A 57,158-nucleotide genomic window follows, 5' to 3' on the forward strand; every position below is an offset into this window, starting at 1 on the left:
GAATACGACAGCCATGAGATCGTGCGCCGCGTTTCCACGACCAAGGCCTACGTCAGCTTCAAGGGATGTCATTGGAAAGTGCCACAGGCCTTCTGTGGTGAGCGCCTCGCCATCCGCCCCTCGGCAAACGATGCGCAATACGGGGTCTTCTTTGCCGCCCACCAAGTCGCTATCATCGACTTGGCGAGCGGAAAAAGTGTCGGCTATGTCCCCGAACACCCGTCGGTCATGTCCCCGGGCTGAACACTTGACCGGGCGATCCAGTATTCCGTGAGTGCAGTGATTGAGCCGAGAGGCCGCGGCGTACTGGATTCCCCGCCTTCGCGGGGAATGACAGCGGTGAGCGTGGCGAGAATTTCCCCCTCCCGCCCTAATAATCCACCTTCACCAGATACAGCCCGTCAGGCGGGGCGACGATGCCGCAGGCGGCGCGGTTGCGGGCTTTGAGCGCGGCGGAGAGATCGTCGGCGGTCCAGCGTCCCTCGCCGACCCAGACCAGCGATCCCACCATCGAGCGCACCTGGCTGTGCAGGAACGAGCGCGCCGAGGTGACGATGGTGATCTCGCGCCCGTCGCGCTCGACGTCGAGCTGGTCGAGCGTCTTCTCCGGTGATTTGGCCTGGCACTCAGTGTCGCGGAAGGTCGTGAAATCGTGCTTGCCGAGCAGGCGCTGCGCGGCCGCATGCATCGCCTCGGCATCGAGCCGTCGCGGCACGCGCCAGGCGTGGCCGACGTCGAGCGCGAGATTGGCGCGGGTGTTGACGATGCGGTAGCGATAGTGGCGCTTCACGGCGGAGAAGCGCGCCTCGAAGGTATCAGGCACGATCTCGGCCTCGAGCACCGCAATCGGATGCGGGCGCAGATGCGCGTTGAGCCCATCGCGAAAACGGCCCGGCGGAAACTGCTTCTCGATGTCGACATGCGCGACCTGGCCGCGCGCATGCACGCCGGCATCGGTGCGGCCGGCGCCATGCACCCGCAGATCCGCGCCGGTCATCGCCTTCACCGCCGCTTCCAATGCGCCCTGCACCGACGGCAGCGTGTCCTGCACCTGCCAGCCGAAGAACGGCGCGCCGTCATATTCGATGGTGAGCTTGTAGCGGGGCATCGTTTCCAATTCTGCCGTCATCGCCCGGCTTGACCGGGCGATCCAGTACGCCGCGGCCCCTCCGTTCAACCGAGAAGTCTCGGCGTACTGGATACCCCGCCTTCACGGGGTATGACAGTGTCAGGTGAACCTCGCGCCCGCCTTCATCGGCACGCCGCGCAGGAAGTCGACCGCCTGCATCCGCGCCTTGCCTTCGCGCTGCAGCTCGATGATGCGGATCGCGCCCTCGCCGCAGGCGATGGTGAGCTGGTCGTCGAGCACCTCGCCCGGCGCGCCCGAGCCCTTGGCGAGCGCGCAGCGCAGGATTTTTGCGCGCGAATTCTCGCTGACGCCTGCGAGCTCGGCCCAGGCGCCGGGGAACGGCGACAGGCCGTGGATGTGGCGCAGCACGGCGTGCGCGGGCTTGCTCCAGTCGATGCGCGCCTCGGCCTTGTCGATCTTGGCCGCATAGGTGACGCCGTCCTCGCTCTGCTTCTTGAGCTGGAGGCCGCCGCGGCCGAGCGCCGCCATGGCCCGCACCATCAGGTCGGCGCCGAGCCGGGACAGGCGATCGTGCAGGTCCGCCGCGGTCATGTTGTCGGTGATCGCGAGGCGCTCGGCCATGGCGACGTCGCCGGTGTCGAGGCCGACGTCCATCTTCATCACCATGACGCCGCTCTCGGCATCGCCCGCCATGATGGCGCGGTTGATGGGCGCGGCGCCGCGCCAGCGCGGCAGCAGCGAAGCGTGCAGATTGTAGCAGCCGAGCTTTGGCGCATCGAGAATGGCCTGCGGCAGGATCATGCCGTAGGCGACGACCACGGCGGCGTCGGCGTCAAAAGCGCGAAACTGCTCCAGCGCTTCCTCCGTCTTCAGCGTCTTCGGCGTCAGCACGGGCACGCCGAGTTTTCGCGCGGCTTCCTCCACCGGGGTCGGCTGCAGTTGCAGGCCGCGCCGCCCGCCCGGCTTCGGCGCACGCGTATAGACAGCCACGATTTCATGGCCATGCGCGACGAGCTCGAGCAGCGTCGGCACGGAGAAATCGGGCGTGCCCATGAAGATGAGGCGAAGGGGCATCAACAGAACTCGCTGCGTTCCCTCCCCCCTTGCGGGGGAGGGCTAGGGAGGGGGGTGCCACACGGCGCGCTCTGTCGGCGTAAGCGCGGACTAGTTCTTGGCCCCGGTTAGACTTTTTCCTGGGCTACCCCTCTCCCCCACCCTCCCCCGCAAGGGGGGAGGGAGCGCAGAGGCGTTCGCGGCGGCACCAGTCGCTTACAACTTACTTACTCCGCGCGCTTGGCGGCTTTCTCGAACTTCTTGATCACGCGGTCGCGCTTGAGCTTCGACAGATAGTCGACGAACAAGACGCCGTTGAGATGGTCGATCTCGTGCTGGATGCAGGTGGCGTAGAGGCCTTCGGCGTCCTCCTCGTGCACCTTGCCGTCGAGATCGGTGAAGCGCACGCGCACCTTCGCGGGACGTTCGACCTCCTCGTAATATTCGGGGATCGACAGGCAGCCTTCCTCGTAGACCGACAGCTCCTCGGACGAGGCGATGACTTCCGGATTGATGAAGACGCGCGGCTCCGGCTTGGTCTCGCCGTTCTCGTCGCGCTTGGCGAGGTCCATGGTGATCAGCCGCAACGGCTGCGCGATCTGGATCGCCGCGAGGCCAATGCCGGGCGCGTCGTACATGGTCTCGAACATGTCGTCGGCAAGCTTGCGGATCTCCGTCGTGACCTTCTCGATCGGCTTGGAGACCAGACGCAGCTGCTTGTCGGGCAGGATGATGATTTCTCTGAGGGCCATGGCGGCGATTTAAGCCGGGCGCCGGACGCGGTCAATGCGGCCAGGAACCCCGTTAACTCTCCGCTAACCATAAAACTTCAGGTTTCGTTAACCATAAAAATTAACGGGGCATTTACCGGAAATGTTCGCTATTCGTTCGTGCAGCCAGCCGAATCGGCTAGAAGGGCAGGCATGAACGAGATCATTTTCGTGGCCGGCGACTGGCCGGTGCGCACGATCGACGCGCTGATCGGCTTCGGTGTCCTGGTCCTCATCCTGCTGGTTGTGATCGCCGTGGTGATTGCACGCTCGGGGCGGCGCGGGGCGGAACTCGCGATGGCGAATGCGATCCGCGCCGACGAGCTCGAGGAGCGCATCAGCCAGATGCTGCACGCCCAGAGCGAAGCTGCCGGCCGTGCCGACGCCATGACCCAGGCGCTGGCCGGCCGCCAGGCCGAGATGGCCCGCGCGGTCAATGAGCGGCTGGATTCGGTCACCCATCGCGTCGGCCAGTCCATGGAGCACTCGACCCGCAACACCATGGAGAGCCTGCACGCCCTGCACGAGCGGCTCGGCATCATCGACAACGCGCACAAGAACCTCACCGACCTCACCACACAGGTAACGACGTTGCGCGACGTGCTCGCCAACAAGCAGTCGCGCGGCGCCTTCGGCCAGGCGCGGATGGAGGCGATCGTCCAGGACGGCTTGCCGAAGGGCGCCTACGAGTTCCAGTTCACGCTTTCGACCGGAAAGCGGCCGGACTGCGTCGTGTTCCTTCCCGATCAGCGCCCGCTCTGCATCGACGCGAAGTTTCCGCTGGAGGCGATGACCGCGCTGCACGATGCCCGCACCGATGAGGAGAAGCGGATCGCCACGCAGCGGCTGCGCGGCGACGTGATGAAGCATGTCAGCGACATCGCGGAAAAATATCTCGTCACCGGCGAGACCCAGGAGATGGCGCTGATGTTCGTGCCGTCGGAATCGGTCTACGCCGAGATCCATGACGGTTTCGACGACGTGATCCAGAAGGCCTATCGCGCCCGCGTGGTGCTGGTGTCGCCCTCGCTGCTGATGCTGGCGATCCAGGTGATGCAGCAGATCATGAAGGACGCGCGCATGCGCGACGCCGCCGACCAGATCCGCACCGAGGTCATCAAGCTCGGCGACGATCTCGGCCGCCTGCGCGACCGCGTCCTGAAGCTGCAGAAGCATTTTGCCGACGCCAACGAGGACGTCCGCCAGGTGCTGATCTCCGCCGACAAGATCGAGAAGCGCGCCGGACGGATCGAGGAGCTCGATTTCAGCAAGGCCGATGCGCCGGCGGAGGGCCCGCACCTGGTGGCAACCGGCGCGCCCGAACTGTTCCCGAGGAAGCTCCAGGCGGGGGAGTGATTCTCTTCTGAGATCCGGTACGCTGACGCCACAATTTCGCTGTCGTCGCCCGGCTTGACCGGGCGACCCAGTATCCCAGAGGCGGCAGATGGGCGCACGCTGCAACTACGTGTACATCCTCGCCAGCAAGATTGGGGGCACGCTGTATATCGGCTTGACGAATGACCGCATCCGCCGCGTAGCCGAGCACAAGTCAAAGCTGATCGAGAGTTTCACAGAGAAATATGACGTCGCGAGGCTCGTCTACTTCGAGCAGTTCGATGACCCCGAGAATGCGATCAAACGAGAGAAGCGGCTCAAGAAGTGGAACAGGGCCTGGAAGGTCCGCTTGATCGAGCAGCACAACCCGAATTGGGATGATCTCTATCCCGGAATAGCCGGACCACCATGACACTGTCGACGCTGTCATACCTCGCGAAGGCGGGGTATCCAGTACGCTGCGGCGGGTGTGATTGAACCGAGACGCTGGTGGTTACTGGATCGTCCGCCTTCGCGGACGATGACAGCGGAGAGGACGACGACAGCTCCCTTGTGGCCCCCAGAATCTGCTAACACCTCCCCATGACCGCCCCCGACGCGACCTCCCCCGCCGCGACTTCCGCCCCGGCCGCCTCCTGGCGTGACGGCCTTGCCGTGTACCTGCAACCGCGGGTGCTGATCGTGCTGTTCCTCGGCTTCTCGTCCGGGCTGCCGCTGGCGCTGTCGGGCTCGACGCTGCTGGTGTGGATGCGCGAGGCCGGGGTCGATCTCGGAACCATCGGGCTGTTTGCGCTGGTCGGCACGCCCTACACGCTGAAATTCTTGTGGGCGCCGCTGGTGGATGCGCTGCACGTGCCGCTGTTCACGCGCGCGTTCGGACGCCGGCGCGGCTGGCTGCTGTTCTCGCAGCTGCTGCTGATCGTCGCCATCCTGCTGCTGGCGCTGACCGATCCCGCACGCTCACCGTTCTACGTCGCGCTCGGCGCGCTGCTGGTGGCGACGACGTCCTCGACGCAGGACATCGTGGTCGACGCCTTCCGCGTCGAGAGCCTGCCGGAGAGCGAGCAGGCCGCCGGCATGGCGTCCTATGTCGCCGCCTATCGCATCGGCATGCTGGTCTCGACCGCGGGCGCGCTGTTCATCGTCTCCGGTTTCGAGAGCACCGGCATTCCGCGCACATCGGCCTGGATGTGGGGCTATGTGGTGATGGCGGCGATGGTGCTGATCGGCACGATCACGGCGCTGGCCGCGACCGAGCCCGAGCAGTCGGTGCGGGCGGAAGCCGCAACGCAGGCCGAGACGGCGTTCGCGCGCGTGCTGCACGCGGCGATCGGCGCCTTCTCGGAATTCCTGGCGCGCAAGGACGCGCTCGCTGCGCTTGCCTTCGTCGTGCTGTTCAAGTTCACCGACGCCTTCTCCGGCACCATGACGGCGCCGTTCGTGATCGACCTCGGCTTCTCCCGCAACGACTATGCGGCGATCGTGAAGGGCGTCGGCCTCGCCGCCACGCTGATCGGCGGCTTTGCCGGCGGCTTCGTCGCGCGGCGCTATTCACTGGCGACGAGCCTGTGGATCGGCGGCGTGGTGCAGGCGCTCGCCAACCTGTCGTTCTCCTGGCTGGCCTTCGTCGGCACCAGCCAATGGGCGCTCGCCTTCGCCATCACCTGCGAAAACTTCACCAGCGCCATCGGCACCGTGATCTTCGTCGCCTATCTCTCCGCGCTATGCCAGAACCCGCTGCACACGGCGACCCAATACGCGCTGCTGACCGCGCTCGCCGCGGTGGGACGCACCTATCTCTCGTCGGTGGCGGGCTATGTCGCCAAGGCCACCGGCTGGCCGCTGTTCTTCGTGATCTGCGTGCTGGTGGCGATCCCGAGCCTTGTCCTGCTGACATGGTTGCAGAAGCGCGGGCATTTCGAAGAGCTGGGGCCGGTGCGGGTGTAGCGCAACGCTCGCCGTCATGCCCCGCGAAGGCGGGGCATCCAGTATTCCAGAGACGGTTGTGATTGACCGAGAAGCCGCGGCGTACTGGATCGCCCGCCTTCGCGGGCGATGACACCGGAATCGTGGAGAAGGTGCCGCGCCGCCCCCTACTGCTTCTTGATGATGCTCCACTTCGTGACCACGGCTTCGCTCATCTGGCCGGGATCGCTGGCGCAGGCGACTTCGTCGACCTTGACCGAGATCTCCTTGCCGACGAACGATTTCAGCTGCGTCGCCTGCGCGTCGCTGGATGTGACGAGCTGGAAGGTCTCGGGGCCGGTCTCGAGATTGCACAGCCCGTTCGGCGCCGGCAGGCGGCGCGGCTCGGAGGTGATCTGATACATCGCGATCCGCTTGCCGGCATTCTTGACGTCGCGCACCTTCATCGCGTTCAGCTCGCCCGAGAGCACGTCGCCGGTGTTGATCGGCTTGCCGGGCTTGGGCGGCGGCGGCGCCGCGTCGTCCTGCTGCGCGGAGATGGCCGGCGTCACCAGCAGCATCATCGTCGCGACCAAAGCCAATCGAGTGGCGAAAAGTTTCGTCATGTCGTCCGTTCCGTAGGGTCTGTAGGATCGCTAGAACAGGGTTCGCTGCCGCATCGCGGCCGATAGCGTACCTTCATCGAGATAATCAAGCTCGCCGCCAACCGGCACACCATGGGCGAGACGCGTTACTTTTACGTTGGCGTCCTGGAGCAGGTCGGTGATGTAGTGCGCCGTGGTCTGGCCGTCCACCGTCGCGTTCAGCGCGAGGATGATCTCGTGCACCTCGGCAGCATGCGCGCGCGCAACCAGCGCGTCGATGGTGAGGTCCTGCGGACCGACGCCGTCGAGCGGCGACAATGTCGCACCGAGCACATGATAGCGCCCTTGAGTCGCATTGGCCCGCTCCAGCGCCCAGAGGTCGGCGACGTCGGCGACGACCACGATGATCGAAGGATCGCGCTTCGGATCGGTGCAGACGGTGCAGGGATTTTGCGTGTCGATGTTGCCGCAGGTCTTGCAGACCTGGACCTTGTCGAGCGCGACCTGGAGGGCCGAGGTCAGCGGCATCATCAGCGCTTCGCGCTTCTTGATCAGATGCAGCGCGGCGCGCCGCGCCGAGCGCGGACCGAGGCCCGGCAGCCGTGCGAGAAGCTGCACCAGCCGCTCGATTTCAGGACCTGCAACCGCGCCCATGTTACTGGCCGAACAGCCCCGGCGGCAGGCCGAGCCCGCCGGTGAGCGATTGCATCTTCTCCTGCACGGCGGCCTCCGCCTTGCGGCGGGCATCGCCGAGCGCGGTCACGAGCAGGTCCTCAAGCACCTCGCGCTCTTCCGCCTTCATCAGCGAGGGATCGATCTTGACGCCCTTGACGTCCATCTTCGCGGTCATGCGCACCACGACGAGGCCGCCGCCGGAGATGCCTTCGACCTCCACATTGCCGAGCGCGTCCTGCATCTCCTGCATTTTGGATTGCAGCTGCGCCGCCTGCTTCATCATGCCGAGAAAATCAGCCATAGGTCGGGTGTCCTTGGAAAGATAGGCTCAGAGATCGTCGTCGCCGTCGGAACCGTCGGGCGGATCGTCACTGCCATAGTCGGCGTTAATATTGGATTCCGGCGTCTCGGGGGCAAGCCTGCGGACCTCGACGACCTTCGATCCGGGGAAGCGCGACAGCACCTCCTGCACGCGCGGATCGGCCTCAGCGGTACGCGCATGCTCCTGCTTGGCGGCCTGGTTCACCGAACGCAATGTCGGCTGGCCCTGCTCGTTGGAGACGATCACGGTCCAGCGGCGGCCGGTCCAGAGCTCGAACTTGCGCGCGAGCTCGGTGATCATGGTCTTGGAGGCGTTGGGCTCGAGCGCGACTTCCAGCCGGCCCTCCTCGAAACGGACGAGACGCATGTCGGCTTCGAGCGCGCCCTTGGTCATGAGGTCGCGCTTCTGGCCCGCGATCGCGACGAGCTGGGTGAAGCTGGTGATGCGCAGCTGGTGTGCTGCGGCTTGCGGATCGGGCGCTGGTGCCGCCATCTGCGGCCGGGCGCCACCGCCGAATGATGACGGCGAACTCGGCGCGCGCATGGGCGCCGCCTGGGCAACAGGCGCTGCGGAAGCCATCGGCGCGGCCGGCGCACTGCGTGCCGCACTGCCGCCGCTCACGACCGGCGAGCCACCGCCGTTCTGCTCCAGCATCCTGATCGCCTCGTCCGGCGTCGGCAGGTCGGCGACATAGGCGATGCGCACCAGCACCATCTCGGCGGCCGCAGCAGGGCGCGTCGCGGCCTGCACCTCGGTGATGCCCTTGAGCAGCATCTGCCACATCCGGGACAGCACGCGCATGGAGATTTTCGAGGCGAAATCCCGCGCGCGCACCCGCTCGGTCTCGCCATAGGCGACGTTATCGGCGGTCGCCGGCACGATCTTCACGCGGGTGACGAAATTGACGAACTCGGCAAGGTCCGAGAGCACGACGATCGGATCGGCGCCGACGTCGTACTGGTCGCGGAACTCCTTGAAGGCGGCAGCGATATCGCCGCGCGCCAGCGAATCGAACAGGTCGATCACACGCGTGCGATCGGCGAGCCCCAGCATCTGCCTGACGGCATCGGCTTTCACCGTGCCTGCCGCATGCGCGATCGCCTGGTCGAGCAGCGACAGCGAATCGCGCACGGAGCCTTCCGCGGCGCGCGCGATGATACCGAGCGCCTCGGGCTCGATCTCGACGCTTTCCTTCGCGGCGATGCTGGCAAGGTGCTTCATCAGCACGTCGGCCTCGACCCGGCGCAGGTCGAAGCGCTGGCAGCGCGACAGCACGGTGACGGGAACCTTGCGAATCTCCGTCGTCGCGAACACGAACTTGGCGTGCTCCGGCGGTTCCTCCAGCGTCTTCAGGAAGGCGTTGAACGCCGCCGTCGACAGCATGTGGACTTCGTCGATGATGTAGACCTTGTAGCGGGCGCTGGCCGGCGCGTAGCGCACGCTGTCGTTGATCTGGCGGACATCGTCGACGCCGGTATGCGAGGCCGCGTCCATCTCCAGCACGTCCATGTGCCGGCTTTCCATGATCGCCTGGCAATGCACGCCGAGTGTCGGCATGTGGATGGTCGGGCCCTTCACCGAGCCATCCGGCATCTCGTAGTTGAGTGCACGGGCCAGGATGCGCGCAGTGGTGGTCTTGCCGACGCCGCGGACGCCGGTGAGGATCCAGGCCTGCGGGATGCGCCCGGTCTCGAACGCGTTGGAGACGGTGCGGACCACGGCCTCCTGGCCGATCAGATCGTCGAAAGAGGAGGGGCGGTATTTGCGCGCCAGCACCCGGTAGGGCGTGCCAGCCTGGCTGGCGCTATTGGAATTGGGAGGGGCGCCAGCGTCGGTCATCGGTCGATCCGCAATGAAATCTCTCTCGGCCGGCTCTTGCGGAAAGGAGCGCGCTGGCGGCAGGGCCGCCGGCGCAATTCGCTCGGAAAAACAGGTAGGAGACTGACGAGCGACCCGATCCGGACCTCGTTAGGGCTGCTTCCTTCCGGACCTGACCCGGTTGGCGAGTGGCTCGTCCACCGCCAATCTCCCGGTCCCTATTTGGGGCCAAAGGGAGCGGAAAGCAAGCGGGTATCAGCCTGAACCGGTTGGGTTTGCCCAGCATCCGGGCAAATCCGGATCTGCCCAGCCGACAGGCTGTGCTTTCGCTGATGAGACCACCTTGCTAAGAACGCTGCCGGAACTCCCCTTCAACCAGAAAAGCGATTGATCCCAATGGTTACACGTCGTGATGTTGCATCGATTGTCGGACTTGGCGCCGTTGGCGTGATGGCTGCGGGCGCACTGGCGTCCCCGGCCGTGGCCCAGGCCGCCGATCCGAACGAATCGACCTTCGCCCGTATCCGCCGTTCCAAGAAGATGCGGATCGGCGCGGTCGCCGGTGGCGCGCCCTATTACATGAAGGATCTCGCCAGCGGCCAGTGGAAGGGCTTTTACGTCGACATCGCCAAGGCGCTCGCCGACGACATGGAAGCCGAGCTCGAGATCACCGAGACCACCTGGGGCAATTCGGTGCTGGACCTGCAGTCCAACAAGATCGACATCTTCTTCGGCCTGAACCCGACCCCGAAGCGCGCGCTGGTGATCGATTTCTCGGTGCCGGTCTTCAACAACGCCTTCGGCATCCTCTGCAAGAAGGACTTCAAGCCGAAGAGCTGGGCCGAGCTGAACTCGCCCGACGTCAAGATCGCGGTCGACCAGGGCTCCTCGCATGACCAGGTCGTCAGCCGCCTGACGCCGAAGGCGCAGATCTCGCGCCTGAAGACCGCGGACGACGCCACCGCCGCGCTCCAGACCGGCCGCGTCGACGCGCAGTGCCTGATCACCATGCTGTCGCTGACGGTGCTGAAGAAGAACCCCTCGCTCGGCCAGTTCGTGCTGCCGACCCCGATCTTCGCCACCACGTCGAACGCCGGCTTCCGCCGCGAGGCAGACAAGACCTGGCGCGACTACGTCAACACCTGGATCGACTTCAACAAGGGCCTCGGCTTCATCCGCAACGCGATCATCACCAACATGGAACTGGTGGGCGTGACCGAGGCGGACATTCCGCCGGGCGTTTCGCTGTAAGCTTCCACTGTCATTCCGGGGCGATGCGAAGCATCGAACCCGGAATCTCGAGATTCCGGGTTCGCCCTTCGGGCGCCCCGGAATGACGGTGTAAGTGGTTAGCCGCACGACGAGTAAACGCACGCATGTATCATTGGGACTTCGGCATCCTCTGGAGCTATCGCTGGCTCTTTCTCAACGGGCTCGGCGTCACTGTCGGCTTCACCGTGGTCATCGTGGTGCTCGGCCTCGTCTTCGGCCTGTTCGGGGCGTTCGGCAGCCTGTCGCGCTTCAAGGCGGTGCGCCTCGTCGCGCTCACCTTCATCGAGGCGTTCCGCTGCACGCCGATCCTGGTGCAGCTGATCTGGTTCTATTACGCGCTGCCGATCCTCGCCGGCGTCGAGATGACGCCGATCACGGCCTCGGCGCTGGCGCTCTCGCTCTATGGCGGCTCGTTCTATTCGGAGATCATCCGCGGCGGCATCGTCTCGATCGACAAGGGCCAGTCCGAAGCGGGAGCCGCGCTCGGCATGACCCCTGGCCAGGCGATGCGGCGCATCGTGCTGCCGCAGGCGATCAAGCGCATGATCCCGGCGCTGATGAACCAGTCGATCATCCAGTTCAAGAACACCTCGCTGGTCTCGGTGCTGGCGGTGCCTGACCTCGTCTATCAGAGCCAGGTCGCGGCCCATGACAGCTACCGGCCGCTGGAAACCTACACCGCGGTCGCGGTCGCCTATGCGGCGATCCTGATTCCGCTCACCATCATCGTCCGGCGCGGCGAGAAGCGACTGGCGGTCGGCGAATGAACGAGATGTCGAAAATCGAGATCCGTGGACTGCGCAAAAGTTTTGGCAGCAACGAGGTCCTGAAGACCATCAGCCTCGACGTCGCCAAGGGCGGCGTCGTGGCGCTGATCGGCCCGTCGGGCTCGGGCAAGTCGACGCTGCTCCGCTGCATCAATCTTCTGGTGACGCCTGATGGCGGCAGCGTTCGCGTCGGCGATACACGCTTCCAGTTCGGCGAAGGCACAAAGCTGCCCGACGTGAAGACACTCGCAAGATTCCGCGCCACCACCGGCATGGTGTTCCAGCACTTCAACCTGTTCCCGCACATGACCACGCTCCAGAACGTGATGGAGGGACCGGTCACGGTGCGGCGCATGGCCAGGGCGGATGCCGAGAAGCTCGCGCGTGCGCAGCTCGCCAAGGTCGGGCTTGCGGAAAAGGCCGACCAATATCCGGCGACGCTCTCCGGCGGACAGAAGCAGCGCGTCGCGATCGCCCGGGCGCTCGCGATGGAGCCGGACGTGATGCTGTTCGACGAGGCGACCTCGGCGCTCGACCCTGAACTCGTCGGCGAGGTGCTCGCCGTGATGCAGCGGCTGGCGTCGGAAGGCATGACCATGGTGATCGTGACCCATGAGATCGCTTTTGCCCGCGAGGTCGCCGACCGCCTCATCTTCATGCGCGACGGTGTCGTCGTCGAGGAAGGCCCGGCGCGGCAGGTGATCGACAATCCGCAGGAAGCCGCGACGCGTGCCTTCCTCAGCCATTTCCACCGCACCGGCGCATTGCCGCCGGCCAACGCAACATCGTGATGCCAAATATCGATCGCGCCTATCTCGTCACCGGTGCCGCCAGCGGCATCGGCCGCGCCACCGCAAGACTGCTCGCGGCGCCGGGCACCGCGCTGCTGCTGCACACGCGCTCCAACGCGGCCGGCCTCGATGCCACCGCGGCGGAAGCCGAAGCGCAAGGCGCCGTGGTCGCAAAGTGCCTCGGCGACCTCGCCGGGGAGGCCGCCGCCACGGACGCCGTCGCCGCCGCGCAAGCCGCCTTCGGCCGGCTCGATGGATTGGTTCTCGTGGGCGGCCACGCCCGCCGCGGCAGCGCGATCGGCACGCCGGCGGATCAATTTCGCCAGGCGATGGACGAATCGGCGCTGGCGTTCACGCGTCTGGTCGACGCCGCGCTGCCGCTGCTGCGCGCTGGCCGCGACGCACGGATCGTCGCGGTGTCGTCCTTCGTGGCCCACGCGATCCGCCCCGAATTCGCGCCCTTCGCGGCGACGGCCGCGAGCCGTTCCGCGCTGGAAGCCTTGGTGCGGCTCACCGCAGTTGAACTGGCCAGCGACGGCATCACCGTCAACGCGGTGGCGCCGGGCCTCATCGTCAAGGACAAGCCAAGCGAAAGCCGGCTGTCACCCGAGCAGATCGCCGCAACCGAGGCGCTGATCCCGATGCGCCGCCGCGGGCGGCCGGAGGAAGTGGCCGAAATCATCGCATTCCTGGCGTCCCCCAAAGCATCCTACGTCACCGGCCAAGTCTGGCACGTCAATGGAGGCCTGACATGACCGAAGCAACCGTCGAACGCATCAGGCTGTTCCTGATCGAAAGCCCGATCAAGATGGCGCGCCTGCAAGGCGTCGGCAATGTCAAGGGCACGGTGAAGCGCGTGCTGCTCGAGCTCACGTCCAGCGACGGCGTGGTCGGCTGGGGCGAGGCGGCGCCGTGGGAGGTGTTCACGGGAACGCCGGAGGCGGCGTTCTCCGCGCTCGACATCTATCTGCGGCCGATCGTGCTCGGCAAACCGGTGCGCCGCATCCGCGCGCTGATGACGGAGCTCGACCGCGCACTGGTCGGCCATGCCGAGGCGAAGGTCGCAATCGAGATGGCACTGCTCGACATCGTCGGCAAATCGTCGGGGCTGTCGGTCGCCGACCTGCTCGGCGGCCGGGTGCGCGACACCATCCCGCTCTCCTTCTCGATCGCCGATCCGGACTTTTCCGCCGATCTCGAACGCATGCGAAAAATGGTTCCGGACGGCAATGTCATCTACAAGGTCAAGACCGGCGTGAAGCCGCATCGCGAGGATCTCGACCACCTCGAGGCGATCCGGAAAGAATTCGGCGACAAGGTCGATCTGCGTGTCGACTACAACCAGGCGCTGGCGCCGTTCGGCGCCATCAAGATCCTGCGCGATGTCGAGCAGTTCGCGCCGACCTTCATCGAGCAGCCGGTGCCGCGCAAATATCTCGACGTCATGGCGCAGCTCACCGCGGCGCTGGAAACGCCCGTGCTCGCCGACGAAAGCTGTTTCGACCGCCGCGACATGATGGAGGTGGTGCGCCGCGAGGCGGCCGATGCCGTCTCGATCAAGCTGATGAAGGCCGGCGGCCTGTTCGAGGCGCAGGCCATCATGGCGATCGCCGACATCGCCGGCCTGCCCGGCTATGGCGGCACGCTGTGGGAGGGCGGCATCGGCCTTGCCGCCGGGACGCAGCTGATCGCGGCCACGCCCGGCATCTCGCTCGGCTGTGAATTCTACATGCCGCATCATGTGCTGACCGAGGACGTGCTGGAAGAGCGCGTCGCCAACCGCGCCGGCCATGTCGTGGTGCCGGACGGCCCCGGTCTCGGCATTCACGTCAGCGAAGCCTCGGTCCGCGCCAATGCGCGGGTGCTGGCGGAGGCGTAAGGCAGCCGACAGCGCACCTCCACAAACTCGGTCGTCGTCCCGGGCAAGCGTCAGCGCAGACCCGGGACCCATAACCACAGGATCGAGTTTGACGAAGACTCCGGGTTGCCAGCTCGCGCAATAACCACTCCCTGTGGTTATGGATCCCGGATCTGCGCGCGCTTGGGGCGCGCTTGTCCGGGACGACGACCGCGTATGCGGTGACAGCGGGGCCGAATCCTTCCCCTATCGGAATCGGTATCGTATGGTCGGACCTAACAAGCCCGCCCCCACCGGGCCATCCGGAAAACCTTCATGTCCGAACCCGCCTGGTCGCTGCACTCCCGCCTGAAAGAGGACACCATCGACATCGGCGACCTGCCGTTGTCGAAGGTGCTGGTCATCAAGGACGCGCATTATCCCTGGCTGCTGCTGGTGCCGCGGCGCCCCGATGCGGTCGAGATCATCGATCTCGACGAGGTGCAGCAGGCGCAGTTGATGACCGAGATCTCCCGCGTCTCGCGCGCGCTGAAGGAGATCACCAAATGCGACAAGCTCAATATCGCGGCGCTCGGCAACCTCGTGCCGCAGCTTCACGTCCACATCATCGCCCGCCGCACCGGTGACGCCGCCTGGCCGCGGCCGGTCTGGGGCGTGATGCAGCCCTTGGCGCATGACGCCACCGAGGTGCAGAATTTCATCAGCGCGCTTCGCCGAAAAATCTGGTTGGGTTGAAAGAACAAGAAATGTCAGCATTCGACGCATTTCCGCTGGGGCAGCCGGCCTTCGTCACCAACGTCCTCGACCGCGCCGCGCATCTGCGCCGCGACGACGAAAAGCTGTTCGCGCTGGAGCAGAAGCCGACCTCGCGCGCCTATGTCGTCCACCGAGATTCGCTGCTGGTGAAGCGCGAGGGCGAAAAGGTGCGCGCGCTGCTGGGAATCGACGAGGCGCTGAAATGCGGTGCCAATCCCGGCACGATCTTCTTAGGGCTGCGCGACGGCGCCGCTGTGTTCGGCATGGGTCTGTCGCAAGCCGCCGCCGAGAAGCTGGTCGGCCGCGAGGACTACAGCCTCACCGAGCTGCGCGGCATGGCCATGCAGGGCGCGATTCGCCCCGACGAGCTCTCGGCGGTCGCGATGGCGAAGTCGATGGTGAGCTGGCACCAGCGCCACGGCTATTGCGCCAATTGCGGCACGCGCAGCGCGATGAAGGAAGGCGGCTGGAAGCGCGATTGCCCGGCCTGCAAGGCCGAGCATTTTCCGCGCACCGATCCGGTCGTGATCATGCTGGTCGCCTCCGGAGAAAAATGCCTGCTCGGGCGCCAGAAGCAGTTCCCGCCGGGCATGTTTTCCTGCCTTGCCGGCTTTGTCGAGGCCGCCGAGACCATCGAGGACGCGGTGCGCCGCGAGATTCTCGAAGAGTCCGGCATCCGCTGCACCGACGTGCAGTATTACATGACGCAGCCGTGGCCGTATCCGTCGTCGCTGATGATCGGCTGCAGCGCGCGGGCGCTGAACGAGGACATCGTCGTCGACCACTCCGAGCTGGAGGATGCGCGCTGGTTCACGCGCGAGGAGGCGGCGCTGATGCTGACGCGGACGCATCCCGACGGGCTCGCCGGCCCGCATCCCTTCGCCATCGCCCATCATCTGCTCGGCCGCTGGGTGCACGACAAGAGCGGCGCTTGAGCTGAGGCCAGCGATGGCCGGGATCGCACCGCGCATCCTCTGCATCGGCATTCCCGTGCGCGACCTGACCTTTCGCGTGGAGGCCGTGCCCGCGCGCGGCAGCAAGGCGAATGCCACGCATCTTGCCGAGATCTGCGGCGGCAACGCGCTCAATGCCGCGATCGCGATGGCACGGCTTGGTGGCCGCGTCGCGTTCGCAGGTCCCATGGGCGATGCGCGGGAGACGTCGAGCGGTTTCATTCTCGCGCAGATGGCGCAGGAAGGCATCGACACAAGCCATATCGTGCGCATGCCTGATGTGACCACGCCCGTCTCGGCGATCATGATCGAGACCTCCGGCGAACGGACACTCACGATCTATCGCGATCCCGGCCTGTGGAGCGTGGAGCTGCCGGACGCCGACGTTCTGCTCGCCGATTGTCGGACAGTCCTCGTCGAAAGCCGCTGCGCCGCGTTCGCGACCTCCCTCTGCACCGAGGCGCGCCGGCGCGGCATCCCCGTTGTCGTCGGCGTCGACCGCGCGATGTCTTTGCAGGACAGCCTGCTCACGGCCGCCTCGCACCTGCTGTTCGCCAGCGAACAGGTGCAGGAGAGTGCCGGTATCGCCGACGACGGCGAGGCATTGCGGCACCTGGCGAAGCTGACGCCGGCCTTCCTCGCCGCCACCCGCGGTCCCCACGGTACGATCTGGCTGAGCGAGACAGGCGAGTTGGAGGAGACGCCGGCCTTCCCGGTCCAGGCGGTCGATACGCTCGGCGCGGGCGATGTCTTCCATGGCGCCTTCACGCTCCGCCTCGCCGAGGGAGAGGGGGTGCGCGAGGCGCTGCGATTCGCCGCGGCGGCTGCAGCGCTGAAATGTACCCGCCATGGTGGCGGTCTGACTGCCCCACAACGTGTTGAAGTTGAACAGCTTTTGCACATGCCGCCTGCGGCGGCGCTCAGTGGGCCGGCGCGATTATAGGCTTGCCGTGGAATGATTTTCTCTATATCAGGGAAATCTGCCCATGAAATGGAACAAAGTTCTTCAAATGACTGACCTCGCTGTCCAGATCCCCGAGACCAGCCGCCGCCTCGACGCCATCGACCGCAAGATCCTGATGGTACTCCAGGAGGATGCCTCCCTCTCCGTCGCCGAGATCGGCGACCGTGTCGGCCTGTCCTCGACCCCCTGCTGGAAGCGCATCCAGCGGCTGGAGGCCGACGGCGTGATCCTGAAGCGGGTCGCCCTGGTCGACCAGAACAAGATCGGGCTCGGCATCTCCGTGTTCGTCTCGGTGGAGAGCGCCGACCATTCCGACGCCTGGCTCAAGAAGTTCGCCGAAGCCGTCAGTGCCATGCCCGAGGTGATGGAGTTCTACCGGATGGCCGGCGACGTCGACTACATGCTGCGCGTCGTGGTCGCGGACATGCAGGCCTATGACGTGTTCTACAAGAAGCTGATCAGCGCCGTGCCGCTGAAGAACGTCACCTCGCGCTTCGCGATGGAGAAGATCAAGTCGGTCACCGCGCTGCCGATCCCGGCGGTGGTGGCGGCGTAAGGCTTGGTTCGCACGTCTCACCACAAGGAAGCTGTCATCGCCCGGCTTGACCGGGCGATCCAGTATTCCAGAGACGGCGATTGGATACGGAGAAGCTGCGGCGTACTGGATGCCCCGGTCCCGGCTCCGCCAAGGCTACGCCGGGGCCACAAGGGTGCTCGGCCGCCGAAGCTTTAGCGAAGGCGGCAAGCCGGGGCATGACAGCGGAGATTTGCGGCGCGGGTTGTGCCCCCCTGGCCCCTCTCAGATCTTCTGATTGTACTCGCCGACTTCGGGATGCGTGCGCAGCACGCTGTTCACCATCTCGAACATGTCGTGCATGCGCTGCTCGGAGACCGGGCTCTCGACCACGACCACGAGCTCGGGCTTGTTGGAGGAGGCGCGCACCAGGCCCCAGCTGCCGTCCTCGACCGTGACGCGCACGCCGTTGACGGTGACGAGGTCGCGGATCGCCTGGCCGCCGATCCTGGCGCCCTTCGCCTGCAGGTCTTCGAAGTGCTTCACCACCTGGTCGATGACGCCGTACTTGGTCTCGTCGGCACAATGCGGCGACATGGTCGGCGACGACCAGGTCTTTGGCAGCGCGTTCTTCAGGTCGGCCATCGACTTGCCGGGCGCGCGGTCGAGCATGTCGCAGATCGCGAGCGCCGACACCAGGCCGTCGTCATAACCGCGTCCATACGGCTTGTTGAAGAAGAAGTGCCCGGACTTCTCGAAGCCGGCGAGCGCACCCGTCTCGTGGGTGCGGCGCTTCATGTAGGAATGGCCGGTCTTCCAATAGGCGACCTTCGCGCCCTGCTTCTGCAGAACAGGATCGGTGACGAACAGGCCCGTCGACTTCACGTCGACGACGAACTGCGCGTCCTTGTGGATCGCCGACATGTCGCGGGCGAGCATCACGCCGACCTTGTCGGCGAAGATCTCCTCGCCGGTGTTGTCGACGACGCCGCAGCGGTCGCCGTCGCCGTCGAAGCCGAGGCCGACATCGGCCTTGTGCTGCAGCACCGCGTCGCGGATCGCGTGCAGCATCTCCATGTCTTCAGGATTCGGATTGTACTTCGGGAAAGTGTGGTCGAGCTCGGTGTCGAGCGGGATCACCTCGCAGCCGATCGCCTCCAGCACCTGCGGCGCGAATGCGCCGGCGGTGCCGTTGCCGCAGGCCGCGACGACCTTGAGCTTGCGCGTCAGCTTCGGACGGCTGGTGAGATCGGCGATGTAGCGCGCCGGATAATTCTCGTGGAACTGGTAGGAGCCGCCGACCTTGTTCTTGAACTCGGCGCCCAGCACGATCTCCTTGAGCCGCGTCATCTCGTCCGGGCCGAACGTCAGCGGACGGTTAGCGCCCATCTTCACGCCGGTCCAGCCATTGTCGTTGTGCGAGGCCGTGACCATCGCGCAGCAGGGCACGTCGAGGTCGAACTGCGCGAAATAGGCCATCGGCGTCACGGCCAGCCCGATGTCGTGCACCTTGCACCCCGCGGCCATCAGGCCGGAGATCAGCGCGTATTTGATCGAGGCCGAATAGCCGCGGAAATCATGGCCGGTAACGATCTCCTGCTTGACGCCGAGTTCCGCGATCAGCGCGCCCAGCCCCATGCCGAGCGCCTGGATTCCCATCAGGTTGATTTCCTTCTGGAACAGCCAGCGCGCGTCGTATTCGCGAAAACCCGTGGGTTTCACCATCGGCTCGGATTCGAAGGCGTAGGTGTTGGGCAACAAGACGGATTTCGGCTTGGGAAACATTGAGACGGTCTCGTGAATGGGGGGCAGGATCTGATGCAGCCTTAGCGAATGCCAGGCCGCAGCGGAAGGCGGGAATGGCAGCTTGTGGCTTATAATTGCGGCAGTTTGGTAACAGGGAAAATCTGACCGCGACAGCGGTCGAAACAGCGACGTTTTTTGAAATATGCGGTCGCAGGCACCCTTGGGAGGCCCTTACTGCTCCAGCACCATCTGGCCGTTGGCGTACTCAAAACGCTTCAGGCGGGACAGGAAGGAGAGGCCGAGCAGGTTTTCCGATAGCGCCTCGTCCGGCAGCACCATGGCCTCGACGTCGCGCACGACGAGGCCGCCGACCTCCAGCATGGCGATGCGGGTGCGCGCGGCCTTGATGGTGCCGTTGGCGGTGGAGACGGTGGCGTTGTATTCGCTGCGCGAGGGACGCAGGCCGAAGCGGGCGGCCGAGGTCTCGTTCAGCGCAACCACGGAGGCGCCGGTGTCGACCATGAAGCCGATGCGCTGACCATCGATCCGGCCCTCGGTCTGGAAATGGCCGCGGCCGTCGCGGCCAATGGCGAGGCTGCGGCCACCGGCCGGCGCCGTGGCTGCGACCGCGACCGTCGTGCGCGGCGCGGACGTGGCGGAAGCGGAGCTCATCCTGTCCGCCATCTGCGCCATGAAGGTGCCGAGGCCGATCATGATGGCCGCGAAGATCATTATGTTACGCATCACACCACTTCCGAGCCGGAAAGCTCGATTTCACCACGCGACACGACCGCCCGCGAGTGACGCTGCGGCCGGGCCATTGCCATTTTGACGAAAAGGATGAGCGGACGGTTAATGCGGGTTCGTGATTTCTCAGGTGCCGCGCGGTTTGACCCGCCGGGTCGGCAGTGCATTCGCCGGATCTTCCGGCCAGGGATGGCGCGGGTAGCGGCCGCGTAGGTCGGAGCGCACCGCGGCGTAGCTGCCGCGCCAGAACCCCGGGAGATCCCGCGTCACCTGCACCGGGCGTTGCGCCGGCGACAGCAATTCCAGCACCAGCGGCACCTTGCCGGCCGCAACCGACGGATGGGTGTTGAGCCCGAACAGCTCCTGGAGCCGCACCGCGATGGTCGGGCCCTGCTCGGCCTCGTAGTCGATCGCGAGCACGGTGCCGGTCGGCGCCTCGAAATGCGTCGGCGCTTCGCGGTCGAGCCGCGCGCGCATCTCCCACGGCAACAGCGCCATCAGCGCATCGGAGAGATCGCCGGCGGAGATATCCTTGAGCGCAATCTTGTCGTAGAGCGCGGGCACCAGCCAATCGTCGCGCCGTGCGATCAGCCCGTCGTCGGACAGATCGGGCCAGCTGTCGCCTTCGGCCTTGCGCAGGAACATCACGCGGTCGCGCCATTGTTTGGCCGCCTTCGACCAGGGCAACCGGTCGAGGCCCGCGGCGATCAGCCCATCGGCGAAGATGCGCGCAGTCTCCTCCGACGGCGACACAGCCAGCGTCGCTTCAGAGAGCGTGATCGCATGCAGCGCGCGCTTGCGCCGCGCGCGCAGCGCCATCGCACCGCGGTCGAACGAGGTCTCGTCCACGGTCTCGATATGCTCGGCGAAATGCCGCTCGATGTCGTCCTCGCTGATCTGCGCGGCGAGCAGGATGCGCCCGCTCGCGGCCGTTCCCGTCATTTCGCCGATCGCGATATAGGGCGCGCGGGCGAGCGACGAGGTTTGCTCGACGGCGGCGCCGCGGCCGTTGGCAAGCACGAAACTGCCATTGCCGCGATTACGGGCGACACGGTCCGGAAAGGCATAGGCGAGCATCAGGCCGGTCGAGAGATCTTCCTGCTGCCCCGCCTTCTCCGACGCCGCGACCTGCGAGGCCCAGCGCCGGGCGAGGTCGCGCGCACTCGACGCGCGCGGCGAGCGGTCGCGGCGGAACTGGTCGCGCCGGTACTCGAGATCGGCGCTGTCGCCGCCGAGCCCCCGCTCGGTGAGGATGGCCGCGATCTCGGCCGCGGCCTCGCCGCTGCCTGCGCGGTGCGAATCCACGATCATGCGCGCCAGCCGCGGCGGCAATGCCAGCGCGCGCAGGCTCCTGCCTTCCGCGGTGATGCGGCCGTCGCCGTCCAGCGCGTTGAGCTCGCTGAGAAGGCTCTTCGCTTCCTTCCAGGCCGGCTGCGGCGGCGGGTCGAGGAACGACAGCGCGGCGGGATCGGCCACGCCCCACTGCGCCAGATCGAGCACCAGCGAGGACAGATCGGCGCTGAGGATTTCCGGCTGGGTGTAGGGCGCAAGCGAGGCCGTCTGCGGCTCGTCCCAGAGCCGGTGGCAGACACCGGGCTCGGTGCGGCCGGCCCGGCCGCGGCGCTGGTCGACCGCCGCGCGCGAGGCGCGCACTGTCTCGAGCCGCGTCAGGCCGATATCGGGCTCGTAGCGCGGCACGCGGGCAAGCCCTGAATCGACCACGATGCGCACGCCTTCGATGGTGAGCGATGTCTCCGCGATCGAGGTCGCTAGCACCACCTTGCGGGTACCTTTCGGCGCCGGCGCAATGGCGCGATCCTGCACGGCGGCATCGAGCGCGCCGAACAGCGGCACGATCTCGATACTGGCGTCCTGCACGCGCTCAGCCAGAAAATTCTGGGTGCGGCGGATTTCGGCGGCGCCGGGCAGGAACGCCAGCACCGAACCGCTGTCGGCGCGGAGCGCAGACGCGATCGCATCCGCCATCTGCCGCTCGATCGGCGCATCCGCCTTGCGGCCGAGATAGCGCGTCTCGACCGGAAAGGCGCGGCCCTCGCTTTCGACGACGGGCGCCTCGCCGAGCAGCCTTGCGACGCGGGCGCCGTCGAGCGTTGCCGACATCACGAGAATGCGCAGATCCTCGCGCAGGCCGGTTTGCGCGTCGCGCGCCAGCGCAAGGCCGAGATCGGCGTCGAGCGAACGCTCGTGGAATTCGTCGAACAGGACGGCGGCAACGCCTGAGAGCTCGGGATCGTCCATGATCTGGCGGGTGAAGATGCCTTCGGTCACGACCTCGATGCGTGTCGCGCGTGAGATTTTCGAGCCGAAACGGACGCGATAACCGACGGTCTCACCTGCCCGCTCGCCGAGCGATTTGGCCATGCGGTCGGCGCTGGCGCGCGCCGCGATGCGCCGCGGCTCGAGCACGATGATCTTCTTGCCTTTGGCCCAGGGCGCATCGAGCAGCGCCAGCGGCACGCGCGTGGTCTTGCCGGCGCCGGGCGGCGCCACCAGCACGGCCGCGTTGTGTGCCTCGAGCGTGCGCGACAAATCGCCGAGCACGGCATCGATCGGGAGGGGTGTGTCGAAGTTGCGGGGCAAAGTTTATCCGGTCGTCATGCCCGGGCTTGTCCCGGGCATCCACGTTCTTTCACCTGGCAGTGAACAAGACGTGGATGGCCGGGACAAGCCCGGCCATGACGGTTTTTAGTCGACAACAATGTGTAGCTATCAGCCCTGCGCCGACGGCCGGCCGATGCTCTCGTAGGTGAAGCCGGCCGCTTCCATCTCTTCGGGGCGGTAGATGTTGCGGAGATCGACGATGACGGCCTGCGCCATGGTCGCCTTCAGCCGGTCGAGATCCAGCGCGCGGAACTGCACCCATTCGGTGACGATGACGAGCGCATCGGCGCCTTCCGCGCAGGAATAGGCGTCCTCGCAATAAATGATGCTGGGCAGCTCACCCTTGGCCTGCTCCATCCCGACGGGATCGAAGGCCTTCACCTTCGCGCCCATGTCGATCAGGCCGGTCACCAGCGGGATCGACGGCGCATCGCGCATGTCGTCGGTGTCGGGCTTGAAGGTGAGGCCGAGCACGGCGATGGTCTTGCCGCGCAGCGAGCCGCCGAGCGCCTGGCTGACCTTGCGCGCCATCGCACGCTTGCGGTTCTCGTTGACGGCCAGCACGGATTCGACGATGCGCAGGGACACGTCGTAGTCCTGCGCGATCTTGATCAGCGCCTTGGTGTCCTTCGGGAAGCACGAGCCGCCGAAGCCGGGACCTGCGTGCAGGAACTTGGTGCCGATGCGGTTGTCCAGGCCAATGCCGCGCGCGACCTCCTGCACGTTGGCGCCTACCTTTTCGGCAAGGTCCGCGATCTCGTTGATGAAGGTGATCTTGGTCGCGAGGAACGCGTTGGCGGCGTATTTGATCATCTCGGCGGTGCGGCGCTCCGTGAACATCAGCGGCGCCTGGTTCAGCGACAGCGGGCGATAGATATCGCCCATCACCTTGCGGCCGCGCTCGTCGGAGGTGCCGACCACGACGCGATCGGGATACTTGAAGTCGCGGATCGCCGCGCCCTCGCGCAGGAATTCGGGGTTGGAGGCGACGACGACGTCCGCTTTCGGATTGGTCTCGCGGATGATNCGCTCGACCTCGTCGCCGGTGCCGACCGGCACGGTCGATTTCGTCACCACGACGGTGAAGCCCGACAGCGACTGCGCGATCTCTTTCGCGGCAGCGTAGACATAGGACAGATCGGCGTGACCATCGCCGCGGCGCGACGGCGTGCCGACCGCGATGAAGACGGCGTCGGCGTCGGCGACCGGCTTGGACAGGTCGGTGGTGAAATCGAGCCGCTTGGCCTTGACGTTGCTCGCAACCAGCTCGTCGAGCCCGGGCTCGTAGATCGGGATCTCGCCGCGATGGAGCGCTGCGATCTTCTTCTCGTCCTTGTCGACGCAGGTGACGTCGTGACCGAAATCCGCAAAGCAGGCTCCGGACACCAGTCCCACATAGCCCGTTCCGATCATCGCGATTCGCATGGAAAACCCTGTTTTGGCTTGGTTAACGAAACCCCAACATGGGGCGGTTTAGCATTTTCCCGGGGCGAGGGAACCGTCCGCGCGCAAAAACCGGCACGCGAATTGTACCGGTAAAGAAATCGTAAGCCGCAAGGCTCCACACTGCCTCGCGCCCGGACAGCACCGGGCGGAACACGGCTCGAAAAGGGACACCATGGCAGCAACCGGCACCATCGCCGCGAGCGGGGGACTCAAGCTCCCGGCTGCCGCGCGTGTCGACTGGGTCGACTATGCCAAGGGCATCTGCATCGTCATGGTCGTGATGATGCATTCGGTGCTGGGGGTCGAGCTCGCCGCCGGCGGGACCGGTTTCATGCATGTCGCCGTGGCCTTTGCAAAGCCGTTTCGGATGCCGGATTTCTTCCTGATTTCGGGCCTGTTCCTATCATTGGTGATCGACCGCGACTGGCGAACCTATCTCGACCGCAAGGTGGTGCATTTCGCCTATTTCTATGTCGTCTGGGTGACAATCCAGTTCGGCTTCAAGGCGCCCGCCTTCGCGGCGGAGACGAGCTGGCGCGAGGTAGGCCTCTTATACCTCGAATCCTTCATCGAGCCGTTCGGCACGCTCTGGTTCATTTATCTGCTGCCGGTCTTCTTCGTCGTCACAAAACTGACACGGCGCGTCCCGCCGCTCGCGATCTGGCTCGTCGCCGCCGCGCTGGAGACGGCGCGCATCACGACCGGCTGGACCGCGATCGACGAGTTCTGCGCACGCTTCGTCTATTTCTATTCCGGCTACCTGTTCGCGCCCTACGTGTTCGCGCTGTCGGATCGTGCACGCAACCATCCTGCGCCCGCACTCGCAGCACTCGCGACCTGGGCGCTGGTCAATGCCGGCCTCGTCGCAGTCGGCGCCAGCGAATGGAAGATCGTCTCACTCGTGCTCGGCTTTGCAGGGGCCTGCGCCATCATCACCATGGGTACGCTGCTCGCGCGCGCGCAGTGGCTGAACTTCTTCCGCTTCTGTGGCGAGCACTCGATCGTGATCTATCTCGCCTTCTTCCTGCCGATGGCGGCGACGCGCACGCTACTGCTGCGCACGGGAATCATTCCCGACATCGGCACGGTGTCGCTGATCGTCACCATCGCCGGTGTGCTCGGCTCGCTCGCAATCTGGCAGGCCGCCCTGCGGCTCGGTGCCAATTTCCTGTTCGAGCGGCCGGATGCATTCTGGATCGCGCCGAAGAAGGCGGGGCCGGTGTTGCAGCCGGCCGAATAGGCCGGTCAAGGCTTCATATACAAGGCCCCCGTCGTGCGACCGGCTTCGAGATCAGCCTGCGCCAGCGCGGCGTCCCGCAGGCTGTAGGCTCTGCCGGTCAACTGGAGCACACCGTCGGCCATTGCAGCAAGAACCCGCTCGGCAGAACGGCGATACTCGCCGGCATCGTTCATGTAGGCCATCACGCTCGGCCGCGCCAACATCAGGCTGCGCCGCGGCCCGAGCTCGTTGACGTCGAGCAGCGGGATCGACCCGGCTGACTGGCCGATGCTCGCCACCACGCCGAATGGCCGCACACAGCCGAGGGTCTTCTGCAACGTCGTCCCGCCGACGCCGTCATAAGCGACATCGACGCCACGTCCGGCGGTGAGATCGGCGACGGCTGCAGCGAAATCGGCGTCCCGTCCGACGATCACATGAGACGCGCCGGCAGCACGGGCGGTTTCGACCTTCGCCGGCGAGCCGACCGTCCCTATCACCGTCGCCCCGAGGCTGTCGGCCCAACGGGTCAGCAACTGCCCGAGCCCGCCTGCCGCGCTGTGAACGAGAATTGTCGTCCCACGGCCGACGGGAAAAACGCGAGTGAGCAGCATGTCGGCTGTAATTCCCTTGACCAAAGCCGCCGCGACCGCCTCATCCGGGATGGCGGCGGGAAGCTTCACGCAACGCCAGGCCGGCAAGTTGCGTTCAGACGCGTAGGCGCCGACCGGCGCACCCGCATAGGCAACGCGATCCCCGATCTCGAGGCCGGCCACCTCGGAGCCTAGCGCCGCAACGACGCCGACCGCCTCGACGCCCGGAATCCGCTCGGGTGGCAGCGCGTAGAGGCCCATGCGCTGATAGATGTCGATGAAATTGACACCGATCGCTGTCTGCCGCAGCCGGACTTCACCGCGGCCCGGCGGCGGCAGATCGGCGCTCGCCAGTTCAAGCTGCTCTACGCCACCGGGCGCCTTCAACCTCACGATCACGACCATGTCCTGTCCTCCTATCAACTAGCGGAGGGACTATGGAATGATCCGGGAATCTGCGAAACTGCTCATAACTGAGACATGCTTGTGAGAATTTGCGCAATGGACTGGACCGATCTGCAGCATTTCCTCGCGCTGGCACGTGAGGGCAGCCTGTCCGCCGCGGCGCGGAGCCTCAACGTCGACCACGTGACCGTGGCCCGCCGCGTCGCCGCGCTGGAAGCATCCATGTCGCTCAAGCTCGTCGACCGCAGGCCGCGCAGCTATGAACTCACCGAGGACGGCAAGCGCATCGCCAAGATCGCAGCTCCGATGACGGAGACCGCGTTTGCAGTGGAGCGCGCCGCGCTGGCCTCAAAATCGGAGATCGGCGGCGAGATCGCGATCAGCGCGCCGCCCTCGCTGGCCAACCTCTTGATCGCGCCGAAGCTGATCCGTCTGCGACAACAATATCCTGGCATCAGGATCAAGCTGATCGGCGAGAAGCGCACGGCCTCGCTCAATCGCCGCGAGGCCGATCTGGCGCTTCGCTTGTCTCGTCCAACGCAGCCGGGGCTGGTCGCCCGCAAGATCGGTTATTTCGAGTTCGCCCTCTATGGCTCGCCCGCTTATCTGAAGGCGACGCCCCCGCATGCCTTCGCCTTCGTCGCCTACGACGCCAGCATGGACGAAGCTCCCCAGCAGCGATGGCTGAAGCGGTTCGCCGGTGCACGCGAGATCGTGCTTTGCACCAACGACCTGGAGAACCAGGCGGCAGCCGCCAGGACCGGAATCGGGCTTGCGGTCTTGCCAAAATTCCTTGGCGAGGCGGATCCGCTGCTGGAGCGCTATGACACGGGCGGGCGACCTGTGGGGCGCGAGGTCTGGCTCGTGCTCCATCGCGACTTTCGCCGCACGCCCGCGGTGCGCGCGGTGGCGAATTTCATCGAAGGCTGCCTGCCCTGATCTCGCGGCCCATGCCGTTGCCATGATTTGTCTGTGCGAGTCACCAAAATTGCGACCTGTCGAGGCTGTCTTTTGCCCCAAAAATTCATACATTGCGGCCATGCCCAAGACATCCCCGAAGACCACCGCCAAAGCTGACACCAAGGCTGCGCCCAAAGCCGGCGAGACCAAGGCCGCTGCGCCAGCTGCTGCCAAACCGGTCGCGGCGAAGGCGGCCGGCAAGGGCGACCACATCTTCCTGGTCGACGGTTCCGGCTACATCTTCCGCGCCTATCACGCGCTGCCGCCACTGAACCGCAAGTCGGACGGCCTTCAGGTCAACGCGGTGCTCGGCTTCTGCAACATGCTGTGGAAGCTCTTGCGCGACATGCCGGCCGACAACCGGCCTACGCATCTGGCCATCGTGTTCGACAAGTCGGAAGTCACCTTCCGCAACAAGATCTACCCCGAGTACAAGGCGCACCGGCCACCGGCGCCTGACGATCTGATCCCGCAATTCGCGCTGATCCGCGAGGCCGTGCGCGCCTTCGACCTGCCCTGCCTGGAACAGGGCGGCTTCGAGGCCGACGATCTGATCGCGACCTATGCGCGGCAGGCCACCGAGCGCGGCGCCACCACGACCATCGTGTCCTCCGACAAGGACCTGATGCAGCTCGTGAACGACAAGATTACGATGTACGACACCATGAAGGATCGCCGCATCGGCGTTCCCGAGGTGATCGAGAAGTTCGGCGTTCCGCCGGAGAAGGTGGTCGAGGTGCAGGCGCTTGCCGGCGATTCCACCGACAACGTGCCCGGCGTGCCCGGCATCGGCATCAAGACCGCGGCGCAGCTGATCGTCGAATATGGCGACCTCGAGCAGCTTCTGTTCCGCGCCACCGAAATCAAGCAGCCCAAGCGCCGCGAGGCGCTGATCGAGAACGCCGAGAAGGCGCGGATCTCCCGCAAGCTCGTGCTGCTCGACGACAAGGTCGAGCTGGAGGTGCCGCTCGACGACCTCGCCGTCCACGAGCCCGATGCGCGCAAGCTGATCGCGTTCCTGAAGGCGATGGAATTCACGACACTGACGCGCCGCGTCGCGGACTATTCGCAGATCGATCCGGCGAATGTCGATGCCGATGCGTCGAACAGCAGCGGCGCCAGGGGCGGCGACGGCGCGGCGAAAGCAAAACCGTCCGAGGCCTCCGGCGATCTCTTCGCCACCCCCGCCGCGACCGCGACGGGCGGCGACAAGGGCGACAAGTCGGCCAGCATCAAGGGCGCGCCGATCTCGCTCGCCGCCGCGCGCGAAGAGGCGCTGCGCAAGCTTCCGGTCGAGCGCGCCAGGTACCAGGCCATCAAGACGCTCGCCGAATTGAACGCCTTCATTGCGCGCATCCACGATGCCGGCCATGTCGCGATCGAGATCCGTGCCAACTCCATCGATCCCATGCAAGCCGATCTCTGCGGCGTGGCGCTGGCGCTGGGGCCGAACGATGCGTGTTACGTGCCGTTGGCGCACAAGCAGTCCGGCGGTGGCGCCGGCCTGTTCGACGCCGGCCTCGCGCCCGATCAGGTCAAGCATGCCGACGCGATCGACGCGTTGCGGCCGGTGCTGGAATCATCAGGCATTCTCAAGATCGGCTTCGACGTCAAGTTCACCGCCGTCATGCTGGCGCAGCACGGCATCACCTTGCGCAACACCGACGACGCGCAGCTGATCTCCTATGTGCTCGACGCCGGCCGCGGCTCGCATGAGCTGGAGTCGCTCGCTGAGCGCTGGTTCGGCCACGCCATGCTGAAGGAGGGCGAGCTGCTCGGCAGCGGCAAGGGCAAGATCACTTTCGACCAGGTGCCGATCGACAAGGCCGCGCCGCTGTCGGCGGAAGGCGCCGACATGGCCTTGCGCGTCTGGCGCGTGCTGAAGCCGCGCCTCATCGCCGAGCACATGACCGCGGTCTACGAGACGCTGGAGCGGCCGCTGGTCGCGGTGCTCGCGCGCATGGAGCGGCGCGGCATCTCGATCGACCGCCAGGTGCTGTCGCGGCTGTCAGGCGATTTCGCCCAGACCGCCGCCCGCGTCGAGGCCGAGATCCAGGAGATCGCGGGCGAGCCGGTCAATGTCGGCAGCCCCAAGCAGATCGGCGACATCCTGTTCGGCAAGATGAGCCTGCCCGGCGGCACCAAGACCAAGACCGGCGCATGGTCGACGACCGCACAGGTGCTCGACGAGCTCGCCGAGCAGGGCCACGACCTTCCGAAGAAGATTCTGGAGTGGCGCCAGGTCTCCAAGCTGAAATCGACCTACACCGACGCGCTGCCGACCTACGTCAACCCGCACACCCATCGCGTGCACACGACCTACGCGCTGGCCGCGACGACGACGGGCCGGCTGTCGTCGAACGAGCCGAATTTGCAGAACATCCCGGTGCGCACCGAGGACGGCCGCAAGATTCGCCGCGCCTTCATCGCGACGCCCGGGCACAAGCTCGTCTCAGCCGACTATTCGCAGATCGAATTGCGGCTGCTGGCGGAGATCGCCGACATCCCCGTGCTGAAGCAGGCGTTCCGCGACGGGCTCGACATTCACGCCATGACCGCGTCGGAAATGTTCGGCGTGCCGATCAAGGGCATGCCGAGCGAGATCCGCCGCCGCGCGAAAGCGATCAATTTCGGGATCATCTACGGCATCTCGGCCTTCGGCCTCGCCAACCAGCTCGGCATCGCGCGCGAGGAGGCCTCCGCCTACATCAAGAAGTACTTCGAGCGCTTCCCCGGTATCCGCGCCTATATGGACGAGACGCGGGATTTCTGCCGGAGCCACGGCTATGTCACCACGCTGTTCGGCCGCAAGTGCCACTATCCCGACATCAAGGCCTCCAACGCCTCGGTGCGTGCCTTCAACGAGCGCGCCGCAATCAACGCACGGCTTCAGGGCACCGCCGCCGACATCATCCGCCGCGCCATGACGCGCGTCGAGGACGCACTCGCCGAGAGGAAGCTCTCGGCGCAGATGCTGCTCCAGGTGCACGACGAGTTGATCTTCGAGGTGCCGGACGCCGAGGTCGAGGCGACGCTGCCGGTCGTGCAGCACGTCATGCAGGACGCGCCGTTCCCGGCCGTGCTGCTCTCGGTGCCGCTGCACGTCGATGCGCGTGCAGCGAACAACTGGGACGAGGCGCATTAGAGGCGGCTTTCATCTCAGGTGTCGTCCCGGCGAAGGCCGGGACCCATACCCCCCAGGGAGAAGTTGTGGCGCGAGATGTTAGTTGGCAGTCCTCGCCCAACTCGATTTCGTGGTTATGGGTCCCGGCCTTCGCCGGGACGACACCGGAGGTGAGGCGGAATCCAATTGTCCTCCGAGCAATTGCGTGATGGCACCACCGCGCGGCGCATATTAGAACCGTGCCGTCTCCCGCACCGGTTCACCCATGCCCCACACCCCAGCCCTGCTCGGCTTCGCCCTCGTCTGCCTCGGCCTCGTGCTCACGCCGGGACCGAACATGATCTACCTGATCTCGCGCTCGATCACGCAGGGGCCCGCCGCGGGCATCGTCTCGCTCGGCGGCGTGGCGCTCGGCTTCGTGTTCTACATGCTGTGCGCGGCGTTCGGCATCACGGCGCTTCTGCTCGCCATTCCCTTTGCCTATGACGCGCTGCGCTTCGCCGGCGCCGGCTATCTGCTGTGGCTGGCCTGGCAGGCGGTGAAGCCCGGCGGGCGCTCGCCGTTCCAGGTGAAGACGCTTTCGATCGACAGCCCGCGCAAATTGTTCGCGATGGGCTTCGTCACCAATCTGCTCAATCCGAAGATCGCGATGCTGTATCTGGCGCTGCTGCCGCAGTTCATCGATCCCGCAGCCGGCAGCGTGCTGACGCAGTCGGTGGTATTGGGGGCGATCCAGATCGCGATCAGCGTCAGCGTCAACGCGATGATCGCGCTCGCGGCAGGTTCGATCGCGCTGTTCCTGGCGAACCGGCCGAGCTGGATGCTGGTGCAGCGCTGGCTGATGGGCACGGTGCTGGCCGGGCTTGCGGTCAGGATGGCGGTGGAAGCGCGGAAGGTGTGAGGCACACTGTCATGCCCCGGCTTGACCGGGGCATCCAGTACGCCGCGGCCTCTCGGTTCAATCACCGCCGCCTCTGGATACTGGATCGCCCGCCCCAGTGCGCGAGTGCGCACAAGGCGGGCGATGACAGCTTCCTCGATCAATCCAGCTTCGCGTCCATTCCCCGCTTCACCGCAGGCCGGGCCATCAGGGCCTCGTACCAGCGCTTGACGTTGGGGAAATCCGCCAGCTCAACCTTGTGGCGAGGGTGGCGCCAGGCCCAGCCCAGGATGGCAAAATCGGCAACCGAGAGGTCGCCGGCGACGAAGTCGCGGTCCGCCAGCCGGCGGTCGAGCACGCCGTAGAGCCGGCGGGTCTCGGCCATGAAGCGCTTCAGGCCGTAGGCGCGGTCCTGCTCGTTCTCGAGCGCGATGAAATGGTGCACCTGACCCGGCATCGGGCCGAAGCCGCCCATCTGCCACATCAGCCATTCGTAGACCGGGATACGACCCGCAAGCGATTTCGGCAGGAATTTGCCGGTCTTTTCACCCAGATAGAGCAGGATCGCGCCGGATTCGAAGATGCTGACGGGCTTGCCGTCCGGCCCCTCGGGATCGACGATCGCAGGGATCTTGTTGTTGGGGGAGAGCTTCAGGAACTCCGGCGCCATCTGCTCGCCCTTGGTGATGTTCACCGGGATCACCTTGTAGGGCAGCCCCATCTCCTCCAGCGCAACCGAGATCTTGCGGCCGTTCGGCGTGTTCCAGGTGTGCAGCTCGATGGTCATGCGTCGTTTCCTTCCCCAAAAGGCATGAGCCCTCACCTACTCCAGAAGGTTGCGGCCCCACAACCGGCGGTCCGGGATGGCCGATCGTCGGCCGATCCCTGTTGACTGGGCCGGTCCCCTCTGGAATGTCGCCGCCGTCGCGGATAAATTCCGCCACTTCCAAAAACGCTCCCGAGGGACCGCCGTGTCGAAATCAGCCTCCCGCGCCCGCCTGTTCGAAATCATCCGCCGGCGCTCCTTCGGCCGCGGCGAGGTGACGCTCGCGTCGGGCCGCAAGAGCGATTTCTACTTCAACCTCAAGCCGACCATGCTCGACCCCGAAGGCGCGACGCTGCTCGCCGAGCTGACCTATGAGGCGCTGAAGGACGACAATCTCGATTTCATCGGCGGGCTCGAGATGGGTGCGGTGCCCCTCGCCGGCGCGCTGGCGCAGATCTCCTGGATCAAGGGCCATCCGATCGCGGCGTTCTTCGTGCGCAAGAAGCCGAAGGAGCACGGCGCCAAGCTCGCGATCGAAGGCCTGCCCAGGGGCGAGACGCTTCAGGGCAAGCGCGTCGTGATCGTCGAGGACGTCACCACGACAGGCGGCTCGGCGATGAAGGCGGTGGAATCCGTGCGCGAGACCGGTGCCGAGGTGGTGCTGGTGCTGACCATGGTCGACCGCGAGGAAGGCGCCACCGACACTTTCGGCGCGGCCGGCCTGCCGTTCCGCTCGCTGTACAAGGCGTCGGAGTTTTTGAAGGCTTGAGGCCGCGAAACAGTCCCGGCCGTCCATGCCCGGGCGTGGCCCGGAAGCAACGATCCGCCGGAAGCTGTGCCTGGCCTTGAAGAGGTCACGGCCTCGACTTGAATCCGCCTCCGCTCAACTGCTCATTTACCATCCTGCATTAGGGTGAATCATGTGCTGAGACCTGATGGTCCCGGCCGGTTCAGTAGCGTCGGGTGGAGTTAGCATTGCGTACAGTCATGCCCCATGCGCGCCGGCGGCGTCGCGCGATGCTTGTGGCCGCCACCCTGGCAGCACCGCTGCTTGCAGCTCCCGCCCCGGTTTCGGCCGAAGGCCTATTCGACTTCTTCTTCGGCGGCATGCAGCAGCAACGGCCGCAGCGCGCGGTGCCGCAGCAGACGAACTCCTACGCCGATCCCTTCACCGGCCAGCCGGATCCCGCAGCCCAGTATGTGCCGCCGACACGCGCGGCGGCCGCCGGCGGCTCGGGCCCAGCGTTCTGCGTCCGCAGCTGCGACGGCAAATATTTTCCGCTGATGCGCGGCCTCACCTCGCCCGCCCAGATGTGTCAGGCGTTCTGTCCTGCCACCGCGACGAAGGTTTATTTCGGCTCGTCGATCGACGGCGCTGCTTCGCAGACCGGCGAGCGTTACGCCGACAGCGAGAACGCATTCGCCTATCGCAAGGCGCTGCGCGCCGACTGCACCTGCAACGGCCGCGAGCCGGTCGGTCTCGCCCCGGTCGATCTCGCGCTGGATTCTTCGCTGAAAGCTGGCGACGTGATCGCGACCAGCGATGGCCTCGTCGCCTATACCGGCGTCCGCCTTGGCATGGAGCAGACCGCGGAGTTCACCCCGGTCGCCTCCTATCCCGGCCTCACCGCACAGGTCCGTGCGCGGCTCGGCGAGATGAAGGTGGCACCGGTGCGCGCAGATACGGTGGCGGCAGATGCGCCGGCGTCGGCCGAGATCGTGCGCGAAGCGCTGCCTGACGTGACGGTGCCGAAGACCCAGGCGAAGCCGGCGAAGCGGGCGGGGCTGGATTGAAATCCTCATGGTGAGGAGCGCGGAACGCGCGTCTCGAACCATGAAGGCCCGGCTGCTGCAGCTCGGCCTTCATCCTTCGAGACGCTTGCTTCGCAAGCTCCTCAGGATGAGGATTGAGCCCCTCACCTCCCGATAATCACCCCGATCACGTTCGGCGCCGCCAGGTATTTCTCCTCGATCGCCGCGCGTGCGGCGGCGCGGTTTTCCTGAGTCAGCAGCCCGCGCTTCTCGGCCAGGATCATCCAGCAGAAACCCCACCAGTCGGTCAGCATGCCCTGATCGCCAACGAGGTCATATCCCTGCTCAGCCGCGAAGATGCGCGCATGCGCTTCGTCCAGCGTGTCGAGGAACAGATGATCCTCGACCGCGAACAGATCGTCGCTGATGTCGTCGATGGTGTAGCCCCAGATCGACTGGCACACCGCGTTGAACTCGCGGTCGAACTGGTCGTCATCGATCCTCTGGCGCCGCGCCGCCTGATGCAGCCGCGACAGCGAGCGCGCGAAATCGGCGATGCGGGTGAGGGCAAACTGGTCGAAGGCAATGGTGGACATGTAGTCCTCGCAAAGTCGGACAGACGCTAGATGTTGTATCGGCAATGCGCCGAATCACAATGATATATCAAAGACTTGCTAAAGTGTTCTTAATTTGTTCCGATGCTTCTACAACGTCGTCCCGGCGAAGGCCGGGACCCATAACCACCGCTGCCCGACGTTTTCGGAAATGGGCGCTCAGCAATGAATGCACCAGCCGCGTACTACGTCTATATTCTCGCAAGCCGACGCTACGGCACGCTGTACATCGGCGTCTGTAACGACCTCAGCAATCGACTCTCGTTGCATCGTTCGGGACGCGGTTCAAAGTTCGTCAGCAAGTACGGCGTGACGCGACTTGTTTACGTTGAGACCTATGCTTCGCCATCCGAAGCGATCGCGCGCGAGAAGGCGCTGAAGGAGTGGCGACGCGACTGGAAGATTCGCTTGATCGAGCAAGAAAATCCGGATTGGCGCGATCTCTCGCATCTTCTCTGACAGCGGTGGGTATGGGTCCCGGCCTTCGCCGGGACGACACCATCTTCTTAGCAAGTCAGCCGCCTCAATTCGCCGCCGATATCAACCTGTCCCCGCACGCATTGGCGTAAAACTTGCCGCCGCATTGGCGCTTGATTGCGGCGCAGCGGGCGGCTGGCGTTGCGTTTTGCGGGACGGTGAAGCCGCAGCTCAAACCGTCGGCGCTGCGGCTGGATTTGCCGGCAGCAAACGCAGCGCTGGAGGCGGAGATGCAGACGACGAGCAGCGCCGCGGCGGCGATTTCGATCAGCAGTCTCATGGCGCATCTCCTCCACACTGATGGCTGAATTGGTCGCCATTCTAGCACCAAATCCACGCTTCTCCGTGCTCGTCCGGGTTCCCAAATCGGCCCGTTCCTTGCATAAATTTACGCCAGCGCAGTGCACGGCCGCACCGGCGACAGTTCCGGTGCAGAGGCAAGACGCGTAGGGTTAGTGGTGTTTCTGTCGACCAGGAAGTGACGGCCTTGCAAGATCAATCGTTCCAGCCCAATTTTGCCGCCCCCGGCCAGCCCATCGACGAGCTCGCGCTGGCCGAGATCAAGGGCGCGATCCTGGCGAAGCTGCGTCTTGCCATCGGCAAGGACGCCGGCATGGCGACCAGGCACGACTGGTACCAGGCCGCGGCGCTCGCGCTGCGCGACCGCATCGTGCATCGCTGGCTCACGGCCGAGAAGCACAGCTACGACGCGGGGCGCAAGCGCGTCTATTATCTCTCGCTCGAATTCCTGATCGGCCGCCTCTTCACCGATGCGCTCAACAATATGGGGCTGCTCAAGATCTTCGAGGTCGCGCTCGGCGATCTCGGCGTCTCGCTGCCCGAACTGCGCAAATGCGAGCCGGACGCCGCGCTCGGCAATGGCGGCCTCGGGCGGCTCGCCGCCTGCTTCATGGAGAGCATGGCGACGCTGTCGATCCCCGCAATCGGCTACGGCATCCGCTACGATTACGGCCTGTTCCGCCAGATCATCAACCAAGGCTGGCAGCAGGAATATCCGGACGAGTGGCTCGGCTTCGGCAATCCCTGGGAATTGCAGCGGCCGGAAGTGATCTACAACATCCATTTCGGCGGCGGCGTCGAGCATGTCGACGACAAGGGCCGCGACCGCGCGATCTGGCATCCGGGCGAGACCGTGCAGGCGATCGCCTATGACACGCCGATCGTCGGCTGGCGCGGCCAGCACGTCAATGCGCTCCGCTTGTGGTCGGCACGCTCGCCCGATCCGCTGAAGCTCGACGCCTTCAACAAGGGCGACTATGTCAGCGCCAGCGCCGAGCAGTCGCGCGCCGAGGCGATCTGCAAATTCCTCTATCCGAACGACGAGAGCCCGGCGGGCCGCGAGCTGCGGCTGCGCCAGGAATATTTCTTCGTCTCGGCCTCGCTCCAGGATCTGGTCAAGCGGCATCTGTCGTCCGACGGCCAGCTCCGCAGCCTGTCGTCGAAGGTCGCGGTGCAGCTCAACGACACCCATCCGAGCCTCGCCGTCACCGAGCTGATGCGGATCCTCGTCGACCTGCACAATTTCCGCTGGGACGAGGCGTGGAAGATCACGGTCGCCACGCTCTCCTACACCAATCACACGCTGCTGCCCGAAGCGCTGGAGACCTGGCCGGTCGAGTTGTTCGAGCGCCTGTTGCCGCGGCATCTGGAAATCATCTACCGCATCAACGTGCAGCATCTGGCGCTCGCCGAAGCGCGCGCGCCAGGCGACATCGACTTCCGCGCCTCGGTCTCGCTGATCGACGAGAAGAGCGGCCGCCGCGTGCGCATGGGCCAGCTCGCCTTCGTCGGCTCGCACCGCATCAACGGCGTCTCGGCGATGCATTCGGACCTGATGCGCGAGACCGTGTTCCACGATCTCAACCATCTCTATCCCGGCCGCATCACCAACAAGACCAACGGCATCACCTTCCGCCGCTGGCTGATGCTGGCAAACCCGAAGCTGACCGACCTGTTGCGCGAGACCTGCGGCGACGCCGTGCTCGACGACCCGACGCAGCTCTCGCTGATCGAGGCGCGCGCCAGCGACGTCGAATTCCAGAAGAAATTCCGCGCCGTCAAGCATCACAACAAGACGGCCCTGGCGCGACTGATCGGCGAGCGGCTCGGCATCAAGGTCGACCCCAGCGCGCTGTTCGACGTGCAGATCAAGCGCATCCACGAATACAAGCGCCAGCTGCTCAACGTCATCGAGACGGTCGCGCTGTACCAGTCGATCAAGGACGATCCCAACGGCAACTGGGTGCCGCGGGTGAAGATCTTCGCCGGCAAGGCGGCGGCGAGCTACAAATACGCCAAGCTGATCATCAAGCTGATCAACGACGTCGCGGATGTCGTCAACAACGATCCCGCGATCGGCGGCAAGCTGAAGGTCGTCTTCCTGCCCGACTACAATGTCAGCCTCGCGGAAGTGATCATCCCCGCGGCCGACCTGTCCGAGCAGATCTCGACCGCCGGCATGGAAGCGTCCGGCACCGGCAACATGAAGCTGGCGCTCAACGGCGCCATCACCATCGGCACGCTCGACGGCGCCAATATCGAGATCCGCGACCATGTTGGCAACGAGAACATCGCGATCTTCGGCATGGAGGCCGGCGACGTCATGATCCGGCGCAAGCAGGGGCTGGATGCCTCCGACGTGATCCGCAATTCGCCAAAGCTCCAGCGCGCCATCAATGCGGTCGGCGCCGGCGAGTTCTCGCCCGGCGACCCCGGCCGCTTCGAATCCATCGCGCACGCGCTGCGCTATCTCGACCATTACATGGTCAGCGCCGATTTCGATTCCTATTACGAGGCGCAGCGTTCGGTCGATGCACGCTGGCAGGTGGCGCCGGCCTGGACGCGCGCCTCCATCCTCAACGTCGCGCGCATGGCATGGTTCTCCTCCGACCGCACCATCCGCGAATATGCCGAGGAGATCTGGAACGTGCCGGTCAATCCGACCACGCCGCTGCTGCCGAACCTGCGCGACGCCGCGGGCTGATTTTCCGCAACGTGAAATCGGCGTTACCTGCGAGGTTATTGCATCTCGCGACGAGGATGATGATATGATCGTCATCATCCCCAAGGCGGCGCCGGCGATACGGACGCCGTGGCCACACCGTCATTGCGAGCGCAGCGAAGCAATCCAGACTGTCTCCGCGGAAAGACTCTGGATTGCTTCGCTGCGCTCGCAATGACGGTCGGGGAGACACCGAGGACCTCCGATGCACGCCAAGCTCCCGCACCCGTTCGACGACGCCACCCGCATCACGGCCGGTGACTCCAGCTGGCAGGGGCACACCAGCGACGATTACTGGGCCTTTGTCGGCCCGTTCGGCGGCGCCACCGCCGCGACCATCCTGCGCGCGTTGATCGAGCATCCGCAAGCCGCCGGCGATCCGCTGGCCCTCACCGTCAATTACTGCGCGCCGATCGCCAAGGGCCCGTTCGATCTCGATTTGCGTCTGGTGAAGGCCAACCGCTCCAGCCAGCACTGGAGCGTCGAACTGTCGCAGGGCGGCGGCGAGGTCGCGACGCTCGCCACCGCGGTGTTCGCCGAGCGGCGGCTGTCCTGGGAGCACAGGGTGGCGACGGTCCCGGACGCAAAGCCGTTCGAAGAGACGCTGCCGTTCCCGAAAATATCGGCGTCCTGGGCCAACCAGTACGAATTCCGCTTCGTCGAAGGCGAGATGCGGATCGGCCCGCCGCAGGCCGAGCTTGCCAGCACCTATTCGAAAATCTGGATCAGCGACCGCACCCCGCGCAGGCTCGACATGCTGTCGCTGATGTCGATGTCGGACGCCTTCTTCGGCCGCATCTTCCACGCGCGGCGCGAGCTGGTGCCGTTCGGCACGGTGTCGCTGACGACCTATTTCCACACCGACAGCGAAGAGCTCGCCGCCGAGGACATCACGCGCGTGCTGGCGACCGCCGATTCGAAGATCATGCACAAGAGCTACGCCGACCAGAACGCCGAGCTGTGGTCCCCGAACGGACGGCTGCTCGCGACCACGACGCAGATCGCGTATTTCAAGGCGTGAGCTTCTCGCTTCGCGAGTAGGTACCCCCTAGCGTCGTCCCGGCGAAGGCCGGGACCCATACCGCGTGATGTCTCGGTGAACGGCGGTAGTGGTACCGTGGGAAGACTTTTCACTGCCAGTCTTCGCCAAACTTCTCCCTGTGGTTATGGGTCCCGGCCTTCGCTGGGACGACACCTGATGTGTAGCTGGCGCTATCGCGCACAAACCAGCACCAACAAAAAGGGCGGCCTCGCGGCCGCCCTTTTGCATTTCAAACGCGGCGAACCTACTCCGCCGCGAGCTTCACGTCCGGCGCGGCCGCGCGCACCTCGGCGTCGACCTGGGCTTCGAACTTGGCAAAGTTCTTCTGGAACATGCCGACCAGCGCGCGGGCGGTCTTGTCGAACTCGTCCTTGTCCTTCCAGGTGTTGACCGGGTTGAGGATTTCGCTCGGCACGCCCGGCAGCGCGGTCGGGACCGCGAAGCCGAAATACTTGTCGGTGCGGAATTCGACGTTGCGAAGCGAGCCGTCGAGGGCTGCGGTCAGCAGCGCGCGGGTCACCTTGATCGGCATGCGCGAGCCGACGCCATACTTGCCGCCGGTCCACCCCGTGTTGACCAGCCAGCAGTCGACATTGTGCTGGGCGATCAGGTCGCGCAGCATGTTGCCGTAGACGGATGGGTCGAGCGGCAGGAAGGGCGAGCCGAAGCAGGTCGAGAATTCCGGCTGCGGCTCGTTGCCGAGACCACGCTCGGTGCCGGCGACCTTGGCAGTGTAGCCGGAGAGGAAATGATACATCGCCTGCGCCGGCGACAGCTTTGCGATCGGCGGCAGCACGCCGAAGGCGTCGGCGGCGAGCATCACCACGTTCTTCGGCTGCGGCGCGCGGCCGGTGCGCGAAGCGTTCGGGATGAAGTCGAGCGGATAGGCCGAGCGGGTGTTCTCGGTCTTGGAGCCGTCGTCGAAGTCCACCACGCGGGTGTCCTCGTCGAGCACGCAGTTCTCGAGCACCGCGCCGAAGCGCGTTGAGGCGGCATAAATCTGCGGCTCGGCTTCCTGCGAAAGCTTGATGCACTTGGCGTAGCAGCCGCCTTCGAAATTGAAGACGCCGTTCGGGCCCCAGCCGTGCTCGTCGTCACCGATCAGGGTGCGGTTCGGGTCGGCCGACAGCGTGGTCTTGCCGGTGCCGGAGAGGCCAAAGAAGATCGCAGCATCGCCCTTGGCGCCGACATTGGCCGAGCAGTGCATCGGCATCACGCCGCGCTCGGGCAGATAGTAGTTCAGCGTGGTGAAGACCGACTTCTTCATCTCGCCGGCATAATAGGAGCCGCCGATCAGAACGATCTTGCGGGCGAAGTCGATCGCGACGACGTTCTCCGACTTGCAGCCGTGGCGCTTCGGATCGGCGCGGAAGCTCGGCATGTCGATGATGGTGAGCTCGGGCGTGAAGGTCGACAGCTCGACCGCCTCGGGGCGGATCAGCAGCGTGCGGATGAACAGCGAATGCCAGGCGAGCTCGGTGAACACGCGGGTCTTGATCCGGTAGGCCGGATCGGCGCCGCCGTAGAGGTCCTGCGCGAACAGGCTCTTGCCTTCGGCGTGCTTGAGGAAGTCCTGATAGAGCGTCTCGAACTGCTCCGCGGTGATCGACTGGTTGCCGGCCCACCACATCTTCTTGTCGGTGGTGGCATCACGCACCGTGAACTTGTCCTTGGGGCTGCGGCCGGTGAACTCGCCGGTGTCGGCGCAGAGCGCGCCGTCGGCGGACAGCACCGCCTCGCCCGCGGAGAGTGAGTATTGATAAAGCTGCGGTGCGCCGAGGTTCCAGTGAACCTGTTTGAGATTCTTTAAGCCGAATTTGTCGGCACCGAAGGCACCGTTGCGCACGCCCGTCTCTTGCACGAAATATCCTCCTAGAACCCGCGACACTTAGCGCGGTCATGCTTTGGCGCCGTCGCGGTCACCGTGAATAATAGGCCATCCGGCCTAGGTTGGGCGACCTAATACTGATGAACGCTGGCGTTGCCAAGCCGATCCCGCAGGATTTGGTTTATTCAAGGACCGCGCCAAACGTCGCGCATGTCAGCTCTGAGCAGGCGCATCAAAAAATCACGAATGATCGCGCAACCAAATGCGCGTTTCGACGTTATCGGGGGTTATTGCGACGCACAATTCCCTTGGGCGGTCTATCGTACCTCACCCTCGCCGATCAGTGCGAACGGTCCCCACATCGCAGGATAGGCATTGCGCGGCGACGAGGCATCGTCGAGATACGTCAACATGGCGCGGCGCAACGCTTGGGCACGACCGATGTTTGGTTCGTTTTTGAGCAGGGCGAAAGTCGACGTGGTCAAGCGGGTGGCAGCTTCCGAATCCACTGCCCAATGCGAGACCAGAAGCGCGCGCGCACCGGCATAGAAGAACGAGCGCGCCAATCCCGACAGGGCTTCTGCGCCGGGCTTGTCGCCGGCGATGGTGTTGCAGGCCGACAGCACCACCCAATCCGCATTGAGCTTGAGCTGGGCGACTTCGCTCGCGGTGAGAAGACCGTCGTCGAGTTCGGAGGGCTGATCGGGAATGGAGAGCGCAAGCGAGGGCTCGCCCAGTCCCTTGACGTCGCCGGCGACGAGACCGTGGGTGGCGAAGTAGATGATGCTGTATTGAGCAAGCGCTGCACGCTTGAGCGTCGTTTCGCTGGCATCGCGGCCGAGATGGATATCGACATCGCCTGCGCCGACATCCCTGGCCACCGCGTTCAGCTCGTCGGCAGTGTCAGGCAGTTGCGGCAACGCTTGCGCAAGCCGCGCACGATCGACGCCGGCGCCGCGCCAGAAGTCGGTATACGCAATCGTCGCGATGCTGCGTGCGGCGACCTTGCCGCTCGCTGCGCGACGATCGGCCGGCCCTTCGGCTGCGGGGTTGAACACGGGATCGCCGAAGCCGGTCATTGGCTTGACGCCCTGATCCTTGCGCGCAAAGGCCCGCAGTGATTTCAGGCTGATTACCGACGGCAGCACCGAGACGGCCTGACGCCGCAACAGCCAGGCGGCGTTGCGATAGCCTTCGAGCTTGTCCGGGATCGCAGCTTGCGGCTTCTCGGTGACGAGCAGATGAAACGGCAGTGCGGTCAGTGCGGCCGACGGCACCACCAAAAGGCTCCGCTTGTCCTTCGTCAGCGCCTCGACCGGGCCGAGCAGGGCGACATAGAGCTCGTTGGCGAGCGCGAGGTCGAACAGGCCGGATTTGCCGGAGGCATCGTGTGCCTTACCGACGTCGAGCCCCTTGCGGAACGCCGACACTTTCCGCGCCAGCGCGTCCGCGCCGAGCGGAATCTCCTTCCAGTCGACGCCCTCGCGCGTGATCGCGATGACATAGCCCTGCTTGTCCACGACGGAATAGATCGTCATCGCTTCATCGGCCGACAGCAACGGCTGGATGTCCTTCACCGCGAGCGGCAGCGGATTGGAGAGCGAGGCATAATCGGGAAACTCGACGGCGAGCGTCTTCTGCAACCCGGCGCGCTCGCTCGCGATCGCCGCGATCCGCGTGCGGCTGCGCTGCTCGGCCGCGACGTCGCGTTGCGCGGCTTGTTTGGACACCGCCGTGGTGATCGCCTTGTCGAGCGCCTCGGCCTCGGCCGCGAGATCCTGCTCCTTGCGCACGAGCTCGGCGAGCCGGTCGCTGCCGGCCGCAAGCCGCACCGCGAGCTTGTTCACGGCGGAGGCGGCGGAAGATTGCGTGCCGCGCTGGATCGCGGCCAGCGCCTCGTCAAGCGCCTTGTCGTCGGAGAGGAGATGCTGCTGCCGCGCGGAAAACAGGATCGGCAGCACCACACGCAGCTGTGCGTGGCCGCTGCGAAGCGTCCTTTCCGCCAGCGGCAGGGCATCGGCCGTGCGCCCGGAGACGTAGAGGAAATAAGCGAGGTTGCTGGTCGAGGTCACGACGTCAGGATGATCCGGCCCGAGCGCACGCTCGCGGATCGCAAGGGCGCGCCGGTAGAGCGGCTCGGCATCGGCATAACGCTGCTGATGCTCATAGAGCCCGGCGAGATTGTTCAGCGAACGCGCGACGTCGGGATGATCCGGCCCCAGCACCTTTTCGCGGATCGCGAGCGAGCGCTTGATCGGCGCCTCGGCCTCGGCATCGCGGTTGAGGTCGCGATCGACCTGACCGATGTTGTTCAGCACCGTGGCGACCGCGGGATGCTCGGGCCCGGCGGCCTTCTGGTAGATCGCGAGCGCCCGCTGGAACAGCGGCTCGGCGTCCGCAAAGTGCTCCTGCTTCACGTAGAGCGTGGCGAGATTGTTGAGGGCCTGGCCGACATCGGGATGCTCGCGCGACAGCGCCTTTTCGCGAATGGCGAGCGCGCGCTTGAACAGCGGCTCGGCTTCAGTGAAGCGGCCCTGCCGCTGATACAGCGCGGCGAGGTTGCTCAGCTCGGGCGCGATCAAGGCGGTGTCGAGGCCGAGCGACTTCTCCATCAGCGCGATGGCCCGCTTGTAGATCGGCTCGGCGAGGTCGTCGCGGCCCTGGCCGGCATAGACCTGGCCGAGATTGTTGAGCGCGGCGGAGAGTTCGCGGCCGTCGTTGCCCTTCTCCAGGCTCGCCACCATGGCCTGCGCCAGGGGCAGCGCCTCCGCATATTTGCCGGCCTGGTTGAGCGCGTTGATCCGCGCGCCCTGTGCGGCGAGATCGGCCTTCTGGGCAAGACCGGGCGTGGCAAGCGACGTGGTGATCGCGAGCGCCAGACCCGCGGCCAACGCCAAACGACGATGTGTCATGAACCCTCTCGCTGCCAGCCTTGAGACCATCACGGTCTTGGGTCGCAGCGATGGGCGGCGGCGTTCAAATGGTTGCGCCCTGGTCCATCTTCATGCGCGCTTCGCCAGCGAGGCGAACCAGCATCTTGCGGAGCGCCGTGCCATCGGTCACCCGCTCCGGAAACTCCAGCCGCAGCGCGGTCTGGCCGTCCTGCATGTCGAGGCCTTCAGGGTCACAGCCGGTGCAGCGCCAGTCGCCGGCGGCCGCGCCGAGCAGCCTGGTCGCGTAGAGGCCCATGGCGTCGCGGTGGTCGGCATTCATGTGCTCCACCGCGCCCCCCTCCGCCGCCAGCAGGTCCTCGGCACCGCTGAGGTCGGTGAGGAACTGCTCCGGCTTGAGGTCGACGATCCGGCCGAAGCCGGCCACCAGATGGGTTCCCGTGGGCCGGATCCTGAAGAACGAAAAATCCTTGAACGAAACAAAGGCTTCCGCTGATGGGTGGGCATTCAGATACCGCCGCTGAAGCAGATCCGTCTCGTCGCCGGCCTGCTCCGCCCGGCCGGACAGCATGATCCGGGCGCCCTCCAGCGGATCGCCGGCGGCACGCTCATCCAGCATCAAGGAGACCCGGCCATCTGCCAGGATGTTCCTGGTGTGCACGGCCAATCCTGAAATCAGCAGGATGGGCGAGCCATCCGGATGGCTCGCCAGATTGACCAGGGAACAATAGGGATCGCCGCTGCCCACCATCAACGTCGCGAGAGCGCCCTGCCGCGACCGCCTGAGCAGCGATTTGGCGAGCTTTCCGGGGTCGAAATCGGGGGTCGGTTGCATGGGCTTTCTCTGGTCAGGTGGTTGCAAAGGGGGTGTTTTTTCGGCTAAACGGGGATCCGGTTATGGGTCGGGATGCGGCGAATCTGCCGTGTTTCGTGGAACTTGGTCACACTTCAGCCCAGCTTGCATTGCTCGGTGACAAAGTTCGAACGCCAAGTTCGGGACCCATGTATGCGGCGCATCACTGGATTGCTCGCCGTTTCAAGCCACGACCCAAAACGGAAAGCAGAAAGCAGAGGCTCATGCCCACAATCGCTTTGGTCGACGACGACCGCAATATTCTCACATCCGTCTCGATCGCGCTGGAAGCCGAAGGCTACCGCATCATGACCTACACCGACGGCGCCTCCGCGCTCGACGGTTTTCGCACCACCCAACCGGACCTTGCCATCCTCGACATCAAGATGCCGCGCATGGACGGCATGGAGACGCTGCGCCGTCTCAGGCAGAAGTCCGACCTGCCGGTGATCTTCCTGACCTCCAAGGACGAAGAGATCGACGAGCTGTTCGGCCTCAAGATGGGCGCCGACGATTTCATCCGCAAACCATTTTCGCAGCGGCTGCTGGTCGAGCGCGTCAAGGCGGTGCTGCGCCGCTCGGCGCCGAAGGACCCGACCGTCGCGCCGAAGGAGAACGACGCCAAGGCGCTCGACCGCGGCCTTTTGCGCATGGATCCCGAACGCCATACCTGCACCTGGAAGAACGAGCCGGTGACGCTGACCGTCACCGAATTCCTGATCCTCCAGGCGCTCGCGACCCGGCCCGGCGTGGTGAAGAGCCGCAATGCGCTGATGGACGCCGCCTATGACGATCAGGTCTATGTCGACGACCGCACCATCGACAGCCACATCAAGCGGCTGCGCAAGAAGTTCAAGGTGGTCGACAACGAGTTCGAGATGATCGAGACGCTGTACGGCGTCGGCTATCGTTTCAAGGAAGCCTGAGGCAGCAGGCGCCTTCACGAATGTCCGGAGCATTGCCGGTTCTCGTTCCATCGGGACCGGGATGGCTCTAGGATGCGGGGACCTTCGCACGAGCTGTCCTAACGCGGGCGTAAGCATTGCTGGACCGAACGCAGCCTGACCCGAACCAGAGCGCCGAGGATATCGCATCCGACGGCGTTCCGGAGCACGTTGCCGAAGACAAGCCGGCCGCGCAGGGCTGGCGGCCGCTGAACTGGCTGAAGCGCGCCGGGCAGTTCTTCTTCGCACTGTCCTTCTCGAGCCTGACCCGCCGCATCGTCTCGCTCAACCTCGCCGGCCTCGTCGCGCTGGTGGCGAGCATCCTGTACCTGTCGCAGTTCCGCGCCGGCCTGATCGACGCGCGCGCGCAGAGCCTCCTGGTGCAGGCCGAGATCATCGCCGGCGCGATTGCAGCGTCCGCGACCGTGCAGACCAACGCCATTACCATCGACCCCGACCGGCTGCTCGACCTCAAGCCGGGCGAGACCTATGGCGGATCGGACGACTATTCGCCGCTGGATTTTCCGATCAATCCGGAGCGCGTGGCGCCGGTGTTGCGCACGCTGATCTCGCCGACCAAGACGCGCGCCCGCATCTACGATCCGAACGGCAGCCTGCTGGTCGACAGCCGCAGCCTCGATACCGTGGTGCGCCTGCCCCTGCCGTCGCTCTCCGCCGAGAAGCCCGGCATCGTCGAGCGCGGCATGGTCGCGGTGCGGACCTGGCTGAACCGCGGCGACCTGCCGCTCTATCGCGAACTCGGGCCCGAGAACGGCAATGGCTATGCGGAAGTGGCCGATGCGCTCCATGGCGAGAAGCGCTCGATGGTGCGGGTCAATCCGCGCGGCGAGGTGATCGTCTCGGTCGCGGTCCCCGTGCTGCGCTCGCGCGCCATCCACGGCGCGCTGATGCTGTCCACCCAGGGCGACGACATCGACCAGATGGTCACCGCCGAGCGCCTCGCCATCCTGAAAGTCGGCGGCGTCGCCGCCGCGGTCATGATCATGCTGTCGCTGCTGCTCGCCAGCACGATCGCCGGTCCCGTGCGCCGCCTCGCCGACAGCGCCGAGCGCGTCCGCCGCCGCATCAAGACCCGTGTCGAGATCCCCGACTTCACCCGCCGCCGCGACGAGATCGGCCATCTGTCCGGCGCGTTGCGCGACATGACCAATGCGCTCTACAGCCGCATCGAGGCGATCGAGATGTTCGCCGCCGACGTTGCGCACGAGCTGAAGAATCCGCTGACCTCGCTGCGCTCCGCGGTCGAGACGCTGCCGCTGGCGCGCAACGAGAACAGCCGCGCCCGCCTGCTCGAGGTGATCGAGCACGACGTCAAGCGGCTCGACCGCCTGATCTCGGACATCTCCGACGCCAGCCGGCTCGATGCCGAATTGCAGCGGCAGGACGCGGTTCCGGTCGATCTGCGCCGCCTGCTCGGCACGCTCGTCTCTGTGGCCAACGAAACCAAGCTCGGCCACGACGTCGCGGTCGAGGCGCGCTTCGAGGGTCGCGGGCCAAGCGACACGTTCGCCGTGACCGGCCACGACTCACGGCTCGGCCAGGTGGTCTCGAACCTGCTCTCCAACGCGCAATCCTTCTCGGAAGCCGGCAACAAGGTACGCCTCACCTGCCGCCGCGCGCGCGGCGAGATCGAGATCGTGGTCGACGATGACGGCCCCGGCATTCGCGATGACGCGCTGGAGCGCATCTTCGAGCGCTTCTACACCGACCGTCCGCATCAGGGCTTTGGCCAGAACTCCGGGCTCGGCCTGTCGATCTCCAAGCAGATCGTCGACGCCCATGGCGGGCGCATCTGGGCGGAGAACCGCCCCGGCCCCACGGACGCCGACGGCGAGCCGACGTTTGCCGGCGCGCGCTTCGTGGTGAGGCTGCCGGCGCTATGAGCGACGGCGGGCCCAGCGTGCACGCCTCCGCGGTCAAGGTAGGGAATCTGGCAGTGCTGATCCGCGGCCCGTCGGGCTCCGGCAAGTCGCGCCTTGCCTTCGATTTGATCATGGCGGGCCGCGCCGGCGTGGTCGAAAGGGCCGTTCTGGTCGGCGACGACCGTGTCCATCTGGCGACAGTCGGCGATGAAATTGAAGTCCGCCCCGCGCCGCCGCTGGCCGGCCTGATCGAAATCCGGGGCCTCGGAATCCGCCGCTGCGACTTCGTGGAGCATGCGACCGTCGGTCTCGTGGTCGACCTGGACGCCGCGGACGCGGAACGGCTGCCGCCAGCCGAATCCCTGAAAACAAGCATTTTAGGTGTCGAAATACCGCGAATCCCGGTTAGCCGCGACTATTCGCCCCTCCCACTGGTTGTCGCGGCCTTGACCACTACCAAGAGTTCATCTTCCGTTAATCCCTCAGGCGATTGTTTGAAGGGAAATGGTAACCATATGAACCCCACTATCGCGACCGAATAGACCGGCGCAGCTCCCCTTATCCATCCGTCTAAGTTCAGGGAGATACGCAACATCCCCTCTTGCGCAGGGGCTCTGGATGGTCAAAGTGGCGCGTTCGTGCGGTGCACCAAAAGCGCCCGCGAGGAGTTTTCCGATGATTGGTCTAGTACTTGTGACCCACGGGCGCCTTGCCGACGAATTCAAGGCAGCGCTTGAACATGTCATGGGCCCACAAAAGCAAATCGAAGCGATTACGATCGGCGCTGAAGACGATTCCGATCTATGCCGAAGCGACATCATCGAGGCGGTTAACCGCGTCGATTCCGGCGACGGCGTTGCGATCCTCACCGACATGTTCGGCGGCACGCCATCCAACCTGGCGATATCCTGCATGAGCCGGCCGAAGGTCGAAGTGCTCGCGGGCATCAACCTTCCGATGCTCGTGAAGCTCGCCAAGGTGCGCGAGGAACGCGCGCTGCCCGACGCGATCGCGATGGCCCAGGAAGCGGGTCGCAAATACGTCACCATCGCCAGCCGCGTGCTCGCCGGCAAATGAGCGACGACGCGCCGCAAGCCGGGACGGGCGTGCCCGCGGGCGCGATCTCCAAGGAGCTCCTGATCATCAACAAGCGCGGCCTGCACGCCCGCGCCTCGGCGAAATTCGTCCAGGCGGTCGAGCGCTTCAACGCGCAGGTGTGGGTGACGCGCGGCGGCGAGACCGTCGGCGGCACCTCGATCATGGGCCTGATGATGCTCGCCGCAGGACCCGGCACGACGATCACGGTCGCTGCGGCCGGTGCGGATGCCGACGCCGCGCTCGCGGCGATCACCGAGCTCGTTGAAAGCAAGTTCAACGAGGAAGGGATTTAACCCCCACCGTCATTCCGGGATGGTGCGACAGCACCAGACCTCAGATGCGCCATTGCGCATCGGGGAATCTCGAGATTCCGGGTTCGATGCTGCGCATCGCCCCGGAATGACCTTCGGTCACTTCCCCGGCGGCGCGATGTAGATGTTCCAGCTCATCGACGGACCGGCCTTGCCATGGGTGAAGCGGCGCGTCGTCATCACCATGCGCTCGGCGTTCGGCGCGGTCTCCGACACCCATTTCTCGAACGCCGGCAGGCGGCCGTCGGCCGGATCGAACACGCCGATGAAGCCGTATGTCCTGACGTCATCGCGCGAGATCAGCCCGGAATCCCAGGCTTCGATCGGCACGAGTGCGACCGGGTGGTCCGGGCTGTAGAACACCATCGGCTGGATCGATTCCATGGTGCCGGCGACGACCGCCCAGCGCGAGGCGAAGCGCGCGTGCCAGGCCTGCGTCAGCTCGCGTGCGAGGTCCGAGCGCGCGCCATAGGTCGCGGTGTTGCCGGCATTGGCGGCCATCTCGCGCGCGGCGATCCAGGGCGAGGCGGCGAGCGTCGCGACGCTCAGCACGAGCCAGATCGCGGCGATGTTGACCAGGGTCGCGCTCTGCACGCGCAGCGTCGGGATCGCGACCAGCGCCAGGGGCACCAGGAAGAACAGCGAGATGCCCCAATCGGTCTTCATGTAGATGCTGAAGGCGAGCGCGCCGAGCGGCGGGCCGACGGCGACGATGGTCTGGATGATCCAGACATTCAGCGCCTGCGAAAAATTGACCCCCGGATTGGGGCCACGCGCCCAGGCGCGCGTGACGATGCGCAAGGGCGCGCGCAAAAGCAGCGTGAACCAATGCGGCACCAGCGCCATGGCAAGCGCAGCGAGCGCTACGGGAAGGGCCAGCAACGCGAAATTATGCAGGAAGTAGCCGGCCACGAGCTGATGCACGAGACCGGCGTCCTCGAGGCTGTAGGTGTCGCCGGCATAGCTCAGCGGGACGAAATGCACGTCCGCCAGCCACACGATGTGCGGGATCATCGCCACGACAAGCGTCGCGATCGCCACCCACGGCGCCGGCGACAGCAGGAATTTCAAGCGGTCGGGATGGATCAACGCGGCAAGGCCGATGGCGCCGATCATGGTCAGCACCCAGTATTTGGTCATCAGCGCCAGCGCGGCGGCGAGCCCGAACCAGATGCCGGACTGCCAGCTGCGCTTCTCGAAGGCGTTGAGATAGGCGAGCACGAGCAGCGGCAGGGTGACGAGCTGGAGCAGGTCCGGGTTGTACTTGAAGCCCTTGAAATTGAAGATCGGGTAGAGCGCGACCATCACCACGACCAGGAACGCGCGCCGCGCGTCCACGACGCGCAAGCTCAGCAGCCAGCAGATCACCATGGCGACGCCGACCGTCGTCATGGCGAGCGCATAGGTCGCCCAGTCCGTCGCCGGGAACGCCTTGAACCAGAGGCCCGCGATCCAGCCCGACAGCGGCGGGTGCTTGCCGTACCCCCAGAGGAATTTCTGGCCCCAGCCATAGGCTTCCGCGACGTCCATGTGAACGTCCTGCGCTGCCTTGAGATTGATCAGGATGAAGGTCCAGAGCACCGCATGCAGGATCGCGAGCTGGATCACCAGCCACAGGCGGGCCTCCGGCCGGACCGCGCTGGCAACCAGCCAGGCCCGGAAGCGGTTGAAACTCACCCGGGTCTTCGCACGGGCACGGGCAGATGGGATTGAGGTCGTCGACATCAGCCGTTGCGTAGCGCGTTTTGGGCCACCGTGGAATCAGCTTGGCGTGAAGAAAGGCCCTGAAAATACAGCAATATGGTTGCCGCACGGGGATGTGAGTGGTATCCCGCGCCCATGACGACCGTCCCCATTTCCAACATCCGCAATTTCTCCATCGTCGCCCATATCGACCATGGCAAATCGACGCTGGCCGACCGCCTGATCCAGATGACCGGCGGCCTGTCCGACCGCGAAATGGCGGGCAAGGAGCAGGTGCTCGATTCCATGGACATCGAGCGCGAGCGCGGCATCACCATCAAGGCGCAGACGGTCCGGCTCGCCTACCACGCCAAGGACGGCAAGGACTACATCTTCAACCTGATGGACACGCCCGGCCATGTCGACTTCGCCTACGAAGTCTCGCGGTCGCTGGCGGCCTGCGAGGGTTCCCTGCTGGTGGTCGACGCCAGCCAGGGCGTCGAAGCGCAGACGCTCGCCAACGTCTACCAGGCGCTCGACAACAATCACGAGATCGTTCCGGTCCTGAACAAGGTCGATCTTCCGGCCGCCGAGCCCGAGAAGGTCAAGCAGCAGATCGAGGACGTCATCGGCATCGACGCCTCCGACGCCGTGATGATCTCGGCCAAGACCGGCCTCGGCGTTCCCGACGTGCTGGAAGCGATCGTCACCCGCCTGCCGCCGCCGAAGGGCGACCGCGACGCGACCTTGAAGGCGCTGCTGGTCGACAGCTGGTACGACGTCTATCTCGGCGTGGTCGTGCTGATCCGCGTCGTCGACGGCGTCATGAAGAAGGGTAGCCGCGTCCGCATGATGGGCACGGGCGCCGCCTACGACGTCGAGCGCGTCGGCTTCTTCACGCCGAAGATGACGCAGGTCGACGAGCTCGGCCCCGGCGAGATCGGCTTCATCACCGCCGCCATCAAGGAAGTCGCAGACACCCGCGTCGGCGACACCATCACCGACGACAGGAAGCCGGTTACCGAGATGCTGCCCGGCTTCAAGCCGGCGATCCCCGTGGTGTTCTGCGGACTGTTCCCGGTTGACGCCGACGATTTCGAGACGCTGCGCGCCGCGATGGGCAAGCTGCGCCTCAACGACGCCAGCTTCTCGTTCGAGATGGAGACCTCGGCCGCGCTCGGCTTCGGCTTCCGCTGCGGCTTCCTCGGCCTGCTGCATCTGGAGATCATCCAGGAGCGACTGTCGCGCGAATTCGATCTCAACCTGATCGCGACCGCGCCGAGCGTCATCTACAAGATGAAGTTGACCGACGGCACCGAGCTCGAGATCCACAATCCCGTCGACATGCCCGACGTGGTCAAGATCGAGGAGATCCAGGAGCCCTGGATCGAGGCGACGATCCTCACCCCGGACGAATATCTCGGCAGCGTGCTGAAGCTGTGCCAGGACCGCCGCGGCGCGCAGAAGGAGCTGACCTATGTCGGCGCCCGCGCGATGGTGAAATACGATCTGCCGCTCAACGAGGTCGTGTTCGACTTCTACGACCGGCTGAAATCGGTCTCCAAGGGCTACGCCTCGTTCGACTATCATCTCACCGACTACAAGCCGGCCGACCTCGTCAAGATGCAGATCCTGGTCAATGCCGAGCCGGTGGACGCGCTCTCCATGCTGGTGCATCGCACCCGCGCCGAAGGCCGCGGCCGCGCCATGGTCGAGAAGATGAAGGAGCTGATCCCGCCGCACATGTTCCAGATTCCGATCCAGGCGGCGATCGGCGGCAAGGTGATCGCCCGCGAGACGGTGCGCGCGCTGCGCAAGGACGTCACCGCGAAGTGCTACGGCGGCGACATCACGCGTAAGCGCAAGCTTCTGGAGAAGCAGAAGGAAGGCAAGAAGAAGATGCGGCAGTTCGGCAAGGTCGACATCCCGCAGGAAGCCTTCATTGCCGCGCTGAAGGTGGATAGCTGAGGCACCCCGGCTCGGGCTTTCACGGATACATCAGCCGCCGTCATGCCCGGGCTCGTCCCGCCTGCGGGGCCGAAGCCCCTTCGGCGAGGCGAAGGCCCGGGCATCCACGTTCCTGGTGCCGCTGAGAAGCCGTGGATGGCCGGGTCAAGCCCGGCCATGACGACGAAGCCAGGACCAGATTTCGTGACGAGATCGGTCCGGTCCGAGGCTTTTGCGACCGGACAACAAAAACCGCGAAAACAACCCCATGCACAGTAGCCGGCCTCTTGCCGGCATTGGGATTTTTCGAATTTTCGATTTTACGAAATTCGGTTGACCCGTCGGGCAAAACAGGGGCATGATGGCATCATGGCAGCGGGTGCGCAGCAGGCCTTCATCAGGGCGCACCATCTCGACCGCCGGCCGATTGGCGGCCTCTGATTTCGATATCCAGGCATCACGTCGGTAACGGCTTACGTCGGCTCCTGGCCCGTCAACCGACCTGCCACGCGCTTTTCCGTCATCCGCTTTGAGTGGTCGTAGATCTTGCCGGTGGCGATGGGGCGGGGTTGAAAAACGCTCTCAGCGGCGGCAATCTCGGCCTGAGTGAGGCCTCGATCTGGAGAATCTCGGCTTATGCCGATCGATGCGAGGATCGACGATGAAGCCGCGGCTTGGAATGTGGCTTGCCGTTGTTGCGGGCGTCGCCCTGGTGCTCGCCGTCGCCTGGGCCGCCATCCTTTGGACCCGCCCGGAGCCTATTCGCATCGCGTTCGCCAATTCGCTCTCTGGCCCGTCCGCCCCGGCCGGGACGGAAAGCCTGGTCGCGACGCAGCTTGCAATCGACGAGGTGAACGCCAAGGGCGGCGTCAACGGACGGCTCATTGAACTCGTTCTGTTCGACGACGCGAGCGATCCAGCCGTGGCGCGCGCGAATGCGCAGGCGATCGCCGACAGCCCATGCGTCGCTGTGCTCGGCCATTATCTCAGCTCCACTTCGCTCGCGGCAGCGCCGGTATACAAGGATGCGCGGATTCCGGCGCTCACGGGAAGCGCGGCTGCCGACGATCTGACATCCACCAATGATTACTATTTTCGTGCGTTGGCGCCGGTCTCCGCGCAGGCGCGCTCGGTCGCGGAACATCTGCGCGCCGTGATGAAGGAGCCAAAAGTCCGTCTTGTTCACACGCGCGATTCATACGGCAAGAGTTTTGAGCGTGGATTTGCGGCGGCCTATCCGGCGGAGCAGTTGCACGTTTTCGGACTGGAGGTCGCAGCCGGTCAGATCGGATCGATGGATGGGACGCTAGCCGCCGCCGCGCAGGAGCCCGGACCCGGCGTTATCGTCGTCGGCGCGGCACCCGATTTCAGCCCAGACATCATCAAGGCGCTGCGCCGCCGCGGCATCAAGGGAACGATCATCGCATCCCAAGGCGCGGCCCGCGAAAGCTATTTGCAGAATTTCGCCAACGAGCCCGAGGAAAAAGCGCATCCGGGATTCTTCAGCGAGAATCTGTATGCCGCCTCATCGCTGATGTTCGACAGCGCCGGCGTGGCGGCGCAGGCCTTTGCCGTCGACTACAAGGCGAAAGCGGGAACCTCGCCAAGCTGGGTTGCCGGCGGCGCGTATGACGCCGCGCGCCTGATGATCGATGCGCTGAAACGAGCTGCCGTACATCGCCGGTTCATGGGGCAGGGGATTCAGAAACGATCCGACAGCAAGGTTGCGGATCGCGACCGGGTGCGCGTCGCACTGGCCGCGATCGACAGTCCGAAATCGGCGGTCGTCGGGCTGACGGGGCGGCTCTATTTCAACGCGAACCGCGACATTCCGCGCCCGATCCGAATGGGTTTCTTCCATTACGGCCGGTTCGTCACGGCGCCGCAGCAACTCGTGCGCATCGATCAGCCTGATGGAATCGATCTCGCTGCGGAACAGGAGAAGGGCCATGTCATCGCGATCGAGGATCGGCGCTACTGGATTCAGCGCGTCGTTTACACCGGCATCGACATCATTCGCGTCAGCCGGATCGACGTGAAGCAAAATTCGTTCAACGTCGACTTCTATCTCTGGATGCGATTCGCTGGCGACGATGAGGCGCAGACGCACGTCGAATTCCCGGCATTGCTGGATCGCGGGGCGTTCGATCCAGCTCGGCCGATTCAGGCTGGACACGAAGACGGCCTGAGCTACCGGCTCTATCGCATCAACGGCGATTTCAAGGCCCGCTTCGATCTCCACGACTATCCATTCGACACGCAGCAATTGCATCTACATTTTCAGAACACGGAACAGCGGCGGGAACTCGTCACCTATGTCATCGATCGGTTCGGCTTGCGCCTCGCCGACGATGGAAGCTCGCGGGCCGAGGACGGGGCCTATTCCGGACTTCCGCTCTGGCGATTTCTCGGGCTGAACTATTTCATCGAATCCCTGTCCAGCGGATCGACGCTCGGAAAGGCGTCTTTGTTTGGTGCCGAGGCAAGGACGGAGTTCGCAGGCTTCGATGCGACCGTCATGCTGCGCCGCAGCTCCGCCATCTACATGCTGAAGAACCTGCTGCCGCTGTTTCTGCTCGTGCTCGTCGTATTCGCCACGCTGTTCTTTCCCGAAACCATGTTTCGTGAACGCGTGACGATTCCAGTGACCTCAATCCTGGCGAGCGCGGTGCTACTCGTAGCGGTGAACAGTCAGATCGGCGATGTCGGATACACGGTGGTGGTCGAAGAGATGTTCTACATCTTCTTCGTGCTATGCCTGATGGCGATGTTGGCCGGCTACAGACATGAAAAACTTCGGGACGCGGGCCGAAAGCGCGTCGCTGTTGTTTCGGATCACGTAGCGCAGATGATCTATGCCGGGACGGTGCTCGCCATCATCGTCGTGCTCTACCGGCGTTATGCCGTGTGAGGCAAGCGTGGATACCTCGCCGGCCCGCCGCACCTTTTGAGGACGAGATTTGATGGGTTTCGCTTACGCTCTACCCAACCTACGAGCTGGCCGGCACCGCGATCGTGGCGGCGACCGTCGCCGCAGTGCTGGCCGGCAGTGTGACTGCGTCCTGGAGCCCAAATCAAACAGAACGCCCGAAGGGCCGGTCATTCATGTTCGACTACGAAAATAGAAAGGTCCCTATCAGCAGGCCCGCGGCGAAAGCGAAAAGCCCCAAAGTGCAGATTGAAACAATACGAACGAGGACGCGTACTTGCGCCTCGTACTCCTCTTCTGCGGTCTTGTGGGACTGAGCCGCCACTGCAACTGCCCTACCATCGCCCAGATTGGGCGAATGTACGCTCGGAATCATGGTCAACGCGAGGCATTTTGGCCCGCCGCGATGCCCTGTTCGTGACTTGGCGGGGACATCTCTCGACCTGGCCGGCGTCTCTTCAACGGGGAGGATCATCCTCCCTTGAGGTCCGTTCAATGGGGCTTAGCGGACTGAATTTGCTCGAGTTGAGTTTTTCCCGTTTTGACCCGTAGCGGACAAACGGCCCATCGCCAACCGAGCTTCAACTTCGGGACGTCAGCCCTATTGGCCAATCGTGGTTCGACTGCGAAGATTACTGAGCCTGCTTCAAGTAGGCTTCAACCTCGCGCAGGTCGTGCTGCGGAGGAAATGACAGGAGAGCCTGAGACGGACTGCACCACGGATAGGGAAGCGAAGATAGCCAGCACATCACGCCATCGAGTTCGGCGCCTGATAAGGCTTTCATGACTTCTATGGTGATTACCAACCTCACCACTTTTCCGTGCTCATTGAAATGCCAGTCGTAACGTCCGCATCCGACTCGCAACGGTTGCCCGGTCGCCTTAGCGGACATCCCTACCAACCAATGGCACTGAAAGCGCGCTCGGTCAGTCTCGGAAGGCTGGGATAGGCAGAATGTATAGATGTTCTCGTATTCGACATTAAAACGACGCACCAAAAGTTCTTCTACGGCATTCAAGCCGGAAGCCGTGCTGGGGAACGAAATGGCGTCGGTCTTGACCACCATTTCGAGTGCAATGTCTTCAGAGAACGCCTGCCTCATCAAGAACGGTCGGTTGCCGTCCTTGGCTAAGATGTAGGTTTTTACTGCTTCGACAGGTGTGGGCATGGTGCCTTAGGCTAGCACACTCAGGTTCTAAGCGGGAATGTCCACTTCTGGCCCTTAGCCGAAGATCGATTGAGCGCGTGTCATGTCGGCTGTCAGGGGCAAACCGGACGCCGATCCAACTTGGCGTCCACCGCTGCTTGTGACCCGTAGCTGACATCATGAGTACCTGGCGGGCTTTCCAGGCAGAATTGGAGCGAGAGCCCACCGGCGGCTGCGGTCCGCTCGTTATTCCCTTGCTGTTATACCGTAACGGCAGTGGTTTCTCGACTGCAATTTCCAGTAGCGCCCCTTTTGAAACGGGGCATATACTCTCGCACCAGGACGGCAACCGTTCCGGAAGAATTTGGGAGATAGCCATGAAAGCCGTTTCAATACTTGCCGCGGGTCTTGCTGTCGCCGCCTGGTCGATCACTCCCGCGACGGCCGGACCACCCGCGAATGCCGCAGTCACGAGTGATCCGAGCGCCAAGATCGGATGCTCTTTTGCTGCTGGCCGTATTTCGTCAACGTGCAGAGACGCACGCTACAAATCCTACGGCGAGTGCACGACGGCGGGCACCAAGATGGGTTACGCACCATTGGAGTCCTATTGGTATTGCTCCAGTCTAAGGCTCAAGACCTGACAGAAATCACATCAAGATGTGCTGAGGCCGCCCTTCAGTTGGCGGCCTCTTTCATATCCGGGCCAAGCCCGAGATGTCGCCTTTTGGCAGGGGCCGACGAAGTGATCGAATTGAGCGACGATTTCCGCTTGTGGCC

Annotated in this window: 49 protein-coding genes, 1 other RNA gene and 1 pseudogene; 30 read left to right on the plus strand and 21 right to left on the minus strand. The window is 65.1% G+C overall.

Features of this window, described 5'->3' with window-relative positions; translation table 11 throughout:
- A pseudogene (locus tag A3M7_RS45145) lies at positions 1–243 on the plus strand (IS481 family transposase); the annotation flags it as partial.
- A 127-nt stretch (positions 244–370) separates the two neighbouring features.
- Here the strand turns inward: A3M7_RS45145 and truA are convergent.
- The 3 genes from truA to def form a co-directional block, all read right to left on the minus strand.
- Entirely contained in the window at positions 371–1,108 is a 738-nt protein-coding gene (gene truA / locus A3M7_RS0131300) for a tRNA pseudouridine(38-40) synthase TruA (RefSeq protein WP_027547472.1), read from the minus strand.
- 120 nt (positions 1,109–1,228) lie between these two features.
- Positions 1,229–2,164 (minus strand): methionyl-tRNA formyltransferase, encoded by a 936-nt coding sequence (gene fmt, locus A3M7_RS0131305; protein WP_027547473.1) that lies wholly within the window; start codon positions 2,162–2,164, stop codon positions 1,229–1,231.
- Between the two features lie 206 nt (positions 2,165–2,370).
- A complete protein-coding gene (def, locus tag A3M7_RS0131310) occupies positions 2,371–2,895 on the minus strand; it encodes a peptide deformylase (protein ID WP_027547474.1) in 525 nt (174 codons plus the stop codon).
- 171 nt (positions 2,896–3,066) lie between these two features.
- Between def and A3M7_RS0131315 the strand changes: the two genes are divergently transcribed.
- From A3M7_RS0131315 to A3M7_RS0131325, 3 genes are all read left to right on the plus strand, one after another.
- Complete coding sequence (locus A3M7_RS0131315; RefSeq protein WP_027547475.1) at positions 3,067–4,269, plus strand: DNA recombination protein RmuC; 1,203 nt, start codon at positions 3,067–3,069, stop codon at positions 4,267–4,269.
- A gap of 88 nt (positions 4,270–4,357) precedes the next feature.
- Complete coding sequence (locus A3M7_RS0131320) at positions 4,358–4,660, plus strand: GIY-YIG nuclease family protein (protein WP_027547476.1); 303 nt, start codon at positions 4,358–4,360, stop codon at positions 4,658–4,660.
- Positions 4,661–4,830: 170 nt separating this feature from the next.
- Positions 4,831–6,195: an MFS transporter gene (locus A3M7_RS0131325; RefSeq protein WP_027547477.1), complete on the plus strand. Its 1,365-nt coding sequence runs from the start codon at positions 4,831–4,833 to the stop codon at positions 6,193–6,195.
- Between the two features lie 146 nt (positions 6,196–6,341).
- On the opposite strand, the gene A3M7_RS0131330 is transcribed toward A3M7_RS0131325, so the two are convergent.
- From A3M7_RS0131330 to ffs, 5 genes are all read right to left on the minus strand, one after another.
- A complete protein-coding gene (locus tag A3M7_RS0131330; protein ID WP_027547478.1) occupies positions 6,342–6,779 on the minus strand; it encodes a hypothetical protein in 438 nt (145 codons plus the stop codon).
- Between the two features lie 30 nt (positions 6,780–6,809).
- Positions 6,810–7,412, minus strand: a complete 603-nt coding sequence (gene recR, locus A3M7_RS0131335) for a recombination mediator RecR (protein ID WP_027547479.1) — start codon at positions 7,410–7,412, stop codon at positions 6,810–6,812.
- Position 7,413: 1 nt separating this feature from the next.
- The gene (locus A3M7_RS0131340) at positions 7,414–7,734 is read right to left on the minus strand and encodes a YbaB/EbfC family nucleoid-associated protein (protein WP_011090837.1); all 321 of its coding nucleotides are present in this window, start codon (positions 7,732–7,734) and stop codon (positions 7,414–7,416) included.
- A 27-nt stretch (positions 7,735–7,761) separates the two neighbouring features.
- Positions 7,762–9,594, minus strand: coding sequence for a DNA polymerase III subunit gamma/tau (locus tag A3M7_RS0131345; RefSeq protein ID WP_027547480.1), 1,833 nt, complete (start codon positions 9,592–9,594; stop codon positions 7,762–7,764).
- Between the two features lie 94 nt (positions 9,595–9,688).
- Positions 9,689–9,785, minus strand: an RNA gene (gene ffs, locus A3M7_RS45925) — signal recognition particle sRNA small type.
- A 184-nt stretch (positions 9,786–9,969) separates the two neighbouring features.
- Between ffs and A3M7_RS0131350 the strand changes: the two genes are divergently transcribed.
- The 9 genes from A3M7_RS0131350 to A3M7_RS0131390 all read left to right on the plus strand — a co-directional run bounded on the left by A3M7_RS0131350 (position 9,970) and on the right by A3M7_RS0131390 (position 17,490).
- Positions 9,970–10,824 carry a transporter substrate-binding domain-containing protein gene (locus tag A3M7_RS0131350; RefSeq protein WP_027547481.1) on the plus strand — a complete coding sequence of 285 codons (855 nt, stop codon included), beginning with the start codon at positions 9,970–9,972 and terminating at the stop codon, positions 10,822–10,824.
- A 125-nt stretch (positions 10,825–10,949) separates the two neighbouring features.
- Positions 10,950–11,612, plus strand: a complete 663-nt coding sequence (locus A3M7_RS0131355; RefSeq protein ID WP_027547482.1) for an amino acid ABC transporter permease — start codon at positions 10,950–10,952, stop codon at positions 11,610–11,612.
- Complete coding sequence (locus A3M7_RS0131360) at positions 11,609–12,403, plus strand: amino acid ABC transporter ATP-binding protein (RefSeq protein WP_027547483.1); 795 nt, start codon at positions 11,609–11,611, stop codon at positions 12,401–12,403. The genes A3M7_RS0131355 and A3M7_RS0131360 overlap by 4 nt, the downstream gene beginning before the upstream one ends.
- Complete coding sequence (locus tag A3M7_RS0131365) at positions 12,403–13,158, plus strand: SDR family NAD(P)-dependent oxidoreductase (protein WP_027547484.1); 756 nt, start codon at positions 12,403–12,405, stop codon at positions 13,156–13,158. Before A3M7_RS0131360 ends, A3M7_RS0131365 begins: the two co-directional genes overlap by 1 nt.
- Positions 13,155–14,282 (plus strand): muconate cycloisomerase family protein, encoded by a 1,128-nt coding sequence (locus tag A3M7_RS0131370; protein WP_027547485.1) that lies wholly within the window; start codon positions 13,155–13,157, stop codon positions 14,280–14,282. Before A3M7_RS0131365 ends, A3M7_RS0131370 begins: the two co-directional genes overlap by 4 nt.
- Positions 14,283–14,576: 294 nt before the next feature.
- Positions 14,577–14,996, plus strand: coding sequence for an HIT domain-containing protein (locus A3M7_RS0131375; protein WP_027547486.1), 420 nt, complete (start codon positions 14,577–14,579; stop codon positions 14,994–14,996).
- 11 nt (positions 14,997–15,007) lie between these two features.
- On the plus strand, positions 15,008–15,952 hold the full coding sequence (gene nudC / locus A3M7_RS0131380) for an NAD(+) diphosphatase (protein ID WP_027547487.1): 945 nt from the start codon (positions 15,008–15,010) through the stop codon (positions 15,950–15,952).
- Positions 15,953–15,965: 13 nt separating this feature from the next.
- Positions 15,966–16,913: a sugar kinase gene (locus A3M7_RS0131385; RefSeq protein ID WP_027547488.1), complete on the plus strand. Its 948-nt coding sequence runs from the start codon at positions 15,966–15,968 to the stop codon at positions 16,911–16,913.
- 67 nt (positions 16,914–16,980) lie between these two features.
- Positions 16,981–17,490 carry an Lrp/AsnC family transcriptional regulator gene (locus tag A3M7_RS0131390; RefSeq protein WP_027547489.1) on the plus strand — a complete coding sequence of 170 codons (510 nt, stop codon included), beginning with the start codon at positions 16,981–16,983 and terminating at the stop codon, positions 17,488–17,490.
- Positions 17,491–17,733: 243 nt separating this feature from the next.
- On the opposite strand, the gene A3M7_RS0131395 is transcribed toward A3M7_RS0131390, so the two are convergent.
- The 4 genes from A3M7_RS0131395 to A3M7_RS0131410 all read right to left on the minus strand — a co-directional run bounded on the left by A3M7_RS0131395 (position 17,734) and on the right by A3M7_RS0131410 (position 23,988).
- On the minus strand, positions 17,734–19,233 hold the full coding sequence (locus tag A3M7_RS0131395) for a phosphomannomutase/phosphoglucomutase (RefSeq protein WP_027547490.1): 1,500 nt from the start codon (positions 19,231–19,233) through the stop codon (positions 17,734–17,736).
- A 192-nt stretch (positions 19,234–19,425) separates the two neighbouring features.
- Complete coding sequence (locus A3M7_RS0131400; RefSeq protein ID WP_027547491.1) at positions 19,426–19,938, minus strand: TIGR02281 family clan AA aspartic protease; 513 nt, start codon at positions 19,936–19,938, stop codon at positions 19,426–19,428.
- A 129-nt stretch (positions 19,939–20,067) separates the two neighbouring features.
- Positions 20,068–22,542, minus strand: a complete 2,475-nt coding sequence (gene hrpB, locus A3M7_RS0131405; RefSeq protein WP_027547492.1) for an ATP-dependent helicase HrpB — start codon at positions 22,540–22,542, stop codon at positions 20,068–20,070.
- A gap of 129 nt (positions 22,543–22,671) precedes the next feature.
- Positions 22,672–23,988: a UDP-glucose/GDP-mannose dehydrogenase family protein gene (locus tag A3M7_RS0131410; protein ID WP_027547493.1), complete on the minus strand. Its 1,317-nt coding sequence runs from the start codon at positions 23,986–23,988 to the stop codon at positions 22,672–22,674.
- Positions 23,989–24,181: 193 nt separating this feature from the next.
- Here A3M7_RS0131410 and A3M7_RS0131415 point away from each other — a divergent pair, with 193 nt between their 5' ends.
- Positions 24,182–25,249, plus strand: coding sequence for an acyltransferase family protein (locus A3M7_RS0131415; RefSeq protein WP_027547494.1), 1,068 nt, complete (start codon positions 24,182–24,184; stop codon positions 25,247–25,249).
- A gap of 5 nt (positions 25,250–25,254) precedes the next feature.
- Here A3M7_RS0131415 and A3M7_RS0131420 read toward each other — a convergent pair whose 3' ends face one another.
- Positions 25,255–26,226 carry a quinone oxidoreductase gene (locus A3M7_RS0131420; protein WP_027547495.1) on the minus strand — a complete coding sequence of 324 codons (972 nt, stop codon included), beginning with the start codon at positions 26,224–26,226 and terminating at the stop codon, positions 25,255–25,257.
- A 96-nt stretch (positions 26,227–26,322) separates the two neighbouring features.
- Between A3M7_RS0131420 and A3M7_RS0131425 the strand changes: the two genes are divergently transcribed.
- The 3 genes from A3M7_RS0131425 to A3M7_RS0131435 all read left to right on the plus strand — a co-directional run bounded on the left by A3M7_RS0131425 (position 26,323) and on the right by A3M7_RS0131435 (position 31,211).
- Positions 26,323–27,165 (plus strand): LysR family transcriptional regulator, encoded by an 843-nt coding sequence (locus A3M7_RS0131425; RefSeq protein WP_049823780.1) that lies wholly within the window; start codon positions 26,323–26,325, stop codon positions 27,163–27,165.
- Positions 27,166–27,265: 100 nt separating this feature from the next.
- Complete coding sequence (gene polA / locus A3M7_RS0131430) at positions 27,266–30,331, plus strand: DNA polymerase I (protein ID WP_027547497.1); 3,066 nt, start codon at positions 27,266–27,268, stop codon at positions 30,329–30,331.
- A gap of 244 nt (positions 30,332–30,575) precedes the next feature.
- Positions 30,576–31,211: a LysE family translocator gene (locus tag A3M7_RS0131435; RefSeq protein WP_027547498.1), complete on the plus strand. Its 636-nt coding sequence runs from the start codon at positions 30,576–30,578 to the stop codon at positions 31,209–31,211.
- Between the two features lie 139 nt (positions 31,212–31,350).
- On the opposite strand, the gene A3M7_RS0131440 is transcribed toward A3M7_RS0131435, so the two are convergent.
- Complete coding sequence (locus tag A3M7_RS0131440; RefSeq protein WP_027547499.1) at positions 31,351–31,977, minus strand: glutathione S-transferase family protein; 627 nt, start codon at positions 31,975–31,977, stop codon at positions 31,351–31,353.
- A 184-nt stretch (positions 31,978–32,161) separates the two neighbouring features.
- On the opposite strand from A3M7_RS0131440, the gene pyrE reads away from it, so the two are divergent.
- Positions 32,162–32,725: an orotate phosphoribosyltransferase gene (gene pyrE, locus A3M7_RS0131445; RefSeq protein WP_027547500.1), complete on the plus strand. Its 564-nt coding sequence runs from the start codon at positions 32,162–32,164 to the stop codon at positions 32,723–32,725.
- Positions 32,726–32,973: 248 nt separating this feature from the next.
- On the plus strand, positions 32,974–33,750 hold the full coding sequence (locus A3M7_RS0131450) for a DUF2865 domain-containing protein (RefSeq protein WP_198033830.1): 777 nt from the start codon (positions 32,974–32,976) through the stop codon (positions 33,748–33,750).
- 122 nt (positions 33,751–33,872) lie between these two features.
- Here A3M7_RS0131450 and A3M7_RS0131455 read toward each other — a convergent pair whose 3' ends face one another.
- Positions 33,873–34,304, minus strand: a complete 432-nt coding sequence (locus A3M7_RS0131455) for a hypothetical protein (RefSeq protein ID WP_027547502.1) — start codon at positions 34,302–34,304, stop codon at positions 33,873–33,875.
- Positions 34,305–34,487: 183 nt separating this feature from the next.
- Here A3M7_RS0131455 and A3M7_RS0131460 point away from each other — a divergent pair, with 183 nt between their 5' ends.
- Positions 34,488–34,781, plus strand: a complete 294-nt coding sequence (locus tag A3M7_RS0131460) for a GIY-YIG nuclease family protein (protein WP_027547503.1) — start codon at positions 34,488–34,490, stop codon at positions 34,779–34,781.
- 64 nt (positions 34,782–34,845) lie between these two features.
- On the opposite strand, the gene A3M7_RS0131465 is transcribed toward A3M7_RS0131460, so the two are convergent.
- Entirely contained in the window at positions 34,846–35,079 is a 234-nt protein-coding gene (locus A3M7_RS0131465; protein WP_027547504.1) for a hypothetical protein, read from the minus strand.
- A 207-nt stretch (positions 35,080–35,286) separates the two neighbouring features.
- Between A3M7_RS0131465 and A3M7_RS0131470 the strand changes: the two genes are divergently transcribed.
- The 3 genes from A3M7_RS0131470 (at position 35,287) to A3M7_RS0131475 (ending at position 38,842) form a co-directional block, all read left to right on the plus strand.
- Entirely contained in the window at positions 35,287–37,803 is a 2,517-nt protein-coding gene (locus A3M7_RS0131470) for a glycogen/starch/alpha-glucan phosphorylase (protein ID WP_027547505.1), read from the plus strand.
- Positions 37,804–37,867: 64 nt separating this feature from the next.
- Positions 37,868–37,999 carry a hypothetical protein gene (locus A3M7_RS51095; RefSeq protein ID WP_256374902.1) on the plus strand — a complete coding sequence of 44 codons (132 nt, stop codon included), beginning with the start codon at positions 37,868–37,870 and terminating at the stop codon, positions 37,997–37,999.
- A gap of 27 nt (positions 38,000–38,026) precedes the next feature.
- Positions 38,027–38,842 carry an acyl-CoA thioesterase II gene (locus tag A3M7_RS0131475; protein ID WP_027547506.1) on the plus strand — a complete coding sequence of 272 codons (816 nt, stop codon included), beginning with the start codon at positions 38,027–38,029 and terminating at the stop codon, positions 38,840–38,842.
- A 265-nt stretch (positions 38,843–39,107) separates the two neighbouring features.
- On the opposite strand, the gene A3M7_RS0131480 is transcribed toward A3M7_RS0131475, so the two are convergent.
- The 3 genes from A3M7_RS0131480 to A3M7_RS0131490 form a co-directional block, all read right to left on the minus strand.
- A complete protein-coding gene (locus A3M7_RS0131480; RefSeq protein ID WP_027547507.1) occupies positions 39,108–40,724 on the minus strand; it encodes a phosphoenolpyruvate carboxykinase in 1,617 nt (538 codons plus the stop codon).
- Between the two features lie 284 nt (positions 40,725–41,008).
- Positions 41,009–43,603, minus strand: coding sequence for a CHAT domain-containing tetratricopeptide repeat protein (locus A3M7_RS0131485; RefSeq protein ID WP_027547508.1), 2,595 nt, complete (start codon positions 43,601–43,603; stop codon positions 41,009–41,011).
- A 64-nt stretch (positions 43,604–43,667) separates the two neighbouring features.
- Positions 43,668–44,417: a HugZ family protein gene (locus tag A3M7_RS0131490; RefSeq protein ID WP_027547509.1), complete on the minus strand. Its 750-nt coding sequence runs from the start codon at positions 44,415–44,417 to the stop codon at positions 43,668–43,670.
- Between the two features lie 242 nt (positions 44,418–44,659).
- Here A3M7_RS0131490 and A3M7_RS0131495 point away from each other — a divergent pair, with 242 nt between their 5' ends.
- From A3M7_RS0131495 to A3M7_RS0131515, 5 genes are all read left to right on the plus strand, one after another.
- Entirely contained in the window at positions 44,660–45,361 is a 702-nt protein-coding gene (locus tag A3M7_RS0131495) for a response regulator transcription factor (protein ID WP_008542552.1), read from the plus strand.
- Positions 45,362–45,477: 116 nt separating this feature from the next.
- On the plus strand, positions 45,478–47,283 hold the full coding sequence (locus A3M7_RS0131500; RefSeq protein ID WP_027547510.1) for a sensor histidine kinase: 1,806 nt from the start codon (positions 45,478–45,480) through the stop codon (positions 47,281–47,283).
- Positions 47,280–47,804, plus strand: coding sequence for an HPr kinase/phosphorylase (locus A3M7_RS0131505; RefSeq protein WP_027547511.1), 525 nt, complete (start codon positions 47,280–47,282; stop codon positions 47,802–47,804). Before A3M7_RS0131500 ends, A3M7_RS0131505 begins: the two co-directional genes overlap by 4 nt.
- A gap of 133 nt (positions 47,805–47,937) precedes the next feature.
- Positions 47,938–48,339 (plus strand): PTS sugar transporter subunit IIA, encoded by a 402-nt coding sequence (locus A3M7_RS0131510; RefSeq protein WP_011090868.1) that lies wholly within the window; start codon positions 47,938–47,940, stop codon positions 48,337–48,339.
- Complete coding sequence (locus A3M7_RS0131515) at positions 48,336–48,653, plus strand: HPr family phosphocarrier protein (RefSeq protein WP_027547512.1); 318 nt, start codon at positions 48,336–48,338, stop codon at positions 48,651–48,653. Before A3M7_RS0131510 ends, A3M7_RS0131515 begins: the two co-directional genes overlap by 4 nt.
- A 117-nt stretch (positions 48,654–48,770) precedes the next feature.
- On the opposite strand, the gene A3M7_RS0131520 is transcribed toward A3M7_RS0131515, so the two are convergent.
- A complete protein-coding gene (locus tag A3M7_RS0131520) occupies positions 48,771–50,396 on the minus strand; it encodes a glycosyltransferase family 39 protein (RefSeq protein WP_027547513.1) in 1,626 nt (541 codons plus the stop codon).
- 114 nt (positions 50,397–50,510) lie between these two features.
- Here A3M7_RS0131520 and lepA point away from each other — a divergent pair, with 114 nt between their 5' ends.
- Positions 50,511–52,322, plus strand: a complete 1,812-nt coding sequence (lepA, locus tag A3M7_RS0131525) for a translation elongation factor 4 (RefSeq protein WP_027547514.1) — start codon at positions 50,511–50,513, stop codon at positions 52,320–52,322.
- 640 nt (positions 52,323–52,962) lie between these two features.
- Positions 52,963–55,212: an ABC transporter substrate-binding protein gene (locus A3M7_RS0131530; protein ID WP_027547515.1), complete on the plus strand. Its 2,250-nt coding sequence runs from the start codon at positions 52,963–52,965 to the stop codon at positions 55,210–55,212.
- A 650-nt stretch (positions 55,213–55,862) separates the two neighbouring features.
- On the opposite strand, the gene A3M7_RS0131540 is transcribed toward A3M7_RS0131530, so the two are convergent.
- Positions 55,863–56,399: a hypothetical protein gene (locus A3M7_RS0131540; RefSeq protein WP_027547517.1), complete on the minus strand. Its 537-nt coding sequence runs from the start codon at positions 56,397–56,399 to the stop codon at positions 55,863–55,865.
- Positions 56,400–57,158: the final 759 nt, after the last annotated feature.

Source organism: Bradyrhizobium sp. WSM2254 (assembly GCF_000472645.1).
Classification (GTDB): Bacteria; Pseudomonadota; Alphaproteobacteria; order Rhizobiales; family Xanthobacteraceae; genus Bradyrhizobium; species Bradyrhizobium niftali.

Coding starts and splice junctions, on each gene's coding strand:
- A3M7_RS0131530 (WP_027547515.1), top strand. CDS start 52,963: ATGAAGCCGCGGCTTGGAATGTGGCTTGCCGTTGTTGCGGGCGTCGCC.
- A3M7_RS0131330 (WP_027547478.1), bottom strand. CDS start 6,779: ATGACGAAACTTTTCGCCACTCGATTGGCTTTGGTCGCGACGATGATG.
- A3M7_RS0131385 (WP_027547488.1), top strand. CDS start 15,966: ATGGCCGGGATCGCACCGCGCATCCTCTGCATCGGCATTCCCGTGCGC.
- A3M7_RS0131520 (WP_027547513.1), bottom strand. CDS start 50,396: ATGTCGACGACCTCAATCCCATCTGCCCGTGCCCGTGCGAAGACCCGG.
- A3M7_RS0131390 (WP_027547489.1), top strand. CDS start 16,981: ATGACTGACCTCGCTGTCCAGATCCCCGAGACCAGCCGCCGCCTCGAC.
- A3M7_RS0131400 (WP_027547491.1), bottom strand. CDS start 19,938: ATGCGTAACATAATGATCTTCGCGGCCATCATGATCGGCCTCGGCACC.
- A3M7_RS0131345 (WP_027547480.1), bottom strand. CDS start 9,594: ATGACCGACGCTGGCGCCCCTCCCAATTCCAATAGCGCCAGCCAGGCT.
- A3M7_RS0131455 (WP_027547502.1), bottom strand. CDS start 34,304: ATGTCCACCATTGCCTTCGACCAGTTTGCCCTCACCCGCATCGCCGAT.
- A3M7_RS0131425 (WP_049823780.1), top strand. CDS start 26,323: ATGGACTGGACCGATCTGCAGCATTTCCTCGCGCTGGCACGTGAGGGC.
- A3M7_RS0131325 (WP_027547477.1), top strand. CDS start 4,831: ATGACCGCCCCCGACGCGACCTCCCCCGCCGCGACTTCCGCCCCGGCC.
- A3M7_RS0131495 (WP_008542552.1), top strand. CDS start 44,660: ATGCCCACAATCGCTTTGGTCGACGACGACCGCAATATTCTCACATCC.
- lepA (WP_027547514.1), top strand. CDS start 50,511: ATGACGACCGTCCCCATTTCCAACATCCGCAATTTCTCCATCGTCGCC.
- A3M7_RS0131515 (WP_027547512.1), top strand. CDS start 48,336: ATGAGCGACGACGCGCCGCAAGCCGGGACGGGCGTGCCCGCGGGCGCG.
- A3M7_RS0131440 (WP_027547499.1), bottom strand. CDS start 31,977: ATGACCATCGAGCTGCACACCTGGAACACGCCGAACGGCCGCAAGATC.
- fmt (WP_027547473.1), bottom strand. CDS start 2,164: ATGCCCCTTCGCCTCATCTTCATGGGCACGCCCGATTTCTCCGTGCCG.
- A3M7_RS0131365 (WP_027547484.1), top strand. CDS start 12,403: ATGCCAAATATCGATCGCGCCTATCTCGTCACCGGTGCCGCCAGCGGC.
- A3M7_RS0131355 (WP_027547482.1), top strand. CDS start 10,950: ATGTATCATTGGGACTTCGGCATCCTCTGGAGCTATCGCTGGCTCTTT.
- A3M7_RS0131395 (WP_027547490.1), bottom strand. CDS start 19,233: ATGTTTCCCAAGCCGAAATCCGTCTTGTTGCCCAACACCTACGCCTTC.
- A3M7_RS0131375 (WP_027547486.1), top strand. CDS start 14,577: ATGTCCGAACCCGCCTGGTCGCTGCACTCCCGCCTGAAAGAGGACACC.
- recR (WP_027547479.1), bottom strand. CDS start 7,412: ATGGGCGCGGTTGCAGGTCCTGAAATCGAGCGGCTGGTGCAGCTTCTC.
- truA (WP_027547472.1), bottom strand. CDS start 1,108: ATGCCCCGCTACAAGCTCACCATCGAATATGACGGCGCGCCGTTCTTC.
- A3M7_RS0131475 (WP_027547506.1), top strand. CDS start 38,027: ATGCACGCCAAGCTCCCGCACCCGTTCGACGACGCCACCCGCATCACG.
- A3M7_RS0131350 (WP_027547481.1), top strand. CDS start 9,970: ATGGTTACACGTCGTGATGTTGCATCGATTGTCGGACTTGGCGCCGTT.
- A3M7_RS0131435 (WP_027547498.1), top strand. CDS start 30,576: ATGCCCCACACCCCAGCCCTGCTCGGCTTCGCCCTCGTCTGCCTCGGC.
- def (WP_027547474.1), bottom strand. CDS start 2,895: ATGGCCCTCAGAGAAATCATCATCCTGCCCGACAAGCAGCTGCGTCTG.
- A3M7_RS0131370 (WP_027547485.1), top strand. CDS start 13,155: ATGACCGAAGCAACCGTCGAACGCATCAGGCTGTTCCTGATCGAAAGC.
- A3M7_RS0131315 (WP_027547475.1), top strand. CDS start 3,067: ATGAACGAGATCATTTTCGTGGCCGGCGACTGGCCGGTGCGCACGATC.
- A3M7_RS0131450 (WP_198033830.1), top strand. CDS start 32,974: ATGCTTGTGGCCGCCACCCTGGCAGCACCGCTGCTTGCAGCTCCCGCC.
- A3M7_RS0131485 (WP_027547508.1), bottom strand. CDS start 43,603: ATGACACATCGTCGTTTGGCGTTGGCCGCGGGTCTGGCGCTCGCGATC.
- A3M7_RS0131540 (WP_027547517.1), bottom strand. CDS start 56,399: ATGCCCACACCTGTCGAAGCAGTAAAAACCTACATCTTAGCCAAGGAC.
- A3M7_RS0131420 (WP_027547495.1), bottom strand. CDS start 26,226: ATGGTCGTGATCGTGAGGTTGAAGGCGCCCGGTGGCGTAGAGCAGCTT.
- A3M7_RS0131320 (WP_027547476.1), top strand. CDS start 4,358: ATGGGCGCACGCTGCAACTACGTGTACATCCTCGCCAGCAAGATTGGG.
- A3M7_RS0131460 (WP_027547503.1), top strand. CDS start 34,488: ATGAATGCACCAGCCGCGTACTACGTCTATATTCTCGCAAGCCGACGC.
- polA (WP_027547497.1), top strand. CDS start 27,266: ATGCCCAAGACATCCCCGAAGACCACCGCCAAAGCTGACACCAAGGCT.
- A3M7_RS0131415 (WP_027547494.1), top strand. CDS start 24,182: ATGGCAGCAACCGGCACCATCGCCGCGAGCGGGGGACTCAAGCTCCCG.
- A3M7_RS0131490 (WP_027547509.1), bottom strand. CDS start 44,417: ATGCAACCGACCCCCGATTTCGACCCCGGAAAGCTCGCCAAATCGCTG.
- A3M7_RS51095 (WP_256374902.1), top strand. CDS start 37,868: ATGATCGTCATCATCCCCAAGGCGGCGCCGGCGATACGGACGCCGTGG.
- nudC (WP_027547487.1), top strand. CDS start 15,008: ATGTCAGCATTCGACGCATTTCCGCTGGGGCAGCCGGCCTTCGTCACC.
- A3M7_RS0131360 (WP_027547483.1), top strand. CDS start 11,609: ATGAACGAGATGTCGAAAATCGAGATCCGTGGACTGCGCAAAAGTTTT.
- A3M7_RS0131510 (WP_011090868.1), top strand. CDS start 47,938: ATGATTGGTCTAGTACTTGTGACCCACGGGCGCCTTGCCGACGAATTC.
- A3M7_RS0131340 (WP_011090837.1), bottom strand. CDS start 7,734: ATGGCTGATTTTCTCGGCATGATGAAGCAGGCGGCGCAGCTGCAATCC.
- A3M7_RS0131505 (WP_027547511.1), top strand. CDS start 47,280: ATGAGCGACGGCGGGCCCAGCGTGCACGCCTCCGCGGTCAAGGTAGGG.
- A3M7_RS0131465 (WP_027547504.1), bottom strand. CDS start 35,079: ATGAGACTGCTGATCGAAATCGCCGCCGCGGCGCTGCTCGTCGTCTGC.